Here is a 43067-nt window from a genome sequence, read left to right as displayed (position 1 = left end):
TTGAGTTTGTATATGTCTATTTTATTGCAAAAAAAGAATGTTGGCGACTACTCTTATATGAGTAGCCCCAACATTTATTATAGAGCCTATTATATTCTCAGAAGTGTTAATACTGTATCAAGATCTACGTTTTGGTACAGTATTCTTTTTTCTTTCATAGTGTCGATAGTCATGAGGATAAGGAATTTTTTTTTGAAGTTAAATCCTATGTTTCTACTATCCATTGATGAAAGATAAATATCAAATATAGAGATATAACAATAGTTGTAAAATTTATATGTATACTGGGCATATACATGGTAGTGTCACGTATGTAATGGGAAGATACACATACGTATTGAGTGATAGAAAGGTGAATAGAAATGAATCAAATGTATCGAGTTGTATGGAACAAAACAAAAAATATGTATGTAGTAGTGTCTGAATTGGCGAGTACTGTCAATGGTAAAGCAGTGAAAGCAGGCGTATTAGGTGCTGTTTTAGCAGTAACAGCTTTTGCAGGGCCTGTACATGCTGCATTGAATGAAGCGGGTACTGGTGGAGACTCAAATGTTGCTTTTGGAGAAGCCTCCTCAGCACAAGGAGCTAATAGCGTAGCTATCGGTAATAATGCTAGTACCGAAGGGGCTAATACAGTGGCACAAGGCGTAGGGGCTCTAGCAAAAGAAGCAAATAGTGTTGCTATTGGTGCGAATGCTAGTACTACAGGTGAAAATGCAGTAGCTATTGGCACAGGTAGTAAATCTGGTAGTGCTGGTAATAGTGGACAGTCTACCGTAGCTATTGGTGGTAGTGCGCAAGCTACAAGCAATCGTGCAATTGCTATTGGTGATAGTGCTAAATCTTCCTGGTATGGTGTTGCTATTGGTGCTCGTGTAGAAGCAAATCCTACAAGTGTTGCCATTGGTGGTGGTTACAATGCAGCAGAAGCAGCTAGAACAACGATGCCACATTCTGTCGCATTAGGTACTTATGCAAAAACAACAAAGGCAGTAGATACAGCAGAAGCTACAGTGACAGCAAATGGTACATCCTTAAAATTCACTGGCTTTGCAGGTGATGGAAAAGCGAATGGAGAAGGATTTGTTGTTTCTATTGGTACAGCGGGGAAAGAAAAGCAAATTCAGAATGTAGCTGCAGGTCAAATTACGGCTACATCTACAGATGCAGTGAATGGTAGCCAATTATACTCTGTAGCAGGCACGATGAGCACTATCGCAGGGTCTGTAAAAACTATCTTGGGCGGCAATGCAGCCGTAGCAGACACAGGTGCTATTACTATGACAAATATTGGTGGTACAAATAAAAATACTGTGGAAGAAGCGATTAAAGCAACAAAAACAGAAGTAGTAGCTGGGAAAAATGTAACTGTAACTCCATCTACTGGTGCAAATGGTCAGTCTGTATATACCGTGGCAGTGAAAGAGGATATTACACTAAACAGTGTAACAACAGGAAATACAAAAATTGATGCTAATGGTGTTACTATTGGTGGTAAAAATTATGTATCCTCTAATGGATTAAATGCAAATGGTCAAGCTGTTACTAATGTGGGTAATGGAAGTGTTGCAGCTAACTCTAAAGATGCAGTAAACGGCGGGCAATTACATAGTGAACTTGAGAAAAAGGCTGATAAATCTGAGCTAAATACAGTGAAACAAGATGTGAACACTGTTAAAGAGACTGTAAACACTATCAAAAAAGATGTATCCACAACTAAAGAGACTGTTGGAAAAAATACAACTGAGATTTCTAATATTAAGAAAGATGTTTCTAAGGTGAAACAAGACGTGAATACAGTGAAAAATGATGTATCTACTATGAAAGACAGCATTGAAGAAACAATTAACGAAAAAATAAAAGAGATCAATGCTAATACATCTAATACCAGTCAAAATATGAATGTCTTAGAAAACCGTGTAAACTCTCGCATGGACAAAGCGGTAGCTGGTTCTGCAGCCTTGGCAGCATTACATCCATTAGATTTTGATGAGAATGACAAATGGAATGTGGCGGCAGGCTATGGTAGTTATGGCAGTGGAAATGCGCTAGCATTAGGTGCCTTCTACCGTCCTAATGAGGACACTATGTTCAGCATTGGTGGTGCTATGGGCAATGGCCAAAATATGGTCAATGTAGGCGTTAGTCTTAAATTAGGACAACATAATGGCGTATCTAAGTCAAGAAAAGCTATGTCGCAAGAGATTGATGTTTTAAAAGCTCAATTGCAAGAACAAGATCAAAAAATTGCTATGTTGATGAATGCTATGGCAAATATGCAACAAGCAGGAAAATAATAAAAAACTAAATTGTATATGAAAAAGAGGAAGATGGCTGATTAAAAGTCAATCTTCCTCTTTTTTATAAATATATAAAAATAAATGGGGTTGTATAACAGCTAGAATTTATGATTTGTGAAATACAATTTATATGTAGGGGGATATATTCGTAAAACAGGTAAAATCAAGATGATAATTGACATATATATAAGCCTATATTTATCAGGGGTATCTACTGTTATGGATGGTTGCGTATCGTCTAGATAAAGCCTTATTTTAAAGGGGTTGTAGACCTTTGCGAAATGAATACTTTAAAACTTGATTTTAAATATCTAGTTATGCTATATTTGAAAAGCAATGTACATATAAAGGTAGATTGTAAGTTTGTTGTGATCATGCATTATGCATTTCACATAATACTAATTATAGGTAAAGGACTGACACTTGTGTCAGTCCTTTCCTATTAGCATTAAATAAAGTTAAAATTCAAAAAGATTGATGGGGAACCTATCATTCTTTGATAGCCAGTTCGGCTGTGCAGTGAGGACAACGTGTTGCGTCGTCAGCGATAGCTTCACGGCAATAGTCACATTTACGAGTTTCCACCGGTGCTTCTGCTGGTGTAAATCGCTTGATTTGGCTGATAACAGTGAAAATACAGAGGGCAATGATAAGGAACTCAAACACTGTATTTAAGAAAAGACCATAGGCTATCATAGGAATCCCCGCTGCTTTTGCTTCTGCAAAGCTACTTGGAGCGGCACCAGTCGTTAAAGGGATAAATAAATTCGAAAAGTCTACCCCGCCTAATAGTAAACCGATAGGAGGCATTACCACGTCGTTTACTAAAGAAGTAACAATTTTACCAAACGCAGCACCAATGATAACACCGACTGCTAAGTCTACTACATTACCACGCATAGCAAAGTCTTTAAAATCTTTTAAAAAGCTCATTATAATCTCCATTTCAAAATGCATAATATAAAAGACATAATCTATATTATACTGCAATTACATCGAAAAAGATAGATATAAAGACAGAAGTTTAGATGGCTAGATAAGCGATGATGTATAGATTGCAAAAAAGCTGTCACACCATATGGGATAAGCCCAATGAATGACAGCTTTTGTATTATCGATGATGATCTACTTCTTGTATATTGGCATAGTTTCGATAGAGTTCATTTGGTAATTTTGTAGTAATAATGGATGCTTTATCGATCGTAGCAAATGTAACAGAAGAAATATGGTCAAACTTAGAAGGGTCTGCCAATACATAGGCAGTACGACACTTTTGTATAGCTTTTTCTTTCACCGCTGCATCCAATGGATCTTCTGCTGTAAAACCTGAGCGGAAACTGATGCCGTGGGTACTAAAAAATCCTTGTGTGAAATTATAGGATTCTAGTTGGTTGAGGGCCACACTTCCTACGATAGAAGAAGAGATGGGGTTGACCGTACCCCCTAAGAGGATAACTTTCATATGGCGTGAAGCTAATAGTGTAGCATGGTGAATGCCATTTGTAACGAATGTAGCATGAGTATGCTGCAAGTAATGCAATACCATTTCTGTAGTGCTGCCTGCGTCGATAAAGATAAAGCCTGTGGAGCTAATCAATTCAGAAGCAGCTAAGGCAATCGATTCTTTGGCGTCTCGATAGGTAATGGATTTAGGAAGTGTATCTAACTCCATACTACTATGATCCGGGGTCAGACTCGTAGCCCCACCATGAACCTTTTGCAGCAACCCTTTGTTGTGTAGGTGAGCCAAATCTCTTCGAATAGTAGGGGCAGAAGAAGACAAAGCTTGCACTAACTCATGTACTGTAACAACTCGATTTTGCTTGATGCGACGTAGAATAGCGGCATAACGTTCTTCAGGAAGCATAGTAAAATCACCTCCAATGTATGATTAACCTAGTACTACGATAGGGAAATATAACGCATTGCGTCTATTCATTTTCCTATATTCATGGTAATATAAATGGCAAATAAATTATAGTAGGCTATGGTGGATTTCATCAAAATGTATAAAAGCAAGGGCTATATTTTGCGATAAATTAATAATCCGCTCTATGCGGATAGGAATTGTATAGTACAGAGAAGGAGAAACGTATGAAACTAACAAAAATGCACGGCTTAGGTAATGATTTTATTGTGTTTTTTGATGAGGGTGCTACTACATTAGATGTGACAACGATGGCCCGACGATTGTGTGATCGCCATACCGGCATCGGCGCTGATGGATTGGTGATTGTCATGCCATCCGAAGTAGCCGATGTAAGAATGCGTATCATCAATTCTGATGGCAGCGAAGCAGAAATGTGTGGGAATGGCATTCGTTGCTTTGCAAAATATGCCTATGATCGAAAGATTATCGAAAAAGAGACGTTTACTGTAGAAACATTGGCGGGGATTATGGAGCCCACGATTATCGCAGACCGAGGTGTGGCACAATTAGTGAAAGTAAAAATGGGCCAGCCTACATTTAAGGCTAGCCATATTCCTATGAATATTGAATCTGAAAAAGTATTGTCGCATACGATTGACGTAGAGGGTGTGTCTTATGAGGTGAGCTCTGTCCTATTAGGTGTGCCGCACACAGAAGTGTTTGTGGACGATGTGACAGCAGTACCTCTTACAGTGTTGGGGCCAAAGATTGAAAAGCACCCATTATTCCCCAAAGGTACCAATGTGAACTTTGTACAAGTTGTGAATGATACGACAGTAAAAGTCCGTACTTGGGAACGTGGGGCAGGAGCTACACTCGCTTGCGGTACAGGGTCCTGTGCCAGCGCTGTCATGGCCCATGAGAAGGGATTTACTGGACGCTCTGTAGATGTAGAATTGTACTTGGGCACATTGCGCATCGATTATGAAGCAGATGGCACGGTATATATGACTGGTCCTGCTACAGAAGTGTTTAGTCTGGAGTTGGAGGATGTAACTTGCTAGATAGGTGCTAGCATGTACGTATATAAAAGAAAAGAGGAAAGTTGATCAAACTGTGTCAACTTTCCTCTTTTTGTGTGAGTTATCATACCATTATAAATCTAATAGTATAGTGCGGTTTCACATCAGATGCGCTTGGCTGTATTAGTTCAGTTTCCATAGAATCGTGTCAATGAATCCATACCTTATGAATTAGTTTTTAGCTGAATTTTCTTGCCAAATTTTTTAGTGAAAGCCGTAAGAGTAGCTGGTTTTACGGTATCTACCGTTACGATAAGACCATCTACATTTGGTGTTGGTGTCACGCCTAGGATGGTACCAGTTGGCTCTAATTGACGATATAAAAAGGCAGCATCAGTTTGTAATGTATCGAAATCGCCTAAGCTATAGGAGCCAGTGGTGATAATATGATTGTCCAAGAAGTGTTTATCTTGGATGTAAGCTGTTTCTGCAGTAATGGCTTTCACATCGTTAGGGGATGTAAAAGAAATGACTAGTTTGCCATCACGCCAGAACATAGCTCCGCGATTGTGGAAGTCATAGGATTCGCCAAATGTTTTTTTGATGAGGTTACGAGTTGTTTCTTCCATTTGTTGTTGGGAGATGGTGGATTGTAATGTCTCGGCTGCTTTTGAATAGAGCATACGATATGTAATTTCTGCAGCTTCACTGCGAGTGACATATTTTTCTGGATTAAACAGCCCTGTGGTACTGTAGTTAATAAACCCAAACAAGGCTAATTCACGGACCGAAGATTGGGCCCAAGGAGCGATAAACTTTTGGTCGCTAAAATGAATGTTGTCTAGGGCTGTAGGATCTTCTGTTCGATATCCTTGATAGTGTAGATATTTGTCAGCCACCACGGCAAATTCTTGGCGGGACATATATTGCTCAGGACGATATGTTTTGTCTCCATAGCCACTGATGATATTAGCTCTGGCTACACTTTCAATAGCAAGGGAAGACCAGCGATCGGATGTGATATCAGTGAAAGAACTAGCCAACATAATAGATGGTGGCTCACCAATCATTTTACTAAATAAAGAAGCAGCTTCTTCGCGAGAAAGTGGATCATTCGGTTTGAATGTTCCATTTTTGTATCCACTCATAAATCCTTCTTTAGTCATCTTTGTAATGGAATTATAGGCCCAAAATTGAGGGGGTACATCTGTAAAGCGATACTTTTGTATGCGTTCAAAGGTTTGTAGGCTATTTGGTTGCGAATAGGTAAATGTTGTTGGCCCATTCACAGATACTTGCGTAGAAGGAGTTGTCGTGAATACAGGAGACACTTCCTTAGCCTGCAATAGGAATGTTGGAATTAATGTGAATAATACAGTTGCATATATACGTTTCATCAAATACCTCCTGACTAGTGGAATCTACTTATGAATTTCTTATGTTTATCATACCATATTTGAAAGAATGTCACTATGTGAAAAGAGTGACAAATGTCAATGCATAGGGGTTCATAGGAGATGAATTATATAGGAATAGTTATCTCTATCATGAGTTTTGGTTATAAACCTGTTTACGAGTAGGAATTAAAAGAAGAAAAGACAGGTGTACTTTTAAAGTAGAAATTGGATGTATTAAAATACATAAAAATAATATAAGCCTTGTTCTTATAAGGCTTGATAGAATGCGGATAGAGTGTGATTTTTGCTACAAAAATAGCTGATTGATAATGACTAGCAATAAGGTATAAAAATGGCTTCTTGCTAATATTGCAAGTCTTTTGTAATTACATAAAAATTACTATATAATAATATCATCGGAGACTATATAGGATGGAAGATTCTAATATAGGACATAGATGTAACGATTGCTGCATTTTGCCAATCAAGTGATAGTAGTTTACTTTAAAGTTGAGGATGTGAAGAAATGAAAATTCATTTATTTCAACAATGTTTGATTGATATGTTCTACCCTCATGTAGGCATGGCAGGTGTAAAGGTACTAGAAAGCCTTGGCTGCGAATTAACAGTTCCTAAGAAGCAAGTATGTTGTGGTCAGATGTTTGTTAACTCTGGTTACAATGATGCTGCCAAAGGGGCTATTAAGAACACAATTGAACAATTCGAGAATGCTGACTATGTGGTGAGCATGTCTGGTTCTTGTGCATTTGCGATTCGTGATGAATATCATCATATTTTAAAAGATGAACCAGAATGGTTAGCACGAGCTGAAAAATTGAGCTCTAAAATTTATGAGTTCACGCAATTCATCGTTGACGTATTAGGTGTCACTGATGTGGGAGCGCGCTTTAATGATAAAGTGACATACCATAAATCTTGTCACGTAACACGCTTGATGGAAATCAAAGAACAACCTATGAAATTATTGGAAAATATTCAAGGGTTAGAATACTTACCATTGCATCGTGCAGAGCGTTGCTGTGGCTTTGGTGGTACTTTCACAGTGAAAAATCCTGAAATTTCAGCTGCTATGACAAAAGAAAAAGCATTGAATATTGCTGATTCTGGCGCTAACATTGTAGCAGGCTCTGATATGGCTTGCTTGATGAATATTGAAGGTATGCTAGATCGACTTTACAAAGAAGGCGAAATTGATCGTCATATCCGTGTAATGCATATTGCGGAATTATTGAATAGTCGATAGGAGGAGTCACCATGAGTAATATTGTGTACGATAAACGCCCGTTTAAGACACGCGTTAATGATGTGCTTAATAATGACTTCAAAGTAAAAGCCATTCAAACAGCACAGGATGTATTCTATGAAAAACGTAAAGCTGTAGTCGATCAAGTAGCAGAATGGGAAGACTTCCGCAATGAATCTGCTGATTTGCGCGACCATGTATTGGCGAACTTAGATTACTATTTAAATCAATTTGCTGAAAATGCTGAAAAAGCTGGTGCACATGTGCACTTTGCAGCTGATGATAAAGAAGCAACAGCAATTTGCATGGAAGTACTTCGTGCAAAAGAAGCAAAAATGGTTGTTAAATCTAAAACAATGGTATCTGAAGAAATCGGATTGAACCATGAATTAATTAAAGCGGGTATCGAAGTTAACGAAACTGACTTGGCGGAATTTATTCTTCAAACAGCAGACTTTGACCCTCCATCTCATATCGTAGTGCCAGCATTGCATTTCGAACGTAATCGTATTCGTGATACATTTGCGAAAAAATTAGGCTACCAAGGTACTGAAAATCCAGAAGAAATGACACGTTTCGTACGTAAATATATCCGTGATCGTTTCTTGCGCGCTGATGTAGGATTCACTGGATGTAACTTTGGTGTTGCTGAAACAGGTACTATTACTATCGTATCCAACGAAGGTAATGGTCGTATGGCGAGCTCCATGCCTAAAACACAAATCGCGTTGATGGGTATGGAACGTTTGGTGCCAGACTTTGCCTCTTTGGATGTTATGATGGAAATGTTGATTCGTTCCTCTGTAGGCGCTAAAATTTCTAACTACTTCTCCATGATTACAGGTCCTGCTCGTGAAGGTGAAGCTGACGGTCCAGAGGAATTACATATCATCATCATTGATAACCGCCGTTCTGGTATTTTAGGTGGCGATTTCGAAGAAATGTTACGTTGTATCCGTTGCGGTGCATGTATGAATATTTGCCCTGTATATCGTCATATTACAGGTCATGGTTATGGCTCTATCTATCCAGGACCAATGGGTGCTGTATTAACTCCACTATTGGTTGGTTATGAAGAAGCTGGCGATCTTCCTTACGCATCCACATTGTGCGGCGAATGTTGGGAACACTGCCCAGTTAAGATTCCATTGCATGAACTATTATTGAAACATCGTCAAGTGATTGCAGATAAATTGAAAATGCGTCCAGCTATTGAACGTAGCATCTTCCACACAGTGGCAACAGTATTCTCAAACTCCTTCTTGTTCGATATGGGTACCAAAATGGGTGCCATCGGCATGAAGCTAATGAGTAAAAATGGTCATATGGCAGATTGGACAAAAGTATTACCAGTAGTTGGTGGCTGGGTGAAAGCTAAAGACATGGGCGTACTCAAAATGAGTAAATTCCGTGATGAATATGCGAAACACGTAGCACAAAAGGGAAAGGAGAAATAAAATGGATCAAGCAAAAAAACAAGCCTTTTTAGGTCGCCTATCTCGTGCGTTAGGCCGTGACTCAATTCCTACATCTGTAACACCTTTTGATTTTTCAAAAGGACCTCAAGAAACGATGTATTCTGATCTTAGCCATGAACAAGTCGTAGAGATGTTCAAAACTGAAGCAGAACGTTTAGGTACTAAACTTATCGAAGTGGAGGCTTCTCAATTGAGCCAAGCTTTGGTGGACGAAATTGTAGCTCGTGGTGGCGGTAGTGTTGTGTATCCTAAATCTGCAGAAGTAGAAACATATGGTTTAGAAGCAGCTTTCAAACAATTGAGTGAAGACCAAGCAACGTTCTATCAATGGGATGCAACTAAAGGTCGCGAAGCGAATATCAATGTAGCGAAAGATTCTAATATTGGTATTACATTCCCTATCTTGGGTATTGCGGAAACAGCAACAGTAATCCAACCAAGTACAGAAGAATCTGGTCGTTCCCTAGGGTTATTGCCATTGACTCATATCTCTGTATTACGTACTGAAAATATTCATCCACGTATGACACAAACGATGGCAGAATTAGCGAAGATCTATCGCAATGATCCAGCTAAGTTCCCTACCAATGTAGTTCACATCTCTGGCCCATCCAACACAGCTGATATCGAATTAGTTCGTGTCGTTGGTGTACATGGTCCTATCAATGTAACATTCATCTTGGTAAAATAAGCTAATTTTATTAAACGCGGTTTGCTTTTGCAAATCGCGTTTTTTTTATGTCGATTACTAAAATATAGCTAGGTGTTAGGAAATGAGAGGGTACCTAGAGTATGTTTTAAAGTACTATTGAATGTTGCTTGAAATGGTGTATACTAATAGTTGAGGAGGGTCACGTGAAAGTGTTATACGTTGACCATTATGGTGATAGAAGGGAGTGCTTGTTATGAAAGAATCTGTATACGAACAAATGAAATCTGCGTTGCAAGAATTAGCGGTTGCAGCTAAGTTAAGACAAGGTAAGTTGCTTGTGATTGGATGTTCTACTAGTGAAGTACGAGGCGGTCATATTGGCAAGGATTCTTCTTTGGATGTGGCAGCGGAATTATTCAAGGCTCTTTCAGAAGTACAAAGAGACTATGGATTTGATGTGGCTATCCAATGTTGTGAGCATTTAAATCGGGCCTTATTGATGGAACGTGCGGCAGCGGAAGTCAGAGGATATGAAGAAGTGAATGTAGTGCCTGTACAACATGCAGGGGGCTCCATGGCGACTACGGCCTATGAGAAGTGGTCTGACCCTGTGGCGGTAGAATGTGTGCGAGCTGATGCAGGTATCGACATTGGAGATACGTTCATCGGTATGCATTTAAAACATGTAGTAGTTCCCGTACGATTAGCCGTGAAAGAAATTGGAGCGGCCCATGTGACAGCAGCTCGTGTACGACCTAAATTTGTAGGGGGCGACCGAGCTCATTATAATGAGGCGTTAAAGTAAGAAAGTTGTGAGGTATCTGTGGAATTTTATACCTATGCCTATGTGGTGCAAAGAGGAGAATTTACATCTCTATTACAATACATTGTGACATCTATTTTGCTAGTGGCTTTACTAGTGGTAGGTGTGAAAGTGATGTACAATCGTTTCGATACGAAGTTTCGTGATTTAGGAATTATTATTGTACTAGGGCTAGTTTTTTTACTAGGCCTACAAGTCAATGACTATACGCGAGATGTAGATAATGCTGAAGAATCCAACTATATGGTTCAGTTTCTGAATAATTTCAGTGAAACAGAGCATGTTAACAGAGAAAAAGTTCGTGTGAACTCCTTGCGTGTTCATGATCGTATGATTGTGAATATTGACGATAAATTTTTTGAAGTTACTTTCACTATGAATAAGGATGGTTATGCACTGCGTCCGATTCATATGATGAATGCTAATCCAAAAGTGGTAGATGTGAAGAAGGACGAACGATAATATGTTAACAGGTTATACATTAGTGTTTATTAAGCTAACGCTTGGTATCTTAGCTCTCATTTTACAAATGAACTTGATGGGCAAGGGCAATTTGGCGCCTAATTCTGCCTTGGATCAAGTGCAAAACTATGTACTTGGTGGTATTATTGGTGCCGTAATCTACAGTGAAAGCATCGGCATTCTGCAATTTTTTCTAGTGCTTATCGCTTGGACGATTGTAGTCATGGGATTGCGCTTTCTCAGCGCTCATGTACGATGGATTAAGAATCTCATCGATGGCCGACCTAGCATTGTGATTGATCGAGGACAAATTCGCGTTGGGGAATGTTTGAAGCGAGGTCTTCGTGGCAGTGATCTACAATTAAAGCTTCGCAGTGCAGGGGTCACCCTTGTGAGTGATGTACGGCGTGCTGTATTAGAACAGAATGGACAATTGACAGTCGTTATGAACGGTGATGATTTGATTCGCTATCCTGTCATTGTGGATGGTGTAGTAGACCCAGATATTTTAGAACTAGCAGATAAAGATATGGCTTGGTTGGAAGAAGAATTAGAAGACCAAGGATATTCTATCCGAGATGTTTACGTAGGAGAATATTCCAAAGGACATTTGATTTTGCATCCTTACGAAGGGCGCAGAGGGTAATACCATTGTATTTTTGGATGGAATGGTGTATACTTGGTGTAGAAGGAATGAATCTTTCTAAGAGGGTTGTAGAAAATCATCCATAAACTCAAAAAAGGACGGCTGCCACCGTCCTTTTTTCTTTCTACTTTCTATTCTTGTAGTACTTCAGAATTGCATAAGTTAAGACATTAACAATCAATCCTTGCAGAATAGGGGCAAGAAAGCTAGCCCATAACACTAGAGGGGTATAATCAACCTCCATAAACTCACCTCCTTTCGATAAAAGAGGATACCTAAAGTATAGCATATTTTATGAGAGAAAGGAGGATAAAGTCTTGAATAGGACAAGGAAAACATGTATAATAATAAAGTAATAGCATTGGAATATGACAGTTCTATGGGGCTTGTGCAAGGAGAGCCTGTGAACCATGTCAGGCCTTGATTGGAGCAGCATTAAGCGGTAACTCTCTTGTGCCACGAGGAAACCTATAGGGCTGTCAGATTCGAGTGCTATGGTAAAGCAGCTAGCTTAGCTGCTTTTTTTCATATCTTAAGGGAAAGGAGGTTCCATGAGTTATTTAGCTTTATATAGACGATGGAGACCGAAACAGTTTACAGATGTAGTAGGACAACATCATGTATCGGACACATTGCAACGAGCTATTCGGGAAGATAAAGTAGCTCATGCCTATTTATTTGCTGGCCCTAGGGGGACAGGCAAAACGAGTATGGCTAAAATATTTGCTCGTGCCATCAATTGCGAGCATGGCCCTACAGATACACCTTGTGGTCAGTGTGAATCATGTCAACAGATGTTGCAGGGACAAGCTTTGGATGTGATCGAAATCGATGCGGCTTCTAATCGTGGTATCGATGAAGTACGTGCATTGCGAGAACAGGTCAACTTTTTGCCTGTAGTAGGTCATAAAAAAGTATTCATCATCGATGAAGCGCATATGTTGACGAATGAAGCATGGAATGCGTTGCTGAAAACTATTGAGGAACCTCCTAGTCATGTGATGTTTATTTTTGCTACTACGGAGTCTGAAAAATTACCGGTAACGATTCTATCTCGTTGTCAGCGCTACACATTCCGACGCATTACGGCAAAGGATATTACAGCGCACTTATTATATGTAGCAAAAGAGAGTCAGATCCCCCTTGATCCAGCGGCAGCACAGGTCATTGCGGTCCATGCGGACGGAGGCTTGCGGGATGCATTGAGTATTTTAGATCAATGCTCAGGGATGACATCAGATATGATTACGGCTCCATTAGTAGAATCCATGATTGGCCTAGTGAGTAAGACTTGGGTGCTAGATGTGGTGGATATTCTGAAAGCTGGTGATGGAGCTGGTGTATTGCAAGCCGTAGATGAAGCGTTACAGCAAGGCCGTGATGCACGACAAATCGTGACGGCTATTGTAGAGCATTTGCGGGCCATGATTATTGCCAAGGTGTTGCCAGAAGCAGAAGAGTTATTGGCTTATGATACACATCGTGAAAGATTGCTAGAGCAGACGAATGCATTGACGATGGAAGAGATTGGTCGCTATATTAATGTGCTGCAAACAGTACAAAACAATGCGAAACAAGTGGATAATCCAAGAGTCATTGTGGAGATGGGATTGCTTTCACTCTTGCAATTAGGGGGTGGCACCTATCAAACCTTAGAGGGGCGCATGACGACGATGGAACAGTTTGTGAATCGTCAAGAAGATACCTTGTTGCAAAAGATGAATGAACTAGTAGAACAACGGCCTATAATGACCGTGGGTGCGATAGAAGCACCGCCAATACCAGAAAGTGATTTCTATGAAAGTGCCATGGAGGATATACCACATCCGGTAGCCGATGAAACAGTTGTGGAATCGGTACCGAAAACAGTACGCACAACTCCGTTACCTCCGCCGACTGTTAGTGGCGGATTACAAGGAGCTTCTCCGATTAAGAATACGTTGCCTCCACCAACGACAAAGAAACGTGCAAATCCAAAACCAGCACCTAGTAAACGGACAGAAGTGAGTCAAGATATCGTTATAGGCCGTGGCATTGTGAATGTGCATGAATATAGCACGATTTTAGCAAACGTGATAAAATGGTTGAGAGGTCATGGGTTTGGCTTGCTCAACACGATTTATCAGCAAGGTAAGCTGGCCTATTTAGATCAAGAACGAGCTATCCTTGTGTTCCCTACCGCGGTGGCCGTACCTATTTTGACACAACCACGCCATCAGGAAGATGGGAAGCGTGCGTTCCAACAAGTTGTAGGCAGACCGATTATGGTGGAAGCGATGGCTAAGAATGATCCGCGGCTTCGGGCGTATATAGAGGCAGCTCAAGGTGGTTCATCAGAAGGAGCTAAGAGTACTGTACAGTCAGAACAGAACGGTACTTCTCTGGTAAGCTCTGCAAAGGTATATGGTGAGGTATCACAAGAGAAGGTAGCAAAAGAGACGGCTACATCCTCGGCAGTACGATCAGTATCCACAGAAGAAATAGATTCATCGCAGGATGTGATACAAAATGTGGTAGAAGAAACGATAGCTGCACCGATATATACGGGAACGTCTGCAAATTCTCATGTGGGAGCCGGCAGTGCCCCTACGAATATAGAGGGTATCATTGATGATTTCCTCACAGTCTATGAAAATCCTGAAGCAGTGCTCAATCCGTATTATGAGGAAGCTATAGTTGGTAACAAGGAACTTTCACAGGGGGCGGTACAAGATGTACGGAGTTTACCTAAGTGGAGTTCTGCAGAGGCCAGTGATGAAGAACAACAAGATCCACTGTTATACCCTGTATTGCAGCGTATGGAAGCAGATGGGTATGATATTTATGTAGAAGAAGTAGACGAAATGTCTAAGAATTAAGAGGAGGTTCACTATGTTTGGTGGCGGTAATATGCAAGGTATGTTGAAAAAAATGCAAAAAATGCAAAAGGATATGGCGAAGGCTCAAGAGGAGATTAAAAATTCCGTAGTGGAAGCGTCCATCGGTGGCGGTGCTGTCTCTGTGACAATGAATGGAGAACAAGAAGTATTGTCCATTAAAATTGCGCCAGCAGCAGTAGATCCTGATGATGTAGAAGCATTGGAAGATTTAATTGTAGCAGCTGTGAATGAAGCAAACCGCAAAGCGAAAGAAGTAGCAGAACAAAAATTAGGCGCTGTAACAGGAAATCTAAAAATTCCTGGAATGCCAGGCATGTTCTAATATGACAAATCCATTAGAACGATTAGTTGAAGAGTTACGGCGATTGCCGGGGGTAGGTGCGAAATCTGCACGGCGTTTGGCATACCATTTGATAGAAGCGGAACAAGAAGATGTACAGCGGTTGGTGGAAACGATTGTAGCCGCGAAGGAAGCCACGCATCGTTGTTCCCAATGCTTTAATTTATCTGCCCAAGACCCTTGCGAATTTTGTGCAAGCTCTAAACGAGATAAATCCATGATTTGCGTGGTGGAAACATCTCGTGATGTGATTGCCATTGAGCGCAGTGGGGATTATAAGGGGTTGTACCATGTATTAGAAGGGGCTTTATCTCCTATTGATGGAGTTGGCGTTGAAGACATTCGATTGAAAGAATTAATGATGCGCCTCCAAGATGATACCGTACAAGAAGTAATTATTGCTACGGACCCTGATGTAGAAGGGGAAGCAACAGCGCTGTATATTGCGCGATTATTGCAACCGACAGGGATTAAGGTAACACGTATTGCTCGAGGAATTCCAGTGGGAGGCGATATTGAATATGCCGACGAAGTGACGCTAAGTGGCGCCGTATTACATCGTCAAGAAATGAGGTAACTATGGATTATATTATGACAGCTGCAGTGGCGGTCATCGTAGCCTGGGTGGTTATCAAAGTGGCTTGGTTTACGATTAAACGAGTAGCTATGAATGTATTTTTAGGGATAATTTCCTATGCATTCGTAACAGAGGCTCTACATATTCCTGTGGATATGAATATTATGTGGTGGGCCTTAACGATGATATTGGGGCCTTTGCCAGTATTGGGTTTGGCATACTTTCACTAATAGGATAAGGAGAACCTATGCAATTGAATGCAGCGCAACAACAAGTTGTGAATGAATTAGATAGAAACATTTTATTGCTAGCTTCTGCAGGAACCGGTAAAACAAATACATTGTCCCATCGAGTGGCACACATTCTCGAATCTGGGCGAGCAAGGGGAGAGGAAATACTATGCCTCACCTTTACAAATAAAGCTTGTCGTGAGATGAAAGAACGGATGCTTTCCATCGTGGGGCAGCAGGCACAGGCTGTGAAAGTATCTACTTTTCACAGCTTTTGTTATACCATCTTGCAAGAAGAGGCAAAATTACAAGAAGATTTATTTTCTGAGTTTCTCATCATGGATGAGGAGGATACAGCCGAATTGATCGGTGAATTTTTACCTGCGTTAGTAAAAGAGAGAAATTTGGGCAATACTCCACTCATCATTCATAAAGACACGATGCAACGAGTGATTGGGGTAGTGAAAGAGTATCGATCTGTATACGGATATTATTCTGATGATATACAGATGGATTATATACAAACTATAGAAACTCTATATGATAAAGATATATCTGTGTTGCGACAAGCCATGGGTAGTTCTGTAGTGGAAGAGTTTTTCCGCCACAGTGGTATCGATGTGATGATGGACTATGAGAAACGATTACGGGCTCTTAATGGATTGGATTTTACAGATTTAATCACCAGAGTACATCAGCTGTTCCAACGACCTGATGTGGCACAGCGATGGCGCCATCGTTACTCCTATATTGCAGTGGATGAAATGCAGGATACGAGTCGCCTAGAATATGATGTGATGAATGTGATGTGGCCAGGCAATCATGTCTTGCTATGTGGAGATTACTTTCAAACTATTTATGAATGGCGAGGGTCAGATCCGTTAGCATTGATCAAGGATTTTCGCAAGGACTATGAGCCTATAGGAATTGTATTTGATGAGAACTATCGGGCGAATCAAACCTTATTCAAAGCCTCCTTTGCTATGTTACAACAGGTGTTCCCTGAGTTGGTAGCTGATATGTATGAGAGGCTGCCACGGGCGGTAGCCAAAGAGTCGGGATCTCCTATCGTTGTGTATGAAGGGGCCACTGCTTATAAAGAGGCGGCTTATATCTTCGATGCACTACGTGCATTGCGGACGAGTCAGGCCATGCCTCCTGCCGGTATTTTAGTGCGTTTCAATTACCAAGCAAAAGAGTTAAGTCAGCTCTTTGAGACCTTTAATAAATCCTTGCCAGAATCAGAACGATTACGATTTATCTTGGTAGATGAGCTAAAGTTTTTCCGACGTCAAGAAGTAAAGGATATATTGTCTTTCTTTAAAGTGCTTGCTAACCCTCGAGATGTGATGAGTGCTAAGCGGATGATACGAAAATTTGTCACAGGCGTAGGGGAACAAAAGATTAAAGAATTGGAAAGCTCTTATGTGCGTGAAACGGGATTGCGAATTACAGACTTTATGAGCACTCATATTTTTGAACAAGAACCGTATGAACGATTAGAAAGGGCTCTTTTAGCCAGAGATGTAGTTGTATTTGATGTGGAGAGTACGGGCGTGAATGTCATGGAAGATCGGATTATCCAAATGGCGGCGATTCGCATTGATGAAACGGGACAAGTAGTGGATACCTTTGAAGAGTTTATCAATCCAGGCGTACCCGTAGGGGAATCGGAACAAGTGCATGGATTTAGTGATGCCTATTTGGCTGAGCATGGTCGCCCACCAGAGATTGTGCTACAAGAATTTTCTGCGTTTGCACAAGGGGCTGTCATTGTAGGTCATAATGTGACCTATGATATGAGTATTTTAGAGCAAGAATGTATACGGCATCACGCGTCGATGCCCACAGTGCAAGCCGTGTATGACACATTAAATATCTATCGTCGCTTTTACCCGAATTTGCGAAATCATAAATTAGGCTATTTGAGTGAACATTTTCCTATTGATCATAAGCCTACACATAATGCTATGGATGATATTTTAGCCACTGCTAAGTTATTGATATATGCTATGAAGAAAAATATTATCCCTACAAAAGCGCAACGGATGGGCTTTGTCAATAAATATAGGGCGTACTTCGGTAAGATTGCATCTGCTATGGATACATTGCGGCGAAAAATGCTCACCAGTAAGCCTACGGAGCTATTAACCTATATTATGAAAGATATGGGTGTAGCTGGATATTATGAAAGTAAAGTGACGGGAGATAGTCAGGGTCGTCAATTGCAGAGTATCCGAGAACTCTATACGATTTTCAGAGAGTTAGAAGAAGAAAATCCTGAGTATGTAGGTCGAGATGGGATACAAGTTATGTTAGAGCTATCTGCCTTAAATGCTGGGGAAGGTATGTTCCGTCGTAGAGGAGATGATCGGATTCCGATTATCACGGTACATCAAGCGAAAGGTAGTGAGTTTGATCATGTCTTTTTAGCGGGAGTGAACGATAGTGCGTATCCGTCATATCGAGCAGTCCAAGAAGGTCGTATCAGCGAGGAACAGCGTATTTTTTACGTCGCTTTGACAAGGGCCAAGCAACACTTAACGATTACCTATCATGTGCATCGAAGTAAAAAACGAGACCTCATGGGAAGTCGATTTATCCAATGCATTCCTCGGGAGTATTTGGACTTTCACCAGTAATAGTAGGACCTGCGAGGCGTGATAAATCCGTAGGGACCTATAGAAAAAGTTCTACTGATAAGGTATAATATTGCATATAGAGATATGTTTCTATATAAGTTATCAATCATTTGGGAGGACAGAATGGAACAAAAAGAGATGGTTGTTGTCGTTGACTTTGGTGGTCAATATAATCAACTGATCGCGCGTCGTGTACGTGAAAACAATGTATATTGTGAGGTGTATCCATACAATAAAGCATTAGAAAAAATTAAAGAATTGCAACCAAAAGGGATCATCTTCACAGGTGGCCCTGCTAGCGTATACGAAGAGAATGCTCCAAAAATGGAAGCGGAAGTATTTGAACTTGGTATTCCAGTGTTGGGTATGTGCTATGGTATGCAGTTTATGGCACACACTTTGGGCGGCCATGTAACATCTGCAGAAACTCGTGAATTTGGTAAAACTCCAACTCGTGTAGATGTGTCCTCACCATTGTTTAAAGGGCTTTCTGAAGAAGAAGTTGTTTGGATGAGTCATGTGGATTATGTGGCAAAAGTACCAGAAGGCTTCAAAATCGTAGCTCATACAAAAGATTGTCCAGTAGCAGCGATGCAAAACGAAGAGCGCCATTTATATGCTATGCAATACCATGCAGAAGTGTTGCACACAGAACATGGTAAAGAAATGCTTCACAACTTCTTGTATGAAGTGTGTGGATGTACAGGTCAATGGACAATGGCAAACTATGCAAAAACTGCTATCGAAGAAATCCGTAATACTGTAGGCGATGGTAAAGTGTTATTGGCATTGTCTGGTGGTGTAGACAGCTCCGTAGCAGCAGCGTTAATTTCCAAAGCTGTAGGCGATCAATTGACTTGTATCTTTGTTGACCATGGTTTGATGCGTAAAAACGAAGGCGACGAAGTAGAAGAAGCTTTCAAAGATTCTGGTATGCACTTCATTCGTGTGGATGCAGAAGAACGTTTCTTGATGAAATTAGCAGGTCTTGAAGATCCAGAAGCAAAACGTAAAGCCATCGGCGAAGAATTTATCCGTGTATTCGAAGACGAAGGTCGCAAAATTGGTTCCGTTGATTACTTAGCACAAGGTACGATTTACCCAGACGTAATTGAATCCGGTACTGGCGAAGCAGAAGTAATTAAATCTCACCACAATGTAGGTGGTTTACCTGCAGTAGTAGATTTCAAAGGCTTAATCGAACCTCTTCGCAACTTGTTCAAAGACGAAGTGCGTCAATTAGGTGCTGAACTTGGTTTGGCAGATTACCTAGTATGGCGTCAACCATTCCCAGGACCAGGTCTTGCCATCCGTGTGATGGGTGAAGTGACAAAAGATAAACTGGACGTATTGCGTGATGCGGATTACATCTTCCGCGATGAAATTGCAAAAGCTGGTTTAGATCGTTCCATTAACCAATACTTTACTGTGCTAACAAGCACACGTACAGTAGGTGTTATGGGTGACTTCCGTACTTACGATTACACGTTGGCCTTGCGTGGGGTGACCACCACTGACTTCATGACGGCTGACTGGGCGCGTATCCCTTACGATGTATTGGATACTATCTCTCGCCGTATCGTGAACGAAGTCAACCACATCAACCGTATCGTGTACGATATTACAAGTAAACCACCAGCAACCATTGAGTGGGAATAAACTAAACATACTGAAAGCCAGCAGAATTTAGGTTCTGCTGGCTTTTGTGTTTTGTACAAGAAATTCCATTGCATTTTCTCTTCATTAGTCCTATAATACATTGTATCGTATTTAATTAGTATATAAGTACGAATTAGGTGGACGATGATGAAGGAGTTGAATGTCATGAGACCTGAACATACATTGCCAAGTTATAGCTTTGGCGGTCATGAAATTTTTGATACCATAGGAGCCCATACAAAACGAATTGGTACAAAAGCAGTGATTATCGGCGGAGACACAGCGTTGTCTGTGGCGCTACCAGTATTGCAGCCAGCCTTAGAACGTGATGGTATTGAAATTCTGGAGATCATTCATTTTGGTGGTGAATGCGCCTTTGAAGTAGCGAAGGAGATTGCCAATAAAGAGTCTGCTAAGCAAGCAGATTTTCTGATTGGTGTTGGTGGCGGTAAAGCCTTGGATACGACGAAATTGACTAGTATTGAGTTAGGGGATGTTCCCGTGGTGACGGTGCCAACCATTGCGGCTACTTGTGCGGCTACATCAGAGGCTATTGCGGTCTATCACTTGGACCATACCTTTGCAGATGTGGCCTTTATGAAACGCCCTGCAGTGCATACTTTCATCGATGCAGATATTTTGGTGAAAGCCCCAAGTCGTTATTTCTGGGCTGGCATGGGTGATACGATTGCAAAGCATTATGAAACACATATGGCCACACGTGGACGTGATCTTTCCTATAATGTACAAGTAGGCCTATCCTTGTCTAAGATGTGTGCAGACCCTATTTTTGCTCATGGTCGTGAAGCCCTAACTGCCAACGAACAAGGTGAGCGCAATCGTCTATTTGATGAAATCGTGATGGCTGTTATTTTAACAACTGGTATTGTATCTGGATGTATGCCAGGAGATTTTAACAGTACCATTGCTCATGCTATTTGCTATGGTTGTGCGGAAGATCCAAAAACAGAAGAGGAACATTTACATGGGGAAATGGTAGCCTACGGCTTATTAATCCTCTTTGCAGCAGATCAACAATGGGATCAATTAGAACGTTGGTTGCCTGTGTATCGCAGTATCGGTTGGCCGACGAAACTTTCAGAATTGGGACTGACCACAGATGACATTCCGATGATTGTGAAAAAAGCAGCCTCTGTGCGAGATGTGGTGATTTGTCCGTATGTAGTAACAGAAGAATTGTTGACCGAGGCTATTTTGAAAGTAGAAGCTCACGGCTAAGCACTGCAGATCTAGTTCGTATAGAGTATAGTAGCAGGTATCTCTAGTAGGAAAGGGATACCTGTTTGCACTACTTATGGCAATATTAGAATAAGATAGATAGGATAGGCGTGCGTCTAAGATATACAGCATATACAGAAAAGGTGTAGTATACTATATATAATCGCTTGTATGAGACGTTAGATGCATCATAAAGGAGAAGGATAGAGGTATGGAACGAATTACATGGAACGACATAGAATTTGTGTCTGTCGGAAATGCCACTGATGCAGAGGGGAAAACAGGGATAACAGTACTTCGATTCCCCTATGGTGCAACAGGAGGGATGCACATCAGCGGTGGTGGCCCTGCTGCTCGTGAAAGTGGAGTGCTAGATCCTACGACGGCGCCTACTCCTGTGAATGCTTTGGTACTAGGTGGTGGATCTGCCTTTGGGTTAGGGGCTAGCGATGGGGTGATGCAATCCTTAGAGGAACGTAATATAGGGTGTCCTACAGCCTATGGTGTAGTGCCCATCGTCTGTCAAAGTGATATTTATGATTTATCCTACGGAAATCCGAAAGCTCGACCGACTCCACAGATGGCTTATGATGCTTGTGAAGCAACGTTTAAAGGGACAGCTCCTATATCTGGAAATGTAGGTGCTGGTACAGGTGCTACTGTGGGTAAAATCTGCGGTATGGAACTGGCCATGAAAGGCGGCATTGGCTATAGTGCTGCTCGACTAGGAGATCTTGTAGTGGGGGCTGTAGTGGTGGTGAATGCCTTCGGTGATGTGTATGATCGCGAGGGGCAACCACTAGGTGGCGTTATGGATGCATCGCGGACACATATAGTAGATACGAGTCAGATTATGTATGACCAATATGTGAATCAAGAAAAGGTAAGCTCGATGATTGGTGGTAATACAACGATTGGTGCTATCGTAACCAATGCGCAGTTTAGTAAGGCAGAACTTACTAAAATAGCTATGATGGCTACCAATGGATATGCCCGTTCTATTCGTCCCGTTGGCACGCTATCTGATGGGGATACAATCTATGCCTTTTCTTCATATGTGAAAGAATGTCATAACCATATTGATATGCCTGTGGATGGTACAATTGCTCAAGGAAGCCCTGTTGTGCCAGATGTTAATCTGGTAGGTACCTTAGCAGCAGATCTGATGTGCGAAGCTATTGAAGATGCGATGCAGTCTAGTTATGTTACCGATGATGAGTTTTTGGAGAATCTTTTAAAATTTCACGAAGTGAAAATAGAAAAACAATAAAAAAGACTTGCATTTTATGTGAAAGTGCTATATAATAACTCTTGTATTATTCCTCGATAGCTCAGCAGGTAGAGCAATCGGCTGTTAACCGATCGGTCGTAGGTTCGAGTCCTACTCGAGGAGCCATACAAGGCCCGTTGGTCAAGCGGTTAAGACACCGCCCTTTCACGGCGGTATCGGGGGTTCGATTCCCCCACGGGTCACCATATGGACGATTAGCTCAGCTGGGAGAGCGCCTGCCTTACAAGCAGGATGTCGGCAGTTCGATCCTGTCATCGTCCACCATAGCTAAGAACCATCCGATGGATGGTTCTTTTTTTATGTCGTCATTTATTTCGTTATGTAGCTTGTCGCATTTTATTTTATTGTTATAAAGGAAAGACCGCAACATACTCCTTCTCAAACTGATCCTTCGGTAGATCGTCGCTTATTCTGCTATGCAGCCTGTGGCGTTTTGTATGAATATGATGAAGGGAAGAGCACGACATATTCCTCCACAAACTGATCCTTCGGTAGGTTGTCACTTATTTCTCTATGTAGTCTGTGGCATTTGTAATTTATTATGATAAAGGTAAGACTGCAACATACTCCTTCTCAAACTGATCCTACGGTAGGTTTGTTCAGGAGCATGTTGCGGTCTTTTGCATTTTCCTAATTTAGATAATAAGAAATGCCACAAGACTGCTACACGTAACTGCGTTCCTCAGGGGAGGTTGGATAAGGGGCCTTTGTATTTGTCTGATTTAGATGCTAGGGGGGTGCCACAAGGGTGCTACTTGCAACTGTGTTCCTCAGGAAGAGGCATTGAATAGCTTTCTCATAATTTATATAAAGAGATATGATAATTATGTAAGATAGTTGTTATCATTTAAAATATAAGATAAAAATTACACGTAGTGAATAAGAATGCTGTTATATATCAGTATATATTGAAAATATACTTATAAAATTATAAGTTTACACGAGGTTGTTATAAGGCTGGCTATCTTTATAATACTTTAGATTATGCTATTTACTGGAGCGTAACTGGAAAAGTATGGGGAAGTGTTTTGATCTATTATCTTCTGTTCATTATCTATGAATTAAAAGCATAATTATTTCAAAATTGGTATGGTTTATGAAGAAAATGTGAAGAAATATATTGCGTAATCAAAAACATAATGATAATATTTATTATATAAGAGATATAATATGTATATCTTGGTAAGGTTTTTGTGTAGGAGTTATAGAATGAATAGCAAAACAAGAAAGCAATTGTTATCATTTGCAGCAGCAACAGGTGTATTATTCCAATTGGGTGGCACTGCGCATGCTGTACAAGTATTTGATTTAGGTGAGTTTGTGGTGAAAGCACCAGTTAATGTAGCTACGGTTGAAACACCAGAGGTAGCGGTAACACCAGCTACTGTAGAAGGTGCTTATGCAGGCGGTCAAGTAGCGAACAGCAACTTGATGGGTGTATTAGGTCGTCAAAGTTTTATTGAAACACCGTTCAATGTAACTGGATATACAAACGAATTGTTAGAAAATAAACAAGCTACAGAAATTACTGATGTAGTAAAAAATGATGCGTCTGTGAAAGATGTATCTTTATCTGGTGCATCTAGTTCTTGGTCTATCCGTGGTTTCCGTACAACACAACAAGACATGCAATTCAATGGTTTGTACAGTATTGCACCACGTTTTTACACAGGTACTGAAGGGTACGATCGCGTAGAAGTCATCAAAGGTCCAAGCGCATTATTGGGCGGTATGGCACCAAATGGTACAGTAGGTGGTACGATTAACTTTGTACCTAAACGTGCTACGGATAAAGCCGTTAATAAAGTGAAACTTTCCTATGGCAATGGCAGTGAATTTACACAACACGTAGATGTAGGACATCGTTTTGGCGATAATAACAAATATGGTGTTCGCCTCAATGTATTAAATCGAAATGGTGGAACATCGGTTAAAGATGAAGAACGTCAAACTAGCTCTGTTGTCATTGGTGCCGATGTACGAGGTGACAAATTCCGTGCGGCTCTTGACTTGGGTTATGTATATCATGCGACATTAAATCCTCAATACCGTGTACTATTTAATAATGGTTCTTTAAAAAATACAACAAAAGAAAATCCTTTCACACCAGTTCATATTGATAATGATATGAAATATGGAGCTACTGATACATTCCGCCGTGTTACTGAGAAGTATGGTGTAGTTAGTGGTGAATATGATCTTAATAAAGATTGGACTGCGTATGCGGGTATTGGTGCTCGTTATACATCTATGGACTACAAATATAATGAGTTCACAGTGACTAATTTAGCTAAGGGTGATGCGAATATTCGCTATCGTCATAACTACCAAATTAATAAAGGAATTTCCGCAGAAGCAGGTCTTCGTGGTAAGGTAGTGACAGGTGATGTAACACATCATATTGGTTTGGCCGCGACTCGTTTAGAACAAAAAGTGCATATGCAGAATAATATCTTGAATACGGTATCTGGATTCAATTATTTGAAACAAGCAACAAACTGGGGAACTGCAACAGAAACGTCTTGGGCATCTCCATTATCTAGCAAGCAAATTTTAACAGGCGTTTCCTTAACAGATCGTATTGTTACAAAAGATGAAGCATGGCAGTTCATTCTTGGCGCACGCTATCAGAAAGTAAGAAGCACAAACTATGGTGCAAAAGAAACTACCTATAATAGTCATGCTGTAAGCCCAGCTGTAGGTATTGTTCATAAATTCAATGACAAAGTATCTGTGTATGCGAACTACATGGAGGGCTTAAAAGCAGGGGTTTCTGCTCCAGCTGGTACGAAAAATGAAAATGAATTGATGGCACCTGTTAAAGTTAAACAAATGGAAGTGGGCACAAAAGTAGATATGGGCAAATATGCAGCCACATTGAGTGCTTTCGAGGTGCGTAACCCATCCTATACAACAGATGTTGCCACTAATGAATATGGTTTAAATAGCGAAGTTCGTGCTCGTGGGTTAGAGTTAAATGTATTTGGTGAACCTGTAAAAGGTACTCGAGTATTAGGTGGTTTAATGTGGTTAGATTCTAAATATACAAAAGATACTAGCAGCACAAAACTGAAAGGTAACAAATTTGAAGGCGCCCCAACAGTGAATGCAACATTGGGTGTTGATCAAGACATTAAAGGAGTGAAAGGATTATCTGTATCTACTCGCTTGAACTATACAGGATCTGCCTATGCAAATAATACTAATACGGTGAAAACTAGCGGATACTTCACTTGGGATTTAGGTACTCGTTATACTTGGAATGCAGGTAATACGCCAATGACATTCCGTGCTGATGTGTACAATGTGCTTAACAAATCCTATTGGAATGCATTACATAGCAATGGTGTAATATTAGGAAATGGCCGTACATTCATGTTCTCCTTAACGGCAAGTTTATAATTTAAAATACTGGTGAAAGTAGTATTTCCCAAATGATAAGAGCTGTAACGAAATACGGGATGCCTGTATTTTGTTACAGCTTCTTTTTCCTACGATGTAAAAGGATACCTAAATGGTGTATTAAATACGTGGGAAGAGTTGAATACATTTGGGTAGCTACAAAGCAGTTATTTCTGCAATATAGTAGTTTTCAGTATATACAAGAAAGGAGATACATGGTACGTAAAGATATATCTTTATCCTATACATCGGACAAGAATACCTCTTTCTTTGGAAAGTTTGCGGGGCAGCTTATCTTAGCGCTTATCATATTAGGCTTAGGTAGTTTCGTGTTTTTGTCAGTAGGGGCTAGATCTATTTCATTGGAGATGATCTGGGGTAGTATTTGGAATGGAACCGGAAACATAGATGGGATTGTCATCAACACGATTCGTATACCTCGGTTATTGGTGGCTTTCATCTGCGGTATTCATTTTGCCGTCGCTGGGGCGCTCATGCAAGGGATTACGAACAATCCTATGGCGAGTCCGTCCATTTTAGGGGTGAATGCAGGGGCTAGTTTTGGCATAGCCATCGCTATGATTGCATTTCCTATGGCGAGCTTGAATATGACCATTCTATTCAGCTTTTTAGGAGCTGGGTTGGCGACGGCCTGTATTTTATACTTAGCCAATCGAGGTATGGCAAAGGGATCTAAGGTCTACTTAGCTTTAGCAGGTAGTGCTATAAGCGCTATCTTTATGGCGGTCACACAAGCGCTAGTTGTCTTTTTTGATGTAGCCCAAGATATGAGTTACTGGACGGCTGGCGGTATCGGTGGTGTTCGGATGGAGCAAGTTTTGTTAGTGGCTCCGTGGACGCTGATCGGCGTGTTAGTTGCCTTGGCTATTTCTAAACAAATTACCTTGCTTAGCTTAGGTGATGAGGTGGTTGTTGGCTTAGGTGGAAAGTTGACTCAAATTCGCCTGTTGGCGGGACTTACCGTATTATTATTGAGCGGTTCTGCCGTGGCCATTGCAGGCCCTATCGGCTTTGTGGGCCTCATTGTGCCTCATATGGCGCGGTATATGGTAGGTCTTAGCTATGAAAAAGTGATTCCTTTCTCTGCTGTGCTGGGAGCCATCGTGGTCATCGTAGCCGATACGGTGGCACGTGTGGTGTCGCCTCCATTTGAAGTCCCTTTAGGGGCAGTCACAGCCATAGTTGGGGTTCCTTTCTTTCTCTATTTAGCGAATCGAAAGGGGGCTAACTAATGCATCAAGGTAGACGATTTGCTATATGGTCTATTGGGTTACTAGTGGCTTTGGCATTGATGTTTGTGGTCCATTTAGGAACGGGATTTTCTGAGTTTTCCTACATGGACTTAGTGCGTATTATCGCTGGCTATGGAACCGAGTGGCAAGAACGCATTGTCTTCGACTTCCGTATGGTTCGCTCCGTGTTAGCGATTTGCATTGGTGCTGGTTTGGCTTTGTCTGGGGCCATCTTTCAGACCATTACTCGTAATGAATTAGCTAGCCCTAGTGTACTCGGTGTCAATGCAGGCGCCGGTGTAGCGGTGATGTTGTACATCTATTTTGAGCCAGCTAATGCGATCACTACGATTTGGAAAGCTCCATTATTTGCCATCATTGGTGGGGGATTAGCGGCTATATTGATTTTTCGTATGTCCTATAGAAAAGGACGTAGCTTGTCCCCTATGACATTGATTTTAAATGGTATTGCTCTATCCGCTGGTATCCATGCGGTGCAAATGGTGACCATGGTGACCTTAAGTCCAGATAAGTTTAATCAAATTAATACTTGGCTCATCGGTACGATTTTTGGTAACAGCTGGAACCATGTGATGGTGCTAGCGCCAATTGTGGCTATTGGCGCTATCGTGTTATATTGTTACTCCACGAAATTGAATGTGTTGAATCTGAATGAAGAAACGGCTATCGGCTTAGGCGCACGTATTACAAAAGAACGAGTAACCTTTCTTTGTATTGCCGTAGCCATTGCGGCCTCTTGTATTGCGGTGGGTGGTAGTATTGGCTTTATTGGGCTAGTGGCTCCACATATTGCACGACGCTTAGTAGGTGTGAACCATCGCTATTATTTACCAGTTACCCTATTGTTGGGGGCCCTATTGTTACTTTTAGCAGACTGGCTAGGACAAGTCATCATTGCTCCTGATGAAATGCTAGTAGGCATCATCGTGGCATTGGTGGGTGCACCCTATTTTCTATATGTATTGGCACGGACGAGAGGATAAACTATGGCATTTGAATTACAACACGTTTCTACTGGATATGAACATAAGATTATCAGTAAAGACGTAGATATTAGGATTCCTTTGGAAAAGGTAACGGCCTTGATTGGATCCAATGGATGCGGTAAATCTACTCTTTTAAAAACGATTTGCCGAATCATTGCGCCTAAAGGGGGCGCCGTTATTTTAAACGGCGAGGATATTCATAAAAAAGATACGAAAGAACTGGCGAAACAGTTGGCTATTTTGCCACAGAACCCAATGGCACCAGGGTCTTTGACGGTGCGTGACCTCATTAGTTATGGTCGAGCTCCCCATAAATCTGGTATTTTGCAACGTGAAAGTCAGCAGGACCGTGACTTAATCGATTGGGCTATTGATGTGACAGATTTACATAACTTTGCACACACACCGATTCAGAATTTGTCTGGTGGTCAACGTCAACGGGCATGGATTGCTATGGCTATTGCCCAAGATACAGATATTCTATTCTTGGATGAACCTACTAGCTATTTAGATATTTCCCATCAAATGGATGTACTGGAACTAGTGGAACGATTGAACCAAGAGTATAAGAAAACGGTCATCATGGTGATTCATGAATTGAACCAAGCTGCTCGGTATGCAGACCATATCATTGCTATGAAAGACGGCCATGTACACTTTCAAGGCACGCCTCATGAGGTCTTAACAGAAGAGATGTTGAGTACTATTTTTGGAGTGGACTCCATCATTTTGAATGACCCACGAACCAATCGTCCGTACTGCATTGCCTACACCCACGCATCGGTGGAAAAAGCGAAACAAGCAGGTGGTGGAGTATGATGGGACGTCGTATAGGAACCTATCTTGGTTGGGTGGTAGTGCTTGCTATCATTGGAGGCCTTGTATATGGGCTCGTGAGTGGTACTTTCAGCACCTGGGGTGCTCCTCGTGTAGGGGAAGGTTCTGTGGTGAAAGAAAAACGGCTCGACACTGATGAGGCTATCACGAAAGAGATGGATGCTCGCTTCAAGAAAGTAAAGCAATCTGCAGAAAAGCTGATTACCAATGAAGATGAGAAAATGGTATTGCATCATAAATATGGTACTACGGTGATTCCTAACAAGCAGGACCGTATTGTGGTGATTCGCATGGAAGACCCGATGTATGCGTTGGGGGCTCCTATGGTGGGTGCTTACAATCGAGATAATTTTTACTTGCATGATGAATTAGAGGCGCAAGGTGTACAGCACATCAGTATCAATGAGGAAACGAAGACCATCAATTTAGAGCAAATTGAGGCCTTAAAACCAGATTTGATTATTATGCGTGACTCCTTCACTCGTAGTACCTTTGATGCGCTGAACAAAATTGCACCCACCGCAGCTTTTGAACTGCAAGATGCGGAGCGTGCCCTACTCACATTGGGCATGGTATTACATCGTGAAAAAGAGGCAGAGGCACGATTGCACAAGTATTACGACCATGTAAAAGAGGCTCGTATAGCCATAAAATCTCGTATTGGAGATAGTCCTCTAGCCTACATTCGGGTTATGAAAAAAGAAATACGCTTGTATCCGTATTCCTCCAGTGTGAATAGTCGATTCATTTTTGATTTGTTGAACATTACGCCAGATACGGAATCCTTAGCGCTAGACGGTAAAAGTAATAATGCCGTATCTTATGAGATGTTGCCAGATATTGATGCGAAATATTTATTAGTAAGTACAGCCTTTGGGGCAAGTACTCGAACTACATCAGATCAGGTAGGAAAAGAGCTTCAAGATATGCAGTCCATGGAGATTTGGCATACGATTCCAGCTGTGCAAGAAGGACATGTACATGTGGTGACGAATCAAGTGTGGAGTTCCCATGGAATTATTGCGAAAGAGAGGGCCATAGACGAACTTCGAGCTTGGTTAGCTCCTTGAGATGCTATGTAGCCTGTGGCGTTTTTTCTCAGAAGTATCATAAGTAAGACCGCAACATACTCCTTCTCAAACTGATCCTACGGTAGGTTTGTTCAGGAGCATGTTGCGGTCTTTTGTGATTGCGTGAGTTAGGTAGAAAGGAACGCCACAAGGCTACTACGCATAACTTCGGTGCTTAAGATGAGTTTTGTGTATGCCGTGCTCTTCTTGTATCTGTGTCATATAAGTAATAAAAGAACGCCACAAGGCTACTACTCGAAATGGCGTTCCTCAGGGAAAAGCAAAACCCCCACGGTACCCGGCCGTGGGGGTTTGTTGTTCATATGTGGAACTCATTAATTTTATGCCTAAATTATAGTATAAGTATTATAAATGCACAAAAAAGAAATTTTTCGTTTCTTTAATAAGTAACGAAAAAGCCTAACGAATAAGGTCTGACACACCTTAACACGTTAGGCAATTTCGATTTAACAGTTATCGAGATGAGCCTAACGCCTTCGACACGTTGGTGGCTCTTCTTTTGTTATGTTTAGTATAGTACAGTTATTTATAAAATATAAAGTATTATTGGAATACGATGGAGAATCGTATTCTAGCAGGTAATGGGTCGCCAAATTTGTTGGTGCCAGGTGCAAATGGAACGGTTGGTATATAGGCTGCGACCGCATTTTGTTGGGCTGCGTTGGCATCGCCAGAGACTTGAACTGATGCGACTTGGCCGCTTTCGTAAATATCGGCAGCTACGTACACGGTACCAGATTGTCCAGGTGTTGGGTTAGCTGGTTGCAGGTTGCCCAACGGCGATGGAGGATTGACAACTGTGGTCCTAGCTTCTTCTTCGGCAGCACGAGCGGCAGCATCTGCTTCTGCTTTGGCACGAGCCGCAGCTTCTGCGGCTTGTAACGAAGCGTTAGAGTTTGTCGAAGGAGATTGCTTTGGCAAGGTACTTGGCTTTTGCTTTGGTACGTCTTGCTTTGGCGTCTCCTGTTTCGGTTGCTCTGGTCGAGGATCTGGCTTCATGGCATCTGGAATTTCAGGGATAGCCATAGCTTCTTGAGGCTCAGGGGGCGCACTTTCCTCTTGTGGAGGTTGTTCTTCCGCAGGTTGTGGAGTTTCTGATGCTTGCTCCTGAGCGCTTTCAGCCATGCTTACCTCATAGAACGTGGTTGTTGATTCATGAAATGGTTCCGTCACCTTATTAAAGATAGCCGATGCCACGGGGATAAGAGCGATGTGTCCTGCCAAGGAGATGTAGAGGGCATATTTCCAAAATTTATCTTCCTTCACGGATTACCTCTTTTCTACGGCAATGGATAGTTTTTTCACACCTGCTTGTTTTAAAGCATCGAATGTTTCAATGACAAATCCATAGTTGACGTCTTTATCACCGTTTAGAATGACTTGTAAATCAGGATTTCGTTGCAATTCAATTTGCACACGACGAATCAATTGTTCTTTGTCGAGACTTTCTTTGTTGAAAGCAATATTGCCGTCCGCCATGACTGTAATATTCGCATGTTGGTTCATATCTAATTGAGCGGAGCTAGCTTGTGGTAAGCCCACTTTAAAAGTATTTTGCTGTACCATAGTCATGGTACTAATCATAAAGAATACAAGAAGGAAAAAGATGATGTCAATCATAGGGATGATCATTAACTTCGGTTCTTCTTGTACTTTCATACTCCGAAGTTTCATTAAGCATTCTCCTTTTTATGAAGGAAACGAATGATGGAAGCCATCATTTGTTCCATATCAGATACGATTAAGTTGACTTTACGAGAGAAAATAGCGTGTAATACAAGGGCTACTGTAGCTACACATAAACCAGCAGCAGTGGCTACCAACGCTTCCCCTACGCCAGAGGTAATCGCCATCGGTTGACCGTTGGATAAATCTAACACGCTGAAAGAATCAATCATGCCTACAACGGTACCTAATAGACCTAAGATAGGTGCTAATGTAACAAATGTACTTAGTAAGCTCAAACGGTCTTGCAATACGTTGATAGTACGCATAGCTTGGGCTTCTAAAGTAGCTTCTACAGCAAATCCATCTTGTTGTGCAGTTACACCTTCCACAACCAATTGAGCCAATACATTGTCAGGATGCTCTTTGGCAAAAGCGAGAGCTTCTTTCACATTGCCTTGGGCAAATTTAGTAGCCATAGTTTCCTCTACTAAACGATTGGCACCGGCTGTTTTACGATATACTAATACGCGATCGATGCCGATAGCAATTGTGAGCACAGAAATAATTAGGAACAGGTACATTACCGGTCCGCCTTGATGGAAAATAGATAACATTTGATTCATTACAAACACACCTTTCTATAAAAAATTACACCAAACCTAACACATAAAGAAAGACTACTTATATATAAGGGGAGAGTATAAAAAGTACCTTGTATATAAAGTAGCCTTACTTTTAGTGATATATATTATCATTTTATAACCCTAGTAAAAAGATGTCAATTGAAATTATATTCATATTTTAGATAGAAGTATATAGGTTTTGCATGCTTAGTATCAGTGTATTTGTGTGGCCTATAATTTTTTGCAAACGTAGAAAAATTCATATACGTGTCAACCGTTACAGGTAATTATTATCATAGTATTACATGTGCAATAGCTTATGTGATACGTGTTATTTTGCGATGCTATCGATTCAATCAATAGATGTTTTGAGATTCATAGATTACCTCATAATGCTACGGCGTAAGTAGTATTTTTTGTGGATGTTTATAGGATACTAACGAAAGTTCATGACTTAACTATTAAAAGTTAAAATATTCTTCATAGAATGGTTTAATTCTTTTTTGTTCATAATGTGCGTTGGTAGCTTCTTTTCTTGTATTTTTATCATATTTACCGCCAAAACTAAGGTAATTAAAGCTACCTGTTAACATATATTTTTTATCATATATAACAACTTTAGAGTGAACATTACCTTCTTTAATTTTTAGGTTCTTACTCAAATGTCGAAGTTCAGCAAAAAAGCTTTTCATATCTTGACGTGCTTGTTGCAGAGCGGGGTCATCACTGGTATTCTTTTTCATTCCATATAAAATTTTCACTTTTACATTTCTTTTTAGTGCATCTACTATTAAACTTTGTAAGGTCTCTTTCAGTGTAATTTTTTCAGAAATAATGCTTTTGTTGATAAAAGGTACGGCGATAGCTATTTCTGATTGAGCATGCTTTATACCGGCTTCAAAAGCAACACGTATTTTTTCGTCGAAATAGACAACAGTATCTTCCCCACCGAAGAATTCTTTCATGTCTTCTTCTTGTTCTTTTTGATCTAATAGCTCTAATTCGCTTTCTTCATATGTGTCCCAGGACTTATTACTACATTGAGGACAAGAATAGCGCTTGTTAAGCCACTCTACAATAGTTTTAGCATATGCCATCATAGCTACACCACCGGCAAGAATAGCTATACAAATGGCCATGGCAAATCCTGTACCTGCAAATAGAAAACCTACCCAGGCTTTAAATCCAAAACCAACTGTTGCGGCACCTAAAATTTTTGCGAATAATTCTTTTGTAACTTTTGTAGTATACCCACAATGAGTACAGCGAATAAAAAGGGAACCTTTATTTTTTGAAAACAATCCCATTACTTTCTCCTGACTTTTTCAACAAAATAATTTTATAAAGTAATCATAGGATACCATTTTTACCTGTAAAAGTAAATTTGTGACACCGTCGGAGAAATCACTACAATTAGAATGTCTCGTGGATTTATGCGCCATACGTTTTTCTCTTCTTTGTATATAGGATTGCATAGTTTGTAAAAGATAAATATAAGAGACGTTTTATAGGGTTAGATATGGTAAAATATAGATAGAAAAGCAGAGAGAGAGCAAAAAAAGCAAAAAAGAGTTTGCTTTATTTTTCTGAAAGCGTGGATACATAAAGCAAATAGAGTCTAAAAATAAGATACGTATTGGAAGATGACTTAGACAGCAAAAACTAGGATGAATTGGAAACTATATGAAAGACAAACGAACGTTAACATATACAATTGAAAACTCAACAGCACCGACGTTAGGGGAATGGTTAGATATCCATCAATTCCCACGTAAAACAATGAAGGAACTCTTCGGGGCAAATTCTGTCCGATTAGAGGGGCAACTGTGTACGGCGAAATCGGGACTTTCAGAGGGAATGGTATTAGAAATGATTCCTCTAAAAGAACGCATCGATCACGATCCAATCGAGATGTCATTAGTTATTGCTTATGAAGATGAAGATATTCTTATTGTAGATAAGCCATCGGGTATCACGATGAACTCAAAAGGGCAAGTATCCTTAGCGAATGGAGTAGCTCATTATTTTAAAATACATAAAATTTACGGAAAAGTACGATTCCTAAATCGGTTGGATCGAGATACATCGGGCTTGGTGGTAGTAGCCAAGCATGGTTTGGCACAACATTTTTACCAACTGCAGATGGATGATAACCGATTGGAAAAATGGTACCGAGCGACGGTACAAGGTCGATTGGCACAAGCTCATGAGGTACTAGAACTACCTATCCGCAAAAGTGCAGATGGAATCCACCAAGAGGTACACCCAGAGGGTGTGATGACCAAAACGGAATACGAAGTTCTATCCTATGATGCAAGCCAAGATACAACAGAAGTGCGCATTCGATTATGGACGGGCAAGACCCACCAAATTCGAGTGACCATGGCACACATAGGGCATCCGTTGGTACATGATCCGTTGTATGCAGATGCGCAAGCGGTGGAATATAAGCATGGCACTTTGGGGATGGATACTACACAAGTGCATACAAGTGTACAAAAAGATTCGGAAAATACAGCGAAAGAGCCAATACAAGTACTGGCAGAAGTCCCAGAAAAGACTTTTGCTTTAAGAGCCTATCGGCTAGTGTGTTATCACATGCGCACAGGGCGGCAAATAGTAATAGAAGTGTAATAGCTTTGTATGGTTATAGCTGTAGTTACTATCAGTAGGCCAAAGCAGAGCGGTGCAGTATAAAATCCGTGGATAAACGGTGGCTAGGCTAATCTAATCTAACTGAACCTAATCTAATGCTAACTACGATATAAAAAACGCGAAAAAGCACGAAAACTAAAATCGTGCTTGAAATCGCGTTTTTTGTGTGCGCAAATGTTAGAATCGTGCTTTTTTTGTGTTTTTTTGATATACTAAACATGAGGTGAGTATCATGAGAGAATCCATAGATTTAGAATATAAGCAAGAAGTTGGTAAGAATAAAACTTTTTTAAAAACAGATAAGTTAGGGTCAAATACTACTTTTGATGCCTTATCTAGTCAAGTACAAAATTTGGAATTTTCTATTCTTGAAAGATACTGCCAAGAAGAAATGGGCATTTCTGCACTTTCAGAAGATTTACTAATTACCTTAGATCTATATGACCTAAAGGATGGATTTACGAATGCAGGAGCGCTATTAGCTGATGTGAATCAATTCACAGGGATTGATATAGCTAGGTTTGGGGAAACTGAAAATATCATTTTGAATCGATATCAGTATGAGCATGAATCTATTTTAAAGCAACATCAAGAGGCTTTGAAGATATTTGAACAATATTATGAGTATGAAGAGATTCAAGGATTTTACCGTAAGCGTATTGAACGGATTCCAAAGGTTGCCTTTCGTGAGGCTGTAGCGAATGCGTTGGTACATCGTGATTGGGATAGTCAACGGCATATTCAGATTTCGATGTATGATGAGTATATTCGTATCGTGTCACCAGGTGTGTTGCCACCAGGATTGACGGAAAAGGACTATTTGGAGGCCAGTATATCAGAACTAAAAAATCCTATTGTGGGGGATGTATTTTTTAGATTACATCTAATTGAACGCTATGGAACAGGTGTACAAAGGATTATTCGGTCTTATCATACAAGCAAAACTAAGCCGAGCTTTACAATTACAGATAGCTCCATAGAGGTTATTTTACCAGTGCTACGTCAGTCTTTAGAAGGAGTAAGCGATACTGCTTTAGAGATATACGATTGGATTACAAAAGGGTATATTACGACTAAAACTTTAGTTGAAATCACAACATATAGTAAATCAAAAGTATTAAAGCATATTCATGAATTATTGAAAGAGAAGTATATTGAACAAGTAGGCCAAGGCAGAGCGGTACAGTATAAAATCCGTGGATAAACGGTGGCTAGGCTAATCTAATCTAACTGAACCTAATCTAATGCTAACTACGATATAAAAAACGCGAAAAAGCACGAAAACTAAAATCGTGCTTGAAATCGCGTTTTTTGTGTGCGCAAATGTTAGAATCGTGCTTTTTTGTATTATGTTTAGTGCCTATATCGCAGTTAGTTTTCTACATGATATACTACTTGTCAGTTTTCTATTGTATGAGATGACCATAGTACAAACCATTATTTACGACAGGTGATGCAGATCCAACCATTTTCAGAGGTAGTGGATATATTTACAAAACCAATAGTTGTAGCAGCGTTGATGAGTTCTTGTTCTTCCCCTTCTTGGATGCCGCTCATGATGAATATTCCATTAGGTTCTAAGCATCGATACGCATCGTCTAGTAAACGTAGCAAGATAGGGGTAATAATATTAGCTACGATGAGAGAGGCTGTTTCCGTCACGCCTTCTAATAAATTATTTGTTTGTACATTCACAACAGATTGCAATTGATTCATTGCCACATGGTTACGAGCATTCGTTGTGGCTGTTTCATCTAGGTCAAAAGCTGTGACGGATTTAGCGCCAAGGGCACCTGCGGATAATGCGATAATACCAGAACCCGTCCCTACGTCAAAGACTGTACTGTCAGGCGTGAGATGTTGTGCCATCGCTTGGATTGCCAATCGTGTGGTAGGATGATCGCCAGTGCCAAAGGCGATGCCAGGTTCGATGCGAATGAGGTGCTCCCTATCACGAGGACTATAATCGGACCAATCTGGAATAATAGTAAGATTGTCAGTCATAGGGATAGGGGGATACTGTGTTTTCCAATCGTCCCAGCCTGATTCGTCTGCTATGTGGATGGATAGATCAAGGGGGCCAAACTCCATGGTGAAAGTACTTTGTAACTGCTGGATCTCACTTTTTATGAGCGCCGCTAGTTGGTCAACCTCATATAGGTCGGAATCTATATAAGCTTTCACCGTGACATCCGAGGAATCGTAGAGTTCTTCACGCTCTGGTTTGATAATGCCAAACCCATCGTCTGTGAGTTGGTCAAATTCGTAAGGATCTTCTGTGTAGACACCTTCCGCTCCTAGAGCAAGCAGAGTATCCGTGATAAGTTCAGACGCTTCGTGCGTCGTGGTCAATGTAATTTCAAGCCAAGCCATTGTGGTACCTCGTAAATATAACAGACATGTAGTGTAATATAACATACACATAACGTAATCGTAATCATAAGCGGTTATATATTAATTACTAGTATAGTATCACATCTGAAAGGGCTTAGCCAAATTGTGTAGGGGCTACTTTCATTTGCAAAAATAGCGATTTTTTCCATTGAAGAAAATTTCACTTGCAAAAAGTGCAAAAATTTCCATTGAAATGACATAATAAAAAGGATAGCCGAGCAAATCTCAGCTATCCTTTTTAGCGTTCATATATTATTTTTTCTTAAGTTTATACGCAATGTATAGAGCGCCAATCCATACTGGTATGATGTAGATGGATGTGCGCATGGAATCCATGGTCAACATTACGCCTACTGCCATAGCGATGAACGCAAAGCAGAAGTAGTTTGTGAATGGATACAAGATAGATTTGAACTTCAATTCATCAAGGCGACCTTCGCGAGCAAAACGTTTGCGGAATTTAAGATGTGTCACTGGAATGATGAACCATGCAATGATAAGGCCTGCTACGATGATAGCCAACAATTGCAAGAACACGTCACTAGCGCTTGGGAAGATGTATGTTAAGAATACAACGATCAAGGCTAAGGCAGCACAGAACAAAGTAGCAATCAATGGCACCCCTGTAGCTGTTAAGTTCTTGAAGATTTTTGGAGCATCACCAGACAATGCCATGCTGTGCAAAATACGAGAATTACTGTAGAGCAAGCTATTGTATACAGATAAGGCCGCGACCACAACAACGAAGTTCAAGATATGAGCTGCGGCTGGAATACCGATGTTGGTAAAGATTTGAACAAATGGGCTCGCTTGTGTGCCTAGTTCATTCCATGGAGATAATGCCATGATGACAGTCATCGTACCTACATAGAAGATCAGGATACGAGCTAATAATTCATTAATCGCTTTTGGCAATGTTTTTTCAGGATGTTCTGCTTCTCCTGCAGTGATACCAATCAATTCAACGCCACCAAAGGAGAACATAACTACAGCAATAGAGGCGATGAATCCATAGGCTCCATTTGGGAACAATCCACCATGAATCCAAAGATTAGAAAAGTTGTGTGGGAATGACCCCATATCTCCAAAGAAGATGAGGTATGCACCAAAGGCAATCATGGCGATGATGGCCACTACTTTAATCAAAGAAGCAAAGAACTCCACTTCCCCATAGGCACGAACATTAATGAGATTAATCATAGTGACCAATGTAATACAAGCCAGTGTAGTAATCCAGTGCGGAATGCCTGGCAACCAGAAATCTAAGTACACTGAAATCGCAGCGAGTTCTGCCATGCTGGCCAGCATGTATACGATCCAGTAATTCCAACCTGATAAATAGCCTGCAAACGAAGACCAATATTTGCTGGCAAAATAAGTAAAAGAGCCAGACACAGGTTCACGAACTGACATTTCTCCTAGCATACGCATTAAAAAGAAAATAAAGATACCAGTTAATAAATAGGAGAAAATAACACCGGGTCCTACTAATTGGATTGTTGGGGCGGATCCGTAGAAGAGGCCTGTCCCCACAGAGGCGCCTAAGGCAATCATTTGCATGTGTCGACTTTTCAGCCCACGATGCAATGACGTCTTTGATTCATTGTCTTTCATACTATATAACTCCCTTCCCATATATGTTCTGAAATGATATATCTATTAGAATACCATAAACTATAGAATTTACCTAGTAAAAATTTAGCTTAGTAGAGAAGTAACGGAGTATGCACGAAAATAATTTTTCAACCATATACATTTAGATATATGCGTAATTTGCATGAATATCTTGCGATTTTTAAAAGGAATTTTCTTGTTTGTGTAGAATTACTTAAACAATAGACTGTTTTCGGCTGTAAAGGAGGACGATGTTCATGAAAGAATATACTAGTGATTTAATCAGAAACGTGGCGGTGGTCTCCCATGATGGGGCGGGTAAAACAGCATTAGTAGAGGCATTGCTATTGTCTTGTGGTGCTGTAGACTTTGTAGGCAAAGGACAAGATAATAAACATATTATGGACTTTGAACCAGAAGAAATCAAACGGAATGTGACGATCCAATTAGGTATGGCACCTTGTGAATGGAAAGGCCATAAAATTAATTTTATTGACACTCCAGGTTATTCTGAGTTCCATGGGGAAGTACGGTCTGCTTTGCGTGCAGCAGACGGTATGCTCATGGTATTATCTGCTGGTACAGGCGTAGAAATCGATACCATCCGTGCTTGGGAGTATGGGGTAGAACTGCAAATGCCTCGCATGGCTTTCATCAATAAAATGGACAGTGAAAAAGCGGATTTCTTTGGCACCTTAGAAAAGATGCGCGAGCTTTTTGGAAAGGCGATTATGCCATTGCAAATCCCTATTGGTGAAGGACCTACTTTCAAAGGTGTAGTAGATGTGGCGAAGCGGACAGCCTATGTCTATGAAAATGGGAAGATGACAGAAGTGGACGTACCTGCTGAATTGTCTGCAAAAGTAGAAGAAATTCGTGAAATGACGGTAGAAGCGGCAGCAGAAGGTAACGATACATTATTAGAAAAATATTTAGAAGGCGAAGAATTAACATTGGAAGAAATTCGCCAAGGGTTGCGAGAAGGTATGTTGACAGGTCGTGTGTGTCCTGTGATGTGTGGTACGGCTTTGGGCCGTATCGGTATGGACCAAGTACTAGATCGTATGATTCGCTACATGCCAGATGCAACGAAAAAAGTGATGACTGCTATCGGTGTGGATTCCCAAGAGGAGCATATCGTGGTGGCAGATAAACCGTTTACAGGGTTCGTATTTAAAACAATTTTAGACCCATTTGCAGGCAAACAAAGTTTTGTTCGTGTCTTCTCTGGTGAATTAAAAGTAGGCGACAAGCTGTACAATGTAACTCGTGATGTAGAAGAAAAATGGGGCAAAATGGTCACTTTGATTGGTAAACAACAAGTACCAGTAGAAGTGGCAAAAGCCGGTGACATCGTGGTCATTCCTAAATTAGTAGAAACGAAAACAGGAGATACTTTTGGTACCGCTGAATTTAAAGTACAATATGCACCAATCCGATTCCCACAACCGTTATACCGCATAGCTATGGTACCTGAGAAAAAAGGGGAAGAAGAAAAATTAGCGAATGCTCTTGGACGGATTTCAGAAGAAGATCCTACGTGCGAAGTGGTAAAAGATGTAGAAGGGCGCCAAATGCAAGTACGTTGTATGGGCGATGTCCATTTAGAACATATTTTACAAAAAATGGAACGTAAATATGGGGTCCGCGCGAAATTAGAAACTCCTTATATTCCATATCGTGAAACGATTCGTGGTACCGTGGAAGTAGAAGGTAAACATAAAAAGCAAAGTGGTGGTCATGGTCAATATGGTCATGTAAAATTGAGTATTGCGCCTCTATATGAAGGGGAATTTGAGTTTGTCGATAAAATCTTTGGTGGTGCAGTGCCTCGTCAATACATTCCAGCTGTGGAAAAAGGTGTTCGTGAAACCTTGGAAAAAGGATTACTGGCAGGGTACCCAATGATTGGGGTGCAAGTAACATTAATAGATGGTTCGTATCACACAGTGGATTCCTCGGAATTGGCTTTTAAAATGGCGGCAGCTCAAGCTTTGAAAAAAGGCGTACCGGATGCAAAACCAATTTTGCTAGAACCAGTGTATAATGTGAATGTCATCGGTCCAGAAGAATTTATGGGCGATATCATGGGTGATTTGAATAGCCGTCGTGGTCGTGTACTCGGTATGGACCAAGGTGTGCGTGAAGGTATCACTGTGGTGAAAGCTCAAGTTCCATTGGTGGAAATGTTGGACTATGTAACAGTGTTGCGTTCCATGACACAAGGACAAGGTGTGTTTAACATAGAATTTAGTGGATACGAAGAAGTGCCGCATAAACAGGCTGAAACGATTATAGCGGGATTTGATGGGCACGAAGAGTCGTAACTTGTTTTGCTATGCAGCCTGTGGCATTCGTGTAGCTAATTAGGGAAAAGGGAAGACCGCAACATATTCCTTCTCAAACTGATCCTACGGTAGGTTTGTTCAGGAACATGTTGCGGTCTTCTTGCGTTTGCGTGATTTAGTCAGTAAGGGACGCCACAAGGCTGCTACTCGAAACGGCGTTCCTCAAGGATGAATGTTCACGATTCGAGTAATTTTGTAGTATAATAGTAGTTGAAGAGTCAACGACGTGTTGTTGGGCGCATCTCTTTCTGGGCTTCTCAGAAATTGTGTTTGACCTTATATATCTATGCTAGTATAGTTAAAGTAGATAGATACGATTCATGTGTTAGTGCCATAGAAATGTACGCGATGCATGGAGTGATGATAAAGGAGTCTGCCATGATATATCAAAGTATAGCTATAGATTATAAACAGTTTCACTATCCTAAGGCGGTGGAACGGGCGTTGGAGTTTTTAAAATCTCATGATTTTACGACTTTCATAAGGGGACGCTATCCCATTGAAGGGGATTTAATGTATGCCAATGTAGATATTGTGAATACACGTGTGTATGAGGAAACAAAGATTGAGGGACATAAGGATTACATGGATGTGCAATTTCTTGTAATGGGGGAAGAACAGATGGAAGTCCTCATTCGTCAAATGGCACCAGATGTAGTGGAGGCCTATGATGACAAGGATTGTTATTTCTATGATCCAACTCAAGGAGGGACAGTAACGATTGATGTTCGTCCAGGGGATTATTGTATTTTTTATCCAGGAGAATTACATCGAACCTTGATTGCACCTCATGAGGTACAACAGATTCGTAAAGTGGTAGTCAAAATTCATAAAAGCTTACTTAGAGACTAAGGAGAATATATATGAACCGCTATATGATGGAAGGTGTAGGGCTTACAATTTTAGGGGGCATACTATGGGGCTTTTCCGGTATGTGCTCACAGTTTTTGCAACAGTTTCGACATGTACGGGCAGAGTGGTTAGTTCCCATTCGGCTTTTACTGGCAGGGGTTATCACTTTAGGCTTGGCTTATTCACAAAAAGGTAAAGATATTTTCAATGTATGGCGTTGCAAGCGAGATGTATTGGATCTTGTCATCTTTGCTGTATTCGGTATAGGCTTATGCCAATATTCTTATTTTAAATCGATTTATTATGCGGGGGCCGGTATTGCGACAGTACTCCAATATTTAGGGCCATCATTTATTATTATCTATGTGAGTCTGCGATATGTAAAATGGCCTCGATGGATAGAAATGCTCAGTGTCATCTTGGCAACGTTGGGGATTGTATGTATCGCTTTGCAAGGGCATTGGGATGCGAGTCAGATGCAAAGTACTATCGTGTTTTGGGGGCTTATTTCGGCTGTGGCTGTAGCGATTTATAGCTATCAGCCCAATCGGA

General features: G+C 40.8%; 35 protein-coding genes, 3 tRNA genes and 1 other RNA gene (1 of these 39 only partly in view). 30 read left to right on the top strand and 9 right to left on the bottom strand.

The window, feature by feature from the left end; genetic code table 11:
- The first annotated feature begins 362 nt into the window (after positions 1–362).
- Positions 363–2297: an ESPR-type extended signal peptide-containing protein gene (locus EO115_RS05435; RefSeq protein WP_126937960.1), complete on the top strand. Its 1935-nt coding sequence runs from the start codon at positions 363–365 to the stop codon at positions 2295–2297.
- Positions 2298–2789: 492 nt separating this feature from the next.
- On the opposite strand, the gene mscL is transcribed toward EO115_RS05435, so the two are convergent.
- Positions 2790–3233, bottom strand: coding sequence for a large-conductance mechanosensitive channel protein MscL (gene mscL / locus EO115_RS05430; RefSeq protein ID WP_126937959.1), 444 nt, complete (start codon positions 3231–3233; stop codon positions 2790–2792).
- A gap of 178 nt (positions 3234–3411) precedes the next feature.
- Positions 3412–4167: a DeoR/GlpR family DNA-binding transcription regulator gene (locus EO115_RS05425; protein ID WP_126937958.1), complete on the bottom strand. Its 756-nt coding sequence runs from the start codon at positions 4165–4167 to the stop codon at positions 3412–3414.
- A 227-nt stretch (positions 4168–4394) separates the two neighbouring features.
- Here EO115_RS05425 and dapF point away from each other — a divergent pair, with 227 nt between their 5' ends.
- Positions 4395–5234 carry a diaminopimelate epimerase gene (gene dapF, locus EO115_RS05420; RefSeq protein ID WP_126937957.1) on the top strand — a complete coding sequence of 280 codons (840 nt, stop codon included), beginning with the start codon at positions 4395–4397 and terminating at the stop codon, positions 5232–5234.
- A 182-nt stretch (positions 5235–5416) separates the two neighbouring features.
- On the opposite strand, the gene EO115_RS05415 is transcribed toward dapF, so the two are convergent.
- Positions 5417–6589: an S-layer homology domain-containing protein gene (locus EO115_RS05415; RefSeq protein WP_126937956.1), complete on the bottom strand. Its 1173-nt coding sequence runs from the start codon at positions 6587–6589 to the stop codon at positions 5417–5419.
- A 526-nt stretch (positions 6590–7115) separates the two neighbouring features.
- Here EO115_RS05415 and EO115_RS05410 point away from each other — a divergent pair.
- The 23 genes from EO115_RS05410 (at position 7116) to EO115_RS05300 (ending at position 30340) form a co-directional block, all read left to right on the top strand.
- Positions 7116–7853 carry a (Fe-S)-binding protein gene (locus EO115_RS05410; RefSeq protein WP_126937955.1) on the top strand — a complete coding sequence of 246 codons (738 nt, stop codon included), beginning with the start codon at positions 7116–7118 and terminating at the stop codon, positions 7851–7853.
- A gap of 11 nt (positions 7854–7864) precedes the next feature.
- Positions 7865–9310, top strand: a complete 1446-nt coding sequence (locus tag EO115_RS05405) for a LutB/LldF family L-lactate oxidation iron-sulfur protein (protein ID WP_126937954.1) — start codon at positions 7865–7867, stop codon at positions 9308–9310.
- A 1-nt stretch (position 9311) separates the two neighbouring features.
- Positions 9312–10022: a lactate utilization protein C gene (locus tag EO115_RS05400; protein ID WP_126937953.1), complete on the top strand. Its 711-nt coding sequence runs from the start codon at positions 9312–9314 to the stop codon at positions 10020–10022.
- A gap of 214 nt (positions 10023–10236) precedes the next feature.
- Positions 10237–10788, top strand: coding sequence for a TIGR01440 family protein (locus EO115_RS05395; RefSeq protein ID WP_126937952.1), 552 nt, complete (start codon positions 10237–10239; stop codon positions 10786–10788).
- 18 nt (positions 10789–10806) lie between these two features.
- A complete protein-coding gene (locus EO115_RS05390; protein ID WP_126937951.1) occupies positions 10807–11268 on the top strand; it encodes a DUF3290 family protein in 462 nt (153 codons plus the stop codon).
- Between the two features lies 1 nt (position 11269).
- Positions 11270–11914: a DUF421 domain-containing protein gene (locus EO115_RS05385; protein ID WP_126937950.1), complete on the top strand. Its 645-nt coding sequence runs from the start codon at positions 11270–11272 to the stop codon at positions 11912–11914.
- A gap of 355 nt (positions 11915–12269) precedes the next feature.
- An RNA gene (gene ffs / locus EO115_RS05380) (signal recognition particle sRNA large type) lies at positions 12270–12410 on the top strand.
- 55 nt (positions 12411–12465) lie between these two features.
- Positions 12466–14772: a DNA polymerase III subunit gamma/tau gene (gene dnaX / locus EO115_RS05375; protein WP_126937949.1), complete on the top strand. Its 2307-nt coding sequence runs from the start codon at positions 12466–12468 to the stop codon at positions 14770–14772.
- Positions 14773–14785: 13 nt separating this feature from the next.
- Entirely contained in the window at positions 14786–15115 is a 330-nt protein-coding gene (locus EO115_RS05370) for a YbaB/EbfC family nucleoid-associated protein (protein WP_126937948.1), read from the top strand.
- A gap of 1 nt (position 15116) precedes the next feature.
- Complete coding sequence (gene recR / locus EO115_RS05365) at positions 15117–15710, top strand: recombination mediator RecR (protein ID WP_126937947.1); 594 nt, start codon at positions 15117–15119, stop codon at positions 15708–15710.
- Between the two features lie 2 nt (positions 15711–15712).
- Positions 15713–15940, top strand: a complete 228-nt coding sequence (locus EO115_RS05360; protein WP_126937946.1) for a hypothetical protein — start codon at positions 15713–15715, stop codon at positions 15938–15940.
- Positions 15941–15957: 17 nt separating this feature from the next.
- On the top strand, positions 15958–18582 hold the full coding sequence (locus EO115_RS05355) for a 3'-5' exonuclease (protein ID WP_126937945.1): 2625 nt from the start codon (positions 15958–15960) through the stop codon (positions 18580–18582).
- Positions 18583–18705: 123 nt separating this feature from the next.
- A complete protein-coding gene (gene guaA, locus EO115_RS05350) occupies positions 18706–20241 on the top strand; it encodes a glutamine-hydrolyzing GMP synthase (protein ID WP_126937944.1) in 1536 nt (511 codons plus the stop codon).
- Between the two features lie 165 nt (positions 20242–20406).
- Positions 20407–21480, top strand: a complete 1074-nt coding sequence (locus EO115_RS05345; protein WP_126937943.1) for an iron-containing alcohol dehydrogenase family protein — start codon at positions 20407–20409, stop codon at positions 21478–21480.
- Positions 21481–21691: 211 nt separating this feature from the next.
- Positions 21692–22750: a P1 family peptidase gene (locus EO115_RS05340; protein WP_126937942.1), complete on the top strand. Its 1059-nt coding sequence runs from the start codon at positions 21692–21694 to the stop codon at positions 22748–22750.
- 50 nt (positions 22751–22800) lie between these two features.
- Positions 22801–22876, top strand: a tRNA-Asn gene (locus tag EO115_RS05335).
- Between the two features lie 5 nt (positions 22877–22881).
- Positions 22882–22956: transfer RNA gene (locus EO115_RS05330), tRNA-Glu, on the top strand.
- Between the two features lie 3 nt (positions 22957–22959).
- A tRNA-Val gene (locus tag EO115_RS05325) sits at positions 22960–23035 on the top strand.
- Positions 23036–23980: 945 nt separating this feature from the next.
- Positions 23981–26173 (top strand): TonB-dependent siderophore receptor, encoded by a 2193-nt coding sequence (locus EO115_RS05320; protein WP_164724061.1) that lies wholly within the window; start codon positions 23981–23983, stop codon positions 26171–26173.
- 215 nt (positions 26174–26388) lie between these two features.
- On the top strand, positions 26389–27426 hold the full coding sequence (locus EO115_RS05315; RefSeq protein ID WP_126937940.1) for an iron ABC transporter permease: 1038 nt from the start codon (positions 26389–26391) through the stop codon (positions 27424–27426).
- A complete protein-coding gene (locus tag EO115_RS05310; protein WP_126937939.1) occupies positions 27426–28430 on the top strand; it encodes an iron ABC transporter permease in 1005 nt (334 codons plus the stop codon). The genes EO115_RS05315 and EO115_RS05310 overlap by 1 nt, the downstream gene beginning before the upstream one ends.
- A 3-nt stretch (positions 28431–28433) precedes the next feature.
- The gene (locus tag EO115_RS05305; RefSeq protein WP_126937938.1) at positions 28434–29252 is read left to right on the top strand and encodes an ABC transporter ATP-binding protein; all 819 of its coding nucleotides are present in this window, start codon (positions 28434–28436) and stop codon (positions 29250–29252) included.
- A complete protein-coding gene (locus EO115_RS05300) occupies positions 29249–30340 on the top strand; it encodes an ABC transporter substrate-binding protein (RefSeq protein WP_126937937.1) in 1092 nt (363 codons plus the stop codon). The genes EO115_RS05305 and EO115_RS05300 overlap by 4 nt, the downstream gene beginning before the upstream one ends.
- A gap of 564 nt (positions 30341–30904) precedes the next feature.
- On the opposite strand, the gene EO115_RS05295 is transcribed toward EO115_RS05300, so the two are convergent.
- The 4 genes from EO115_RS05295 to EO115_RS08395 form a co-directional block, all read right to left on the bottom strand.
- The gene (locus EO115_RS05295) at positions 30905–31627 is read right to left on the bottom strand and encodes a hypothetical protein (protein ID WP_126937936.1); all 723 of its coding nucleotides are present in this window, start codon (positions 31625–31627) and stop codon (positions 30905–30907) included.
- Between the two features lie 3 nt (positions 31628–31630).
- Complete coding sequence (locus tag EO115_RS05290; protein WP_126937935.1) at positions 31631–32035, bottom strand: biopolymer transporter ExbD; 405 nt, start codon at positions 32033–32035, stop codon at positions 31631–31633.
- Positions 32035–32652, bottom strand: a complete 618-nt coding sequence (locus tag EO115_RS05285; RefSeq protein ID WP_126937934.1) for a MotA/TolQ/ExbB proton channel family protein — start codon at positions 32650–32652, stop codon at positions 32035–32037. The genes EO115_RS05290 and EO115_RS05285 overlap by 1 nt, the downstream gene beginning before the upstream one ends.
- A gap of 461 nt (positions 32653–33113) precedes the next feature.
- On the bottom strand, positions 33114–33959 hold the full coding sequence (locus EO115_RS08395; protein WP_164724060.1) for a phospholipase D-like domain-containing protein: 846 nt from the start codon (positions 33957–33959) through the stop codon (positions 33114–33116).
- Positions 33960–34335: 376 nt separating this feature from the next.
- Between EO115_RS08395 and EO115_RS05275 the strand changes: the two genes are divergently transcribed.
- Entirely contained in the window at positions 34336–35286 is a 951-nt protein-coding gene (locus EO115_RS05275) for an RluA family pseudouridine synthase (protein WP_240628958.1), read from the top strand.
- 253 nt (positions 35287–35539) lie between these two features.
- Positions 35540–36511 (top strand): ATP-binding protein, encoded by a 972-nt coding sequence (locus EO115_RS05270; protein ID WP_126937933.1) that lies wholly within the window; start codon positions 35540–35542, stop codon positions 36509–36511.
- A gap of 233 nt (positions 36512–36744) precedes the next feature.
- Here the strand turns inward: EO115_RS05270 and EO115_RS05265 are convergent, their stop codons facing one another.
- Together EO115_RS05265 and EO115_RS05260 are read right to left on the bottom strand one after the other, a co-directional pair.
- The gene (locus EO115_RS05265; protein WP_164724059.1) at positions 36745–37680 is read right to left on the bottom strand and encodes a 50S ribosomal protein L11 methyltransferase; all 936 of its coding nucleotides are present in this window, start codon (positions 37678–37680) and stop codon (positions 36745–36747) included.
- A gap of 273 nt (positions 37681–37953) precedes the next feature.
- Entirely contained in the window at positions 37954–39315 is a 1362-nt protein-coding gene (locus tag EO115_RS05260) for an amino acid permease (RefSeq protein WP_126937931.1), read from the bottom strand.
- Between the two features lie 257 nt (positions 39316–39572).
- Between EO115_RS05260 and fusA the strand changes: the two genes are divergently transcribed.
- The 3 genes from fusA to EO115_RS05245 all read left to right on the top strand — a co-directional run.
- Positions 39573–41642 (top strand): elongation factor G, encoded by a 2070-nt coding sequence (gene fusA, locus EO115_RS05255; protein WP_126937930.1) that lies wholly within the window; start codon positions 39573–39575, stop codon positions 41640–41642.
- 399 nt (positions 41643–42041) lie between these two features.
- Entirely contained in the window at positions 42042–42515 is a 474-nt protein-coding gene (locus EO115_RS05250; protein WP_164724058.1) for a YhcH/YjgK/YiaL family protein, read from the top strand.
- An 11-nt stretch (positions 42516–42526) separates the two neighbouring features.
- Positions 42527–43067, top strand: the 5' portion of a protein-coding gene (locus EO115_RS05245) for a DMT family transporter (RefSeq protein ID WP_126937928.1). Its footprint extends 368 nt past the window's final position; 541 of the gene's 909 nt are visible here — the first part of the coding sequence; the start codon lies at positions 42527–42529; the stop codon falls past the right edge of the window.

Source organism: Veillonella sp. CHU740 (assembly GCF_003992055.1).
In the GTDB taxonomy this organism is placed as follows: domain Bacteria; phylum Bacillota; class Negativicutes; order Veillonellales; family Veillonellaceae; genus F0422.
The sequence above is the reverse complement of the archived record's forward strand: the minus strand, read 5'-3'. Positions and strand labels throughout refer to the sequence as shown.

Coding starts and splice junctions, on each gene's coding strand:
- EO115_RS05435 (WP_126937960.1), top strand. CDS start 363: ATGAATCAAATGTATCGAGTTGTATGGAACAAAACAAAAAATATGTAT.
- mscL (WP_126937959.1), bottom strand. CDS start 3,233: ATGAGCTTTTTAAAAGATTTTAAAGACTTTGCTATGCGTGGTAATGTA.
- EO115_RS05425 (WP_126937958.1), bottom strand. CDS start 4,167: ATGCTTCCTGAAGAACGTTATGCCGCTATTCTACGTCGCATCAAGCAA.
- dapF (WP_126937957.1), top strand. CDS start 4,395: ATGAAACTAACAAAAATGCACGGCTTAGGTAATGATTTTATTGTGTTT.
- EO115_RS05415 (WP_126937956.1), bottom strand. CDS start 6,589: ATGAAACGTATATATGCAACTGTATTATTCACATTAATTCCAACATTC.
- EO115_RS05410 (WP_126937955.1), top strand. CDS start 7,116: ATGAAAATTCATTTATTTCAACAATGTTTGATTGATATGTTCTACCCT.
- EO115_RS05405 (WP_126937954.1), top strand. CDS start 7,865: ATGAGTAATATTGTGTACGATAAACGCCCGTTTAAGACACGCGTTAAT.
- EO115_RS05400 (WP_126937953.1), top strand. CDS start 9,312: ATGGATCAAGCAAAAAAACAAGCCTTTTTAGGTCGCCTATCTCGTGCG.
- EO115_RS05395 (WP_126937952.1), top strand. CDS start 10,237: ATGAAAGAATCTGTATACGAACAAATGAAATCTGCGTTGCAAGAATTA.
- EO115_RS05385 (WP_126937950.1), top strand. CDS start 11,270: ATGTTAACAGGTTATACATTAGTGTTTATTAAGCTAACGCTTGGTATC.
- dnaX (WP_126937949.1), top strand. CDS start 12,466: ATGAGTTATTTAGCTTTATATAGACGATGGAGACCGAAACAGTTTACA.
- EO115_RS05370 (WP_126937948.1), top strand. CDS start 14,786: ATGTTTGGTGGCGGTAATATGCAAGGTATGTTGAAAAAAATGCAAAAA.
- recR (WP_126937947.1), top strand. CDS start 15,117: ATGACAAATCCATTAGAACGATTAGTTGAAGAGTTACGGCGATTGCCG.
- EO115_RS05360 (WP_126937946.1), top strand. CDS start 15,713: ATGGATTATATTATGACAGCTGCAGTGGCGGTCATCGTAGCCTGGGTG.
- EO115_RS05355 (WP_126937945.1), top strand. CDS start 15,958: ATGCAATTGAATGCAGCGCAACAACAAGTTGTGAATGAATTAGATAGA.
- guaA (WP_126937944.1), top strand. CDS start 18,706: ATGGAACAAAAAGAGATGGTTGTTGTCGTTGACTTTGGTGGTCAATAT.
- EO115_RS05345 (WP_126937943.1), top strand. CDS start 20,407: ATGAGACCTGAACATACATTGCCAAGTTATAGCTTTGGCGGTCATGAA.
- EO115_RS05340 (WP_126937942.1), top strand. CDS start 21,692: ATGGAACGAATTACATGGAACGACATAGAATTTGTGTCTGTCGGAAAT.
- EO115_RS05320 (WP_164724061.1), top strand. CDS start 23,981: ATGAATAGCAAAACAAGAAAGCAATTGTTATCATTTGCAGCAGCAACA.
- EO115_RS05315 (WP_126937940.1), top strand. CDS start 26,389: ATGGTACGTAAAGATATATCTTTATCCTATACATCGGACAAGAATACC.
- EO115_RS05310 (WP_126937939.1), top strand. CDS start 27,426: ATGCATCAAGGTAGACGATTTGCTATATGGTCTATTGGGTTACTAGTG.
- EO115_RS05305 (WP_126937938.1), top strand. CDS start 28,434: ATGGCATTTGAATTACAACACGTTTCTACTGGATATGAACATAAGATT.
- EO115_RS05300 (WP_126937937.1), top strand. CDS start 29,249: ATGATGGGACGTCGTATAGGAACCTATCTTGGTTGGGTGGTAGTGCTT.
- EO115_RS05290 (WP_126937935.1), bottom strand. CDS start 32,035: ATGAAACTTCGGAGTATGAAAGTACAAGAAGAACCGAAGTTAATGATC.
- EO115_RS05285 (WP_126937934.1), bottom strand. CDS start 32,652: ATGAATCAAATGTTATCTATTTTCCATCAAGGCGGACCGGTAATGTAC.
- EO115_RS08395 (WP_164724060.1), bottom strand. CDS start 33,959: ATGGGATTGTTTTCAAAAAATAAAGGTTCCCTTTTTATTCGCTGTACT.
- EO115_RS05275 (WP_240628958.1), top strand. CDS start 34,336: ATGAAAGACAAACGAACGTTAACATATACAATTGAAAACTCAACAGCA.
- EO115_RS05270 (WP_126937933.1), top strand. CDS start 35,540: ATGAGAGAATCCATAGATTTAGAATATAAGCAAGAAGTTGGTAAGAAT.
- EO115_RS05265 (WP_164724059.1), bottom strand. CDS start 37,680: ATGGCTTGGCTTGAAATTACATTGACCACGACGCACGAAGCGTCTGAA.
- EO115_RS05260 (WP_126937931.1), bottom strand. CDS start 39,315: ATGAAAGACAATGAATCAAAGACGTCATTGCATCGTGGGCTGAAAAGT.
- fusA (WP_126937930.1), top strand. CDS start 39,573: ATGAAAGAATATACTAGTGATTTAATCAGAAACGTGGCGGTGGTCTCC.
- EO115_RS05250 (WP_164724058.1), top strand. CDS start 42,042: ATGATATATCAAAGTATAGCTATAGATTATAAACAGTTTCACTATCCT.